At 65.2% G+C, this 57,359-nt stretch carries 51 protein-coding genes (2 of these 51 only partly in view); 27 read left to right on the forward strand and 24 right to left on the reverse strand.

Features of this window, described 5'->3' with window-relative positions; all coding sequences use genetic code 11:
• Positions 1–784, forward strand: the 3' portion of a protein-coding gene (locus JWJ88_RS20220; RefSeq protein ID WP_205296188.1) for an enoyl-CoA hydratase. The gene continues 17 nt to the left of window position 1, outside the view; only the last 784 of its 801 coding nucleotides appear in the window; its start codon lies off the left edge, out of view; the stop codon is at positions 782–784.
• Here JWJ88_RS20220 and JWJ88_RS20225 read toward each other — a convergent pair.
• The 8 genes from JWJ88_RS20225 to JWJ88_RS20260 form a co-directional block, all read right to left on the reverse strand.
• The gene (locus JWJ88_RS20225; protein ID WP_205296189.1) at positions 781–1,524 is read right to left on the reverse strand and encodes a cytochrome c biogenesis CcdA family protein; all 744 of its coding nucleotides are present in this window, start codon (positions 1,522–1,524) and stop codon (positions 781–783) included. The genes JWJ88_RS20220 and JWJ88_RS20225 overlap by 4 nt on opposite strands.
• Before the next feature lie 77 nt (positions 1,525–1,601).
• Entirely contained in the window at positions 1,602–4,283 is a 2,682-nt protein-coding gene (locus tag JWJ88_RS20230; RefSeq protein ID WP_205296190.1) for an Rne/Rng family ribonuclease, read from the reverse strand.
• 453 nt (positions 4,284–4,736) lie between these two features.
• A complete protein-coding gene (locus tag JWJ88_RS20235) occupies positions 4,737–6,062 on the reverse strand; it encodes a sigma-54-dependent transcriptional regulator (RefSeq protein WP_205296191.1) in 1,326 nt (441 codons plus the stop codon).
• A 19-nt stretch (positions 6,063–6,081) separates the two neighbouring features.
• On the reverse strand, positions 6,082–7,875 hold the full coding sequence (locus JWJ88_RS20240) for a sensor histidine kinase (RefSeq protein WP_205296192.1): 1,794 nt from the start codon (positions 7,873–7,875) through the stop codon (positions 6,082–6,084).
• A gap of 65 nt (positions 7,876–7,940) precedes the next feature.
• Complete coding sequence (gene purQ / locus JWJ88_RS20245) at positions 7,941–8,609, reverse strand: phosphoribosylformylglycinamidine synthase subunit PurQ (RefSeq protein WP_205296193.1); 669 nt, start codon at positions 8,607–8,609, stop codon at positions 7,941–7,943.
• Positions 8,610–8,866: 257 nt separating this feature from the next.
• A complete protein-coding gene (locus tag JWJ88_RS20250) occupies positions 8,867–10,081 on the reverse strand; it encodes an NADP-dependent isocitrate dehydrogenase (RefSeq protein WP_205296194.1) in 1,215 nt (404 codons plus the stop codon).
• Positions 10,082–10,200: 119 nt separating this feature from the next.
• A complete protein-coding gene (locus JWJ88_RS20255; RefSeq protein ID WP_205296923.1) occupies positions 10,201–11,325 on the reverse strand; it encodes an HD domain-containing protein in 1,125 nt (374 codons plus the stop codon).
• 56 nt (positions 11,326–11,381) lie between these two features.
• Positions 11,382–12,041, reverse strand: coding sequence for an alpha/beta hydrolase (locus tag JWJ88_RS20260; protein WP_205296195.1), 660 nt, complete (start codon positions 12,039–12,041; stop codon positions 11,382–11,384).
• A gap of 166 nt (positions 12,042–12,207) precedes the next feature.
• On the opposite strand from JWJ88_RS20260, the gene iscR reads away from it, so the two are divergent.
• The 12 genes from iscR to JWJ88_RS20320 all read left to right on the forward strand — a co-directional run bounded on the left by iscR (position 12,208) and on the right by JWJ88_RS20320 (position 25,166).
• Entirely contained in the window at positions 12,208–12,666 is a 459-nt protein-coding gene (gene iscR / locus JWJ88_RS20265; RefSeq protein ID WP_205296196.1) for a Fe-S cluster assembly transcriptional regulator IscR, read from the forward strand.
• A 3-nt stretch (positions 12,667–12,669) separates the two neighbouring features.
• Positions 12,670–13,695: a Gfo/Idh/MocA family protein gene (locus tag JWJ88_RS20270; RefSeq protein ID WP_205296197.1), complete on the forward strand. Its 1,026-nt coding sequence runs from the start codon at positions 12,670–12,672 to the stop codon at positions 13,693–13,695.
• Between the two features lie 119 nt (positions 13,696–13,814).
• A complete protein-coding gene (gene nspC, locus JWJ88_RS20275) occupies positions 13,815–14,921 on the forward strand; it encodes a carboxynorspermidine decarboxylase (protein WP_205296198.1) in 1,107 nt (368 codons plus the stop codon).
• Positions 14,922–14,968: 47 nt separating this feature from the next.
• A complete protein-coding gene (locus tag JWJ88_RS20280; protein WP_205296199.1) occupies positions 14,969–16,192 on the forward strand; it encodes a saccharopine dehydrogenase family protein in 1,224 nt (407 codons plus the stop codon).
• A gap of 88 nt (positions 16,193–16,280) precedes the next feature.
• Entirely contained in the window at positions 16,281–17,627 is a 1,347-nt protein-coding gene (locus tag JWJ88_RS20285) for an AI-2E family transporter (protein ID WP_205296200.1), read from the forward strand.
• 71 nt (positions 17,628–17,698) lie between these two features.
• Positions 17,699–18,712: a GlxA family transcriptional regulator gene (locus JWJ88_RS20290; protein ID WP_205296201.1), complete on the forward strand. Its 1,014-nt coding sequence runs from the start codon at positions 17,699–17,701 to the stop codon at positions 18,710–18,712.
• Positions 18,713–18,796: 84 nt separating this feature from the next.
• On the forward strand, positions 18,797–19,249 hold the full coding sequence (locus JWJ88_RS20295; protein WP_205296202.1) for a hypothetical protein: 453 nt from the start codon (positions 18,797–18,799) through the stop codon (positions 19,247–19,249).
• Between the two features lie 252 nt (positions 19,250–19,501).
• The gene (locus JWJ88_RS20300; RefSeq protein WP_205296203.1) at positions 19,502–20,677 is read left to right on the forward strand and encodes a toxic anion resistance protein; all 1,176 of its coding nucleotides are present in this window, start codon (positions 19,502–19,504) and stop codon (positions 20,675–20,677) included.
• The gene (locus JWJ88_RS20305; RefSeq protein ID WP_205296204.1) at positions 20,674–21,705 is read left to right on the forward strand and encodes a DUF2927 domain-containing protein; all 1,032 of its coding nucleotides are present in this window, start codon (positions 20,674–20,676) and stop codon (positions 21,703–21,705) included. The genes JWJ88_RS20300 and JWJ88_RS20305 overlap by 4 nt, the downstream gene beginning before the upstream one ends.
• A gap of 80 nt (positions 21,706–21,785) precedes the next feature.
• A complete protein-coding gene (locus JWJ88_RS20310) occupies positions 21,786–22,907 on the forward strand; it encodes an SPFH domain-containing protein (protein WP_205296205.1) in 1,122 nt (373 codons plus the stop codon).
• Between the two features lie 9 nt (positions 22,908–22,916).
• Complete coding sequence (locus JWJ88_RS20315) at positions 22,917–24,224, forward strand: zinc ribbon domain-containing protein (protein WP_205296206.1); 1,308 nt, start codon at positions 22,917–22,919, stop codon at positions 24,222–24,224.
• A gap of 21 nt (positions 24,225–24,245) precedes the next feature.
• The gene (locus JWJ88_RS20320) at positions 24,246–25,166 is read left to right on the forward strand and encodes a carbohydrate kinase family protein (RefSeq protein WP_205296207.1); all 921 of its coding nucleotides are present in this window, start codon (positions 24,246–24,248) and stop codon (positions 25,164–25,166) included.
• Positions 25,167–25,230: 64 nt separating this feature from the next.
• On the opposite strand, the gene JWJ88_RS20325 is transcribed toward JWJ88_RS20320, so the two are convergent.
• The 4 genes from JWJ88_RS20325 to JWJ88_RS20340 all read right to left on the reverse strand — a co-directional run bounded on the left by JWJ88_RS20325 (position 25,231) and on the right by JWJ88_RS20340 (position 31,616).
• Positions 25,231–26,592, reverse strand: coding sequence for an efflux transporter outer membrane subunit (locus tag JWJ88_RS20325; protein ID WP_205296208.1), 1,362 nt, complete (start codon positions 26,590–26,592; stop codon positions 25,231–25,233).
• A 97-nt stretch (positions 26,593–26,689) separates the two neighbouring features.
• Positions 26,690–29,815: an efflux RND transporter permease subunit gene (locus JWJ88_RS20330; RefSeq protein ID WP_205296209.1), complete on the reverse strand. Its 3,126-nt coding sequence runs from the start codon at positions 29,813–29,815 to the stop codon at positions 26,690–26,692.
• Between the two features lie 4 nt (positions 29,816–29,819).
• On the reverse strand, positions 29,820–31,010 hold the full coding sequence (locus JWJ88_RS20335) for an efflux RND transporter periplasmic adaptor subunit (protein WP_205296210.1): 1,191 nt from the start codon (positions 31,008–31,010) through the stop codon (positions 29,820–29,822).
• Positions 31,011–31,049: 39 nt separating this feature from the next.
• Entirely contained in the window at positions 31,050–31,616 is a 567-nt protein-coding gene (locus JWJ88_RS20340; RefSeq protein WP_205296211.1) for a TetR/AcrR family transcriptional regulator, read from the reverse strand.
• 231 nt (positions 31,617–31,847) lie between these two features.
• Here JWJ88_RS20340 and JWJ88_RS20345 point away from each other — a divergent pair, with 231 nt between their 5' ends.
• From JWJ88_RS20345 to ilvD, 7 genes are all read left to right on the forward strand, one after another.
• Complete coding sequence (locus JWJ88_RS20345; protein ID WP_205296212.1) at positions 31,848–33,056, forward strand: efflux RND transporter periplasmic adaptor subunit; 1,209 nt, start codon at positions 31,848–31,850, stop codon at positions 33,054–33,056.
• Between the two features lies 1 nt (position 33,057).
• Positions 33,058–35,001 carry a MacB family efflux pump subunit gene (locus JWJ88_RS20350; RefSeq protein WP_205296213.1) on the forward strand — a complete coding sequence of 648 codons (1,944 nt, stop codon included), beginning with the start codon at positions 33,058–33,060 and terminating at the stop codon, positions 34,999–35,001.
• Positions 35,002–35,128: 127 nt separating this feature from the next.
• Positions 35,129–35,305 carry a hypothetical protein gene (locus JWJ88_RS20355; RefSeq protein WP_205296214.1) on the forward strand — a complete coding sequence of 59 codons (177 nt, stop codon included), beginning with the start codon at positions 35,129–35,131 and terminating at the stop codon, positions 35,303–35,305.
• Positions 35,306–35,422: 117 nt separating this feature from the next.
• Entirely contained in the window at positions 35,423–36,055 is a 633-nt protein-coding gene (locus tag JWJ88_RS20360) for a lysophospholipid acyltransferase family protein (RefSeq protein WP_205296215.1), read from the forward strand.
• 3 nt (positions 36,056–36,058) lie between these two features.
• On the forward strand, positions 36,059–36,997 hold the full coding sequence (locus tag JWJ88_RS20365) for a phosphatidate cytidylyltransferase (RefSeq protein ID WP_205296216.1): 939 nt from the start codon (positions 36,059–36,061) through the stop codon (positions 36,995–36,997).
• Positions 36,994–37,641: a CDP-alcohol phosphatidyltransferase family protein gene (locus tag JWJ88_RS20370; RefSeq protein ID WP_205296217.1), complete on the forward strand. Its 648-nt coding sequence runs from the start codon at positions 36,994–36,996 to the stop codon at positions 37,639–37,641. The genes JWJ88_RS20365 and JWJ88_RS20370 overlap by 4 nt, the downstream gene beginning before the upstream one ends.
• Positions 37,642–37,746: 105 nt before the next feature.
• Complete coding sequence (gene ilvD, locus JWJ88_RS20375; RefSeq protein ID WP_205296218.1) at positions 37,747–39,585, forward strand: dihydroxy-acid dehydratase; 1,839 nt, start codon at positions 37,747–37,749, stop codon at positions 39,583–39,585.
• A gap of 47 nt (positions 39,586–39,632) precedes the next feature.
• On the opposite strand, the gene JWJ88_RS20380 is transcribed toward ilvD, so the two are convergent.
• From JWJ88_RS20380 to JWJ88_RS20400, 5 genes are all read right to left on the reverse strand, one after another.
• The gene (locus JWJ88_RS20380; protein WP_205296219.1) at positions 39,633–40,565 is read right to left on the reverse strand and encodes a pirin family protein; all 933 of its coding nucleotides are present in this window, start codon (positions 40,563–40,565) and stop codon (positions 39,633–39,635) included.
• Positions 40,566–40,602: 37 nt separating this feature from the next.
• On the reverse strand, positions 40,603–41,127 hold the full coding sequence (locus tag JWJ88_RS20385) for a gluconokinase (protein ID WP_205296220.1): 525 nt from the start codon (positions 41,125–41,127) through the stop codon (positions 40,603–40,605).
• Positions 41,124–42,500: a GntP family permease gene (locus JWJ88_RS20390; RefSeq protein ID WP_205296221.1), complete on the reverse strand. Its 1,377-nt coding sequence runs from the start codon at positions 42,498–42,500 to the stop codon at positions 41,124–41,126. The genes JWJ88_RS20385 and JWJ88_RS20390 overlap by 4 nt, the downstream gene beginning before the upstream one ends.
• A gap of 181 nt (positions 42,501–42,681) precedes the next feature.
• On the reverse strand, positions 42,682–42,948 hold the full coding sequence (locus JWJ88_RS20395; protein WP_205296222.1) for a hypothetical protein: 267 nt from the start codon (positions 42,946–42,948) through the stop codon (positions 42,682–42,684).
• 83 nt (positions 42,949–43,031) lie between these two features.
• Entirely contained in the window at positions 43,032–43,805 is a 774-nt protein-coding gene (locus JWJ88_RS20400) for an FCD domain-containing protein (protein WP_205296223.1), read from the reverse strand.
• Positions 43,806–44,033: 228 nt separating this feature from the next.
• On the opposite strand from JWJ88_RS20400, the gene dld reads away from it, so the two are divergent.
• The 7 genes from dld to JWJ88_RS20435 all read left to right on the forward strand — a co-directional run bounded on the left by dld (position 44,034) and on the right by JWJ88_RS20435 (position 51,794).
• Positions 44,034–45,746 (forward strand): D-lactate dehydrogenase, encoded by a 1,713-nt coding sequence (gene dld / locus JWJ88_RS20405; RefSeq protein WP_205296224.1) that lies wholly within the window; start codon positions 44,034–44,036, stop codon positions 45,744–45,746.
• A 100-nt stretch (positions 45,747–45,846) separates the two neighbouring features.
• The gene (locus JWJ88_RS20410) at positions 45,847–47,619 is read left to right on the forward strand and encodes an L-lactate permease (RefSeq protein WP_205296225.1); all 1,773 of its coding nucleotides are present in this window, start codon (positions 45,847–45,849) and stop codon (positions 47,617–47,619) included.
• A gap of 8 nt (positions 47,620–47,627) precedes the next feature.
• On the forward strand, positions 47,628–48,401 hold the full coding sequence (locus JWJ88_RS20415; protein ID WP_205296226.1) for a (Fe-S)-binding protein: 774 nt from the start codon (positions 47,628–47,630) through the stop codon (positions 48,399–48,401).
• A complete protein-coding gene (locus JWJ88_RS20420; protein WP_205296227.1) occupies positions 48,398–49,816 on the forward strand; it encodes a lactate utilization protein B in 1,419 nt (472 codons plus the stop codon). Before JWJ88_RS20415 ends, JWJ88_RS20420 begins: the two co-directional genes overlap by 4 nt.
• Entirely contained in the window at positions 49,813–50,460 is a 648-nt protein-coding gene (locus tag JWJ88_RS20425; RefSeq protein WP_205296228.1) for a LutC/YkgG family protein, read from the forward strand. The genes JWJ88_RS20420 and JWJ88_RS20425 overlap by 4 nt, the downstream gene beginning before the upstream one ends.
• A 63-nt stretch (positions 50,461–50,523) precedes the next feature.
• Positions 50,524–51,081, forward strand: coding sequence for a 2'-5' RNA ligase family protein (locus JWJ88_RS20430; protein ID WP_205296229.1), 558 nt, complete (start codon positions 50,524–50,526; stop codon positions 51,079–51,081).
• 44 nt (positions 51,082–51,125) lie between these two features.
• Positions 51,126–51,794 carry a GntR family transcriptional regulator gene (locus JWJ88_RS20435; protein WP_205296230.1) on the forward strand — a complete coding sequence of 223 codons (669 nt, stop codon included), beginning with the start codon at positions 51,126–51,128 and terminating at the stop codon, positions 51,792–51,794.
• Here JWJ88_RS20435 and JWJ88_RS20440 read toward each other — a convergent pair.
• From JWJ88_RS20440 to JWJ88_RS20470, 7 genes are all read right to left on the reverse strand, one after another.
• On the reverse strand, positions 51,791–52,534 hold the full coding sequence (locus tag JWJ88_RS20440) for a methyltransferase domain-containing protein (protein ID WP_205296231.1): 744 nt from the start codon (positions 52,532–52,534) through the stop codon (positions 51,791–51,793). The genes JWJ88_RS20435 and JWJ88_RS20440 overlap by 4 nt on opposite strands.
• Positions 52,531–53,139, reverse strand: a complete 609-nt coding sequence (locus tag JWJ88_RS20445) for a pimeloyl-ACP methyl esterase BioG family protein (RefSeq protein WP_205296232.1) — start codon at positions 53,137–53,139, stop codon at positions 52,531–52,533. The genes JWJ88_RS20440 and JWJ88_RS20445 overlap by 4 nt, the downstream gene beginning before the upstream one ends.
• A complete protein-coding gene (bioA, locus tag JWJ88_RS20450) occupies positions 53,136–54,422 on the reverse strand; it encodes an adenosylmethionine--8-amino-7-oxononanoate transaminase (RefSeq protein ID WP_205296233.1) in 1,287 nt (428 codons plus the stop codon). Before bioA ends, JWJ88_RS20445 begins: the two co-directional genes overlap by 4 nt.
• Positions 54,422–55,042, reverse strand: a complete 621-nt coding sequence (gene bioD, locus JWJ88_RS20455; RefSeq protein ID WP_205296234.1) for a dethiobiotin synthase — start codon at positions 55,040–55,042, stop codon at positions 54,422–54,424. Before bioD ends, bioA begins: the two co-directional genes overlap by 1 nt.
• Entirely contained in the window at positions 55,039–56,160 is a 1,122-nt protein-coding gene (locus JWJ88_RS20460; RefSeq protein WP_205296235.1) for an 8-amino-7-oxononanoate synthase, read from the reverse strand. Before JWJ88_RS20460 ends, bioD begins: the two co-directional genes overlap by 4 nt.
• The gene (gene bioB, locus JWJ88_RS20465; RefSeq protein WP_205296236.1) at positions 56,157–57,119 is read right to left on the reverse strand and encodes a biotin synthase BioB; all 963 of its coding nucleotides are present in this window, start codon (positions 57,117–57,119) and stop codon (positions 56,157–56,159) included. The genes JWJ88_RS20460 and bioB overlap by 4 nt, the downstream gene beginning before the upstream one ends.
• A 147-nt stretch (positions 57,120–57,266) precedes the next feature.
• Positions 57,267–57,359, reverse strand: the 3' end of a protein-coding gene (locus JWJ88_RS20470; protein ID WP_205296237.1) for a PepSY domain-containing protein. Its footprint extends 99 nt past the window's final position; 93 of the gene's 192 nt are visible here — the last part of the coding sequence; its start codon lies off the right edge, out of view; its stop codon occupies positions 57,267–57,269.

Below are 57,359 nucleotides of genomic sequence, written 5' to 3' on the forward strand. Positions count from 1 at the left end.
CGAACCGTTGGTGCTGCGTCAGGATGACGGCCATGTAACCCGGCTGATCCTGAACAGCCCGATGAACTACAATGCGCTCTCGACCGCGATGATCGACGCGCTTTCCGATGCGCTGGACGAGATTGCTGGCGACGAAGCCGTCCGCGTCGTCGTGCTGGCAGCACGCGGCAAGGCGTTCTGCGCCGGTCATGACCTTCGCGAGATGCAGGGTGCCCGCAACGACGAAGATGGTGGCCGCGCCGCCTATGCGCGGCTGTTCTCGCGTTGTGCGATGATGATGCAAAAACTGCCCGCCCTGCCCCAGCCGGTCATCGCCGAAGTGCAGGGCATCGCCACCGCCGCCGGTTGCCAACTGGTCGCAAGCTGCGACATGGCCGTGGCGGCCGAGGGCGCGCGCTTTGGCGTGAACGGGGTGAATATCGGCCTGTTCTGCTCGACACCAATGGTGGCGCTGACCCGGGCCATTGCGCCGCGTTCGGCCTTTGAACTGCTGGTGACCGGCGATTTCATGGACGCCGCCCGGGCACGGGAGCTGGGTCTGGTCAACCGCACCGTCCCACCCGATGCGCTGGAAACCGAAACCATGGCGCTGGCCCAACTTGTGGCCGGCAAGCTGCCCGCTGCCGTCCGCATGGGCAAGCGTGCCTTCCATGCCCAACGCAACCTAAGTCTTGCCGAGGCTTATGAGACCGCAGGCGCGGTGATTTGCGAGAACCTGCTTTTGCCCGAAACGGCCGAGGGCATTCAGGCCTTTCTGGAAAAACGCCCGCCGAACTGGGACTAACCCAGCGCGGCAAGCCAGGGAAAGGTTTCCAGCAACCAATAGGCAAAGACAGGAAAGGCCCCGGTCAGCAGCGCCACGCCGACGACGACCAATAGCACACCCATGATGCGCTCGATCAGCTTCAGATGCGGTTTGATACGGTTCATCAGGCCGATGGCGCGATTGATGAATATGGCTGACAGCAGGAACGGAATGCCCAGCCCCAGCGCATAGACAGCCAGCAAAGCCGTGCCCTTGCCCATCGCCCCGCCTGTCGCGGCCAAAGACAGGATCATGCCAAGCTGCGGTCCGATGCAGGGCGTCCAGCCGAAGGCAAAGGCAAGACCCAGAACATAGGCCCCGACGGCGCTGCCGCCGCGCTCTTGCGTATCGATCCTTGCTTCCGCATCCAGAATGGGGATGCGGATGATATGCAGGAAATGCAGGCCCAGCACGATCACCACCGCCCCGGCGCCCCGTGCCAGAACGTCCTGCCACTGCAGGAACACCCGCCCAAAGGCCGAGGCAGCCATGCCCATCAGCAAAAAGACCGTAGACAGCCCCATGACGAAGAACAGCGCCGGGACTACCGCGCTGCGCTCGCCCGATTTCAGGCCGCCAACCCCGACCCCGGTCATATAGGCCAGATAGGGCGGCACGATCGGCAACACGCAGGGCGAAAGAAAGGACAGGATTCCGGCCAGCAACGCAACCATTGCGGCAGGCAGGAACGCGGCATCTACAAGTTCGATTCCCAACATGTCCGGCACCTTGGCGCAAGGAAAGGGCGCGGGAAAGCCCCGCGCCCGTCACTCTTTTGTGGTGTGGCTGCGACAGATCAGCCTACGGACCACCAGCCCCGGCGTTTGGGACGCGAAGTTTCCTCGGCCAAGGCCGGCTCGGGCGCGGGTTCGGGCACCGATACTGCCTCGACCTCGGCCGGTTCAGAAGCAGCGGCCGCTACCTCAGCACCCGCGTTTTCGTCGGCGGAAGCTTCGGGGACTGCAGCCTCGGCCTGCTCCGCAGTCTGCGCCGCCTCTGCCACGGCGGGCTCGGCGGCTTCCGGCACAGGCTCGACGGCCGGCTCGGGCGCCTCAGCGGGTTGCTCGGCTACCACCACTTCGGTCGGTGCGGGTTGCTGAGCGGCAGGCTGATCGTCAACCGCCACAGCTTCGGCGATCTCGTCCGCGACAGGTTCGACCGGCTCGCCCGGCTGGGCAACGGCATCGCCTCCGGCTGCGGCCGCCTCATCTGCAGGCTCATCCGCCTTGCGCCGACGCGTGCGGGTGCGGCGGCGGGGCTTGGCGACCTCTTCGGCAGCCTCTTCAGCGGCGGGTTTGGGCGCGCTTTCGACCTCGACCGCAGCCGGAACTGCCGCTTCGGCTTCAGCCGGCTGCCCAACTTCCTCGGCTTCCGACGCCGCGTCCTCGGCATCATCCTCGCCGTGATGTGCTTCGCCTTCGCCGTTCTTGCCGCCCCGACGACGACGACGGCGACGGCGGCGCTTGCCGGCTTCGCCCTCGCCGTTCTCGGCACGGCTGTCCTCGGCGCGCTCAGCCTCCACCGCCTCAACGATCTCGGCGGCTTCGACGGTCTCTTCGGCCTCGTCTTCAGCCGGCTCCTCATCGTCGATCTGCGCCATCAGCCTGGCATCGACCGAAACCACCGGCGCCGTCACCTCGGGCACGTTGCGGGTGGCGGTCTTGAATTTCTCAATGGCGTAATCGGGCGAGATCAGCGCCGGATCGGCCTCGACCCGCACCGACAGACCATAACGGGCCTCGATATTGGCGATATGTTCGCGCTTGGCGTTCATCAGGAAGTTGGCCACCGCAACCGGCGCCTTGACCAGCACTTCGCGTGAACGCTTGCGGGTGCCCTCTTCCTCGATGGCGCGCAGGATGGTCAGCGCAAGGCTGTCGTCCGAGCGGATAAGCCCGGTGCCATGGCAATGCGCGCAGGGCTGCGTGGTGGATTCCAGCATGCCCGGCCGCAGACGCTGACGCGACATTTCCAGCAGACCGAAGCCCGAGATACGGCCGACCTGAATCCGCGCCCGATCCGTCTTGAGCTTCTCCTTGAAGCGTTTCTCGACCGAGGCGTTGTTCTTGCGCTCTTCCATGTCGATAAAGTCGATGACGATCAGCCCGGCCAAGTCGCGCAGCCGCAACTGACGTGCGATCTCTTCGGCAGCTTCCAGGTTAGTCTTGAGCGCGGTTTCCTCGATCGAGCCCTCTTTCGTCGCCCGACCCGAGTTCACGTCGATGGCCACCAGCGCCTCGGTCACGCCGATGACGATATAGCCGCCCGATTTCAACTGCACGACCGGGTTGAACATGCCCGCAAGATAGCTTTCGACCTGATAGCGCCCGTAAAGCGGCATCGGATCGGTGTAATGCTTCACGTTCTTGGCGTGGGACGGCATGATCATCTTCATGAAGTCCTTGGCCGTGCGATAGCCACGCTCGCCTTCGACCAGAACCTCGTCGATCTCTTTGCTGTAGAGGTCGCGGATCGTGCGCTTGATCAGATCGCCTTCCTCATAGATCGGCGCAGGCGCCACTGAACGGAAGGTCAGTTCGCGGATCTGTTCCCAAAGCCGCATCAGGTATTCATAGTCGCGGCGGATTTCCGTGCGGGTGCGCTGGCTGCCGGCGGTGCGGATGATCAGCCCGGCGCCTTCCGGCACCTCCAGCTCGCTGGCGATTTCCTTCAACTTCTTGCGGTCGGCGATATTGGTGATCTTGCGGCTGATGCCGCCGCCGCGCGCCGTATTCGGCATCAATACGCAATAGCGGCCGGCAAGTGACAGATAGGTGGTCAGCGCGGCGCCCTTGTTGCCGCGTTCTTCCTTGACGACCTGAACCAGCATGATCTGCCGGACCTTGATCACTTCCTGGATCTTGTAGCGGCGGGCGCGATGCTTCTTGGGGGCCGAGATTTCTTCGGCCACATCCTCCTCGGCGACGGATTCGATACCGTCATCCTCGGCACTGTCTTCGCCGGTCGGCTCCTCGGCTTCGTTTTCCGGAGTGCTGGTATTATCGGCCGCTTCGACGGTCAGACCTTCCAGCGGCGCGGCTTCGCCCTCGGAAAGGTCGACCACGGTCATGCCCGCGATCTCGTCCGAGGCCAGAACCGCATCGCCGTTGTCGGCGGCTGCAGCCTTGGCGGGCCGGCGGCGGCGCGAGTTGCGCCTGGCCTTGTCACCCTCATCGGCCTCGGCCACGGCGGCCTGGCGTTCCTCCTCCAGCAGCGCCTTACGGTCGGCGGCGGGGATCTGATAATAATCGGGGTGGATCTCGGCGAAGGCCAGGAATCCGTGGCGGTTCCCGCCATAATCCACGAAAGCGGCCTGCAGCGAGGGTTCGACCCGCGTTACCTTGGCCAGATAGATGTTGCCAGCAAGCTGCCGCTTGTTGACCGTCTCGAAATCAAATTCTTCGACTTTGGTTCCATCGACCACGACAACCCGAGTTTCCTCGGAATGCGTGGCGTCGATCAGCATTTTCTTTGACATTTTTCCGTCTTTCGGGCCGCAGAACCGGCCCGCGCACAGGCGGGGGGAAAGTTCGGCGGCCACATGAGGGGACAACGAAAGCCGCACCGCCAACAGCAATCGCGGCGGTCAGGGAAAAGCCCTGCCTCCGTTGCCGATCAAGCTGCACTGCGCGATCCATCGCGTCTGTTTACCTTTCTTGGCCCAACCCGCTTTTACGGTCCGGGCGGCGATCACAAATGCCCAGAGGCCCCAAAAGGGGCATAGGCAAGATTTTCCGCGCGTAGCACCACCGGCACTTTTCAGGTGTCGCGGCTGGCTGGCGCGCTGCGAAACTGGCGAGGTCGAGCAACCATAAGTTGTGGCGCCCACCCTACATGGGCAAGATAGCGGGGAAGGGCGCGCCGTTACAATCGAATTTTCGAAGAAGGCCGCGATTTGCCGATCCGGGCGCTCTGCAGCCTTGGTAGCTGATTACAGGTAATCGCCGCGGCTGAGCCCGTATTTCGCCATCTTTTCATTCAGCGTCCGACGCGGCAGGCACAACTCGTCCATCACAGCGGCGATGCTGCCCTTGTGCCGGCGCATGGTATTGTCGATCAGCATCTTTTCAAAGCTTTCGACATATTCCTTGAGCGGTTTGCCCTCGGTCGTCGTTGCCTCTTGCGTATCCTCGCCATCCGCCATCAACAGCGAGGCGATCGAGCCTGAGCCGCGGCGGTTCTGCAACACTGCGCGCTCGGCCACGTTGATAAGCTGGCGGACATTGCCCGGCCAGGGCGCCTGCAAGAGCTGCGCCGCCTCCTGCGCCGTCACCTGAGGCGGCTCACAGCCGTATTCCTCGGCGAATTGCTCGGTCATACGGGTGAACAGCGTCAGGATATCCTCGCCGCGCGACCGCAGCGGCGGCAGGGTGATCTTCAGCGCAGTCAGGCGATAGAACAGGTCGGGGCGCAGCGAATCCTCGGCGCGACGGCCTTCGCCCCGGGCATTGGAAATGGCGATGATCCGGGTCTCGGCCGGGCTGCCCTGCTCGGCGATAAAGGCCAGAAGCCGCGCCTGAAGCGGATCGGACAGCGCCTCGATATCCTCCAGGCACAGCGTGCCGCCCCGGGCCTCCTCGACGGCCGGCAGCCCGTTTTCCACCGGGCCGAACATTTTGCCCGACAGGATCTCGTCGTTATAGGCGGCGCAAGAGATCGGCACGAACTTCTTCGAGGCGCGCGGTCCCACCGCATGCAGCGCATGCGCCACCAATGTCTTGCCGGTGCCGGTTTCGCCGTCGATCAGCACATGGCCGTCGGCCTGACCAAGATCCAGAATGTCCTCGCGCAGCCGGTCCATGACCGGGCTGGTGCCGATCAGCTTGGACATCACCTGCTGCCCTTCGCTCAGGTCGCGGCGCAGGGCACGGTTGTCCAGGGTCATACGACGGGCCTGCGTGGCCTTTTTGACCAGCTCGGTCAGCCGTTCGGGGTTAAAGGGCTTTTCCATGAAATCCATGGCGCCGATGCGCATGGCCTCGACCGCCATCGGCACATCGCCGTGACCGGTGATCATGATGACCGGCAGGCCCGAATCGATGCCCATCAGCCGCTTGAGGAAAGCCATCCCGTCCATGCCCGGCATGCGCATATCGGAAATCACCACCCCCGGCCAATCGGCGCCGATCTCTTTCAGCGCGTCTTCGGCGGTGGCGAAGGTTTCTGCTTCGAACCCTGAAAGCGCCAACCATTGGCTGATCGATTCGCGCATATCCGGTTCGTCGTCCACGACGGCTATCTTCAAAGTCCGGCTCATGGGCCTTTACCTCTTTTCATCATTCCGCCGCCAACCGCGTCCCCGTCTTGAAACGGGGATCATACAGCGGTAGCTCAAGTTCGAATACTGCGCCCTTGCCCCCTTGGTCCGAGGCGTTATGGGCTGTCAGGCGCCCGCCGAAATCGGCCGCGATCCCGGAAGAGATGGCCAGCCCCAAGCCGGTCCCCTCTCCGGGCTTCTTCGTGGTGAAGAAGGGTTCAAACAGATTTTCAAGATCGGATACACCCGGACCGTTGTCCCGCACGGACAAGAATGCGTGAGAGCCAGAGCTGACGGTGATCTCGATGGCCGGGTCGCGGACCCCCTTGATCGCATCGACCGCGTTGCGCAGCAGGTTGATGATGATCTGTTCCAGCCGGATGCGGTCGCAGTAGACCATGACCGGATATCGGGGGATATTCCGTTGCAACCGGATGGTGCGCGACCGCAATTGCGGCTCCATCATCACCAGCGCGCTCGACAGCGCGGCGCGCAGATCGACCGGCTCGAATGCCTCGCCGCCCTTGCGGGCATAGGATTTGAGCTGCCGGGTGATTGCGCCCATCCGCTCGACCAGATCGTCGATGCGCTGAAAGCTGGACAGCGCCTCCTCGTCCCGGCCGCGCTGCAGCAAAAGCCGCGCCCCGGCCAGATAGGTCTTCATCGCGGCCAGCGGCTGGTTCAGTTCGTGGCTGACGCCGGCCGACATCTCGCCCAAGGCGGCAAGCTTGCTGGACTGCTGCACCGTCTGCTCGGCCACGCGCAATTCCTTCTGCACACGTTCGCGCTCGGCGATCTCACGGGTCAGGCGCTGGTTCAGCGCCCGCAGATCGGCCGATTCGCGCATATAGGCCGCCGATTCCACCCGCGCCTTACGCGACAGCAAGTAAAACACCGCCGCCAGCAGAATGGCAAAGCCCATGATGACCATGGCCAGCACGGCATTGACCCGTTCGCGCACCGATTCGTAGGTGGTGAAGGCGATCATCTTCCAGCCGCGGAAGGGAATGCGCGTTTCCGACTGCATCACGGCCCGGCCCTGAACATAGGCATCGGCCGGAGTCGCGGCCCAGTCCGCCGTGACCTGAAAAGCCCTCGCAATGGCCGAGGGGGCAGAGCGGACCGCCAGCGCCTCGGGCAGGGTCAGCCCGCGCCAGCGGGGCTCGGTCGACAGGATGATCTGGCCCGAACTGTCCGTCACTGCGATGGCATCCGATATGCCCGCCCAGGACCGCACCAACCGCGACAGGTCGGCGCCCACCACCACCACGCCCAGCGTGCGCCCGTCCGAGACGACGGTGCGGGAATAGGTGAACTCGTAAGCCCCTTGCGGCGAAGAAGAGACGGTAAATACCGTATCCTTCGAGCGCAGCGCCTCGACGAAAAACGGCTCTTGCACATAATTCGTGCCGATCAGGTTGCGATCCGTCGAGCCGACAACCCGGCCCGAGGCATCCAAGAGCTTGATCGAAGCTGCCGCGATTTCCTTCTGGGCCGAAATCAGCCGCGCCGAGGTGCCCGAAAAATCATTCCCCGACAGCGCCGAAATCAGCGCCGGGTCACGCGCCAGCAGCAGCGGCACCACCGAGGTGCGCTGCAATTCCGACAACAGGTTGCCAGTATAAAGCGCCGCGCGCAGCTCGGTGCGCATGCGCGTGGTTTCAGAAAACCGCGCCGTCAGCCAGGCATTGGTAAACCAGATCGTGCCTGCGGCTACGATCAGCAACACGGCGATCACGCCGCGCAGGCCCCAACGGCTGGTCAGGCCCGTTCTGCCTTCCGGGAACCCGGTGGAATTGTCTTCCTCTCGCATGAGCCTCCGGCACCGCCCCCTACAAGGGTCCATGCAGTCTAGTGCGCGAAAGAGTGCCGCTCAAGTCAGGCCGCGACAAGCTCCTGCATCAACGAAGCAAAAAGCCTCGCGCCATCCGTGCCGCCATGCGCCGGATCGGCGGCACGCTCGGGGTGGGGCATCATGCCCAGCACCCGGCGGTTTTCAGACAGCACCCCGGCGATATCCTCGACCGAGCCGTTGATTCCCGGCGCATAGGTAAAGGCGACGCGGTCCTGATCCTTCAGCGCCGCCATCCCCTCGGCGTCGATCTGGTAATTGCCATCATGATGCGCGACCGGCACGCAAATCTCTTCGCCAGCGGCATAGGCCGAGGTAAAGGGACTGGCCGAGGTCGCGACCTTCAGCACCGCCTCGCGACAGACAAAGCGCAAGCCGGCATTGCGCATCAAGGCGCCCGGCAACAGGTTCAGCTCGGTAAGCACCTGAAACCCATTGCAAATGCCCAGAACATACCCGCCCCGGCCGGCATGAGCCCTGATCGCGCCGGCGATGGGTGAATGCGCGGCAATGGCACCGCAGCGCAGATAATCGCCAAAGGAAAACCCGCCCGGCACCGCGACCAGATCCGTGCCGGCAGGCAACGCGTCGTCCTTGTGCCAGATCCGCGCGACCTCGGCCCCCGCCTGCTCCAGCGCAACGGCCAAGTCGCGGTCGCAATTCGATCCGGGAAAGGTAATGACGGCAGCTTTCATGGCGGGCCTCCGGGATAATGCCTCGCGCCTCCCATACTGCAAGCGGGCGCGACTGTTAAGCGGCTTTGCGCAGTCCCGCCACTTCCTGACTCTCAAAAACGCGCGACAAACACCGGATCGTAAAGCCGCACCAACGACTCCCGACACAACCTTCCAGCTTCTTCGTTGCCCAAATACCCAAAAACCACGCCATAAGCAGAAAGGACCGAGGTTTCCCCCGGCCCTTCCCAATCTTCCCTCTGACAATACACGGCAGATCAGCCCGCCAGCGCCTTGTTCAGATATTCGTCGACCTTTTCCAGATAGCCCATGGTGGTCAGCCATTTCTGGTCCGGGCCCACCAGCAGCGCCAGGTCCTTGGTCATATAGCCGTCCTCGACCGCCTGCACCGTGACCTTCTCCAGCGTCTGGACAAAGTTCAGCAGTGCCGCGTTATCGTCCAGCTTGGCGCGGTGCTTGAGCCCGCCCGTCCAGGCAAAGATCGACGCGATCGAGTTGGTCGAGGTCTGGTTGCCCTTCTGATGCTCGCGGTAATGCCGCGTCACGGTGCCATGGGCGGCTTCCGATTCGACGATCTTCCCGTCCGGCGTCATCAGGACCGAGGTCATCAGCCCCAGCGAACCGAAGCCCTGCGCGACGGTATCCGACTGCACGTCGCCGTCATAGTTCTTGCAGGCCCAGACATAGCCGCCCGACCATTTCATCGACGAAGCGACCATGTCATCGATCAGGCGATGCTCATAATGGATGCCCTTTTTCTTGAACTCGGCCTCGAACTCTTCCTCGTAGACCTTCTGGAACAGGTCCTTGAAGCGGCCGTCATAGGCCTTCAGGATGGTGTTCTTGGTCGAGAGGTAAACCGGATAGCCGCGGTTCAGGCCATAGTTCATCGAAGCGCGGGCGAAGTCGATGATCGACTGGTCGAGGTTGTACATCGCCATGGCGACGCCGGCGCCGGGGGACTGATAGATCTCGTGCTCGATGGTCTCGCCATCCTCGCCGACGAACTTGATGGTCAGCGTGCCCTTGCCCGGAAAGCGGAAATCGGTGGCTTTGTACTGATCGCCAAATGCATGACGGCCGACGACGATGGGCTGGGTCCAGCCGGGGACCAGACGCGGCACGTTCTTGCAGATGATCGGCTCGCGAAAGATCACGCCGCCCAGGATGTTGCGGATGGTGCCGTTGGGCGACTTCCACATCTTCTTCAGGCCGAATTCCTCGACCCGCGCCTCGTCCGGGGTGATGGTCGCGCATTTCACGCCGACGCCGTATTTCTTGATCGCCTCGGCCGCGTCGATGGTGATCTGGTCCGAGGTGGCGTCGCGCTCCTCGATGCCCAGATCATAGTATTTCAGGTCGATATCCAGATAGGGAAGGATCAGCTTTTGCTTGATGAAGTCCCAGATGATCCGGGTCATCTCGTCGCCGTCTAGCTCGACGACGGGGTTCTCTACCTTGATCTTCGACATGGGTGGTCCCTTCGGATTAGGATTCGGCTCGGCCGCGCTATAGCTGCATTCGCCGCAAAAGAAAAGCCCGGTATGCGATTGCATACAGAATGCCGCAAACCCTCGCCACTGCCTGCAATCTACCTGCGGAAATAAATCTGCGCGCTTGCGCTGAGCCAGGACCACAGCATGGGCGCGCCACGTTCGATGCGCACGCCGACCCGCTCGACCAATTGCTCGTAGGTCACCTGATATTCCGCCCAGGTGCCGCCGCCCGAGGCGATGTTCTGCATCACCGGCTGCGCCCGGTCCAGCGATTTGGCGAATACCGCGTCTGCGGTCTCGTTCGCCTCGAACTCGGTCCACAGCGCGCGCAGCTCTGCCCCCAGCGGCTGCGGCAGCAGCCCGAAAATCCGCTCGGCCGCGGCCATTTCGGCAGCCATTTGCGCCGCGCCGTGATGGGTCTGTCCGTTCGCGGCATGGATCGGCACATCGCCCGTGTCGATTTCGACCAGATCATGCAGGATCAGCATGCGGATCACCCGGCCGATATCCACCTGCGACCCGGAGTGCGGCGCCATGACCAGCGCGTAAAGCGCCAGATGCCAGCTATGCTCGGCGCTGTTCTCGCGCCGCGACAAGTCGCACAGAAAGCTGGCGCGCAGCACGGATTTCAGCCGGTCGGCCTCGGCCAGAAAGGCCAGATACGACGCAAACTCGCCCTGTGGCGCGCGCCCATCCAGCAAGGCCTGGGCCGCCTGCATCGCCTCGGGCCATTCCTGCCACAACCGTTGCGCACGGCCCGCCGTCATGTTGTTGCGCACGATCCCCACGTGTTCGGACAGAGGCGCGGGGGCACAAAGCACCTGAAACAGCGGCTGGATATGGTCCATGCGCTTGGCCATGCGGGCGTCTGCGCTTTCGCCCGCCTCGAACTCGCGCCACAGCGCGAACAACGCCTCGCCCCCCGGCAGCATGGCGAAAAGCCGGCGCGCGGCGGCCTCTTCGGCGGCTTGCACGGCGCCGGCGTCATGGGTCAGATGGATCGGGTGATCGCCGCAATCGATCTCGACCAGATCATGCAGCAGCAGCATGGCGATGGCCCGGTCCGAAGCGCCGAAGACCAGCCCATAAAGCGCGACGTGCCAGCTATGCTCGGCGCTGTTTTCAGGCCGCGACAGATCCATCAGCATATTCGCGCGATCGACGGACTTCAGCCGGTCGGCTTCGGTCAGAAAGGCAAAGCGCAGGGTCAGGTCGGTCATGGCGGACAGGTCGGCAGCAATGGAAAAGACAGGGCCGGTCGTGCCGGCCCCCTGTCTCATCGCGTGGTTTCGGTCAAACGGCGGCGCACATAGGTCTGCACCGTGTCGATCATCGGCTTCATGTGGACCTCGTCGTCGCGGAAAAAATGGTCCGCGCCCTCGACCTCCTCATGGGTGATGGTGATGCCTTTCTGCTCGCGCAGTTTCGCCACCAGAGTATGGGTGTCCTTGGGCGGCGCCACCCGGTCGGCGGTGCCGTTGATGATCAGCCCCGAGGACGGGCAAGGCGCAAGGAAGGAAAAATCATACATGTTCGCCGGCGGCGCGACCGAGATAAAGCCGGTGATCTCGGGCCGGCGCATCAGCAGTTGCATGCCGATCCAGGCACCAAAGCTGAAGCCCGCAACCCAGCAATGCTTGGAGTTGGGGTTCATCGCCTGCAAGTAATCCAGCGCCGAGGCAGCGTCCGACAACTCGCCGATGCCTTGGTCGAATTCGCCCTGGCTGCGGCCGACGCCGCGGAAATTGAACCGCATGACGGTGAAACCCATGCGGTGGAATGCGTAATGCAGGTTGTAAACCACCCGGTTGTTCATCGTCCCGCCATATTGCGGATGCGGGTGCAGAATGATGGCGATGGGGGCATCGGGCGCGGCTTGCGCGTGATAGCGCCCTTCCAGACGACCTTCGGGACCGGGGAAAATCAGTTCGGGCATGGGCTTCCTTTGAAACTCGGGTTCCTTGACCCTGTGGCGGTGCGGCTCTAGATCGTCAATCTGGGAAGCGCGCCCGACATAGGCAAGACGCATTCAAGGACGGCGCCGGGGGAATTAGCCCCTGACGCGCATATCGTCAATGGTTTGCGACGGGAGGAGAGGCAAGATGAAACTGTCTACCAAGGGACGTTACGCAATGGTGGCGCTGGTCGATCTGGCCATCGCCAAGGGCGACGAACTGACCTCGCTGGCCGAGATCTCGAAACGGCAGGATATCTCGCTGCCCTATCTGGAGCAGCTTTTCGTGCGGCTGCGCCGCGCCGGGCTTGTCGATTCCGTGCGCGGTCCCGGGGGCGGCTACCGTCTGGCCAAAGCGCCCGAGACGATCCGCATCGCCGATGTGCTGGAGGCCGTGGACGAAACCGTCAGCGCGCTCCATATCGGCGCCGGCGCCTCGGGCGGAGTGTCCGGGTCGCGCGCGCAAACACTCTCCAATCGCTTGTGGGAGGGGCTTTCGGCGCATGTCTATGTGTTCCTGCACAATCATACCTTGGCGGATGTGGCGACGAACCAGTTGCTTCCCTGCCCCGCGCTACCCAAAATCCTTTCGATCGTGGATGACTGAGCCATGCGGGTATTGATCGCCGGACTGGGGAACATGGGACGCAGCCACGCGCTTGCATGGCTGAAACAACCCGGGGCCAAGATCGTCGGCCTTGTCAATCGCAGCCCGGTCGATCTGCCGGCGGAACTCGCCGCGATTCCGCAAAGCCAGGATTTTCACGAGGCGCTTCAACGCCTGCGCCCGGATGTCGCGGTCATCGCCACATATTCGGACAGCCACGCGGAATATTCCCTTGCCGCCCTGCGGGCGGGCGCGCATGTCTTCGTGGAAAAGCCGCTGGCCACCACGGTCGAGGACGCCCGCCGCCTTGTCGAATGCGCGCATGAGACCGGCCGCAAGCTGGTCATCGGCTATATCCTGCGCCACCACCCCAGTTGGCAGCGCCTGATTGCCGAGGCGCGGGCGCTTGGCGGCCCCTATGTCTTCCGGCTGAACCTGAACCAGCAAAGCTCCGGCCCGACGTGGCAGGTCCACAAGGCGTTGATGCGCACCACCCCGCCCATCGTCGACTGCGGCGTGCATTATGTCGATGTCATGTGCCAGATCACCGATGCGCCCCCGGTCGAGGTGCGCGGCATGGGCCTGCGCCTTTCCGACGAGATCGCGGCGGACATGTACAACTACGGCCATTTTCAGGTGCTGTTTCAGGATGGCTCGCTGGGCTGGTACGAGGCGGGCTGGGGCCCAATGATGTCGGACACCGCCTTTTTCGTGAAGGATGTGGTCAGCCCCCGCGGCGCCGTCAGCATCCGCATGCCGCATGACGCGCGCTCGGACGATATCGACACCCATACCCGCACCGCGACCCTGCGCCTGCACCGGGTCGGAGAGGGCGATCAGGACATCTCGATGCAGGGCGAACCCGGCCATCAGGAGCTTTGCGATACCGAAGCCGCCTTCATGGCCCGCGCCATCGCCGAGGACATGGATCTGGACCGCCACATGCGCGATGCGGTCTCATCCTTGGCCGTCTGCCTTGCCGCCGACGAATCGGTGCGATCCGGCCAGCCGGTGCAATTGCGCATCTAGGGCCCATTCGCACCCGGCCGTCATGCCCCCGTCACGCTTTCTTGCGAAATGCGGCGCATGACCCTAAATGAGCCTTTCGTTTTCAGTTTTCACGGTCGCAAGACCCGGGGAGCCGCGCCATGTCCGATCTGCAGACGCCCTACTACCTGATCGACTTCGCCCGGCTGCGCGCGAATATGGAGCGGATTCGGTATCTGCGCGAACGCTCAGGCGCGAAATGCCTTTTGGCGCTGAAATGCTTTGCCACCTGGTCGGCCTTTGACTTCATGCGCGAGTTCATGGACGGCACCACCTCGTCCAGCCTGTTCGAACTGCGTCTGGGCCACGAGGAATTCGGCAAGGAAACCCATGCCTATTCGGTCGCCTGGGCCGATCACGAGATCGACGAGGCGCTGGGTTACGCCGACAAGATCATCTTCAACTCGCTGGGTCAGCTCGACCGTTTCGGCGCCAAGGCAGCCGCACAAGGCATTGCCATGGGCCTGCGGCTGAACCCGCGCTTTTCGACCAGCGGCTTTGATCTGGCCGACCCTGCCCGCCCGTTTTCGCGCCTTGGTGAATGGGACCTGAACCGGCTGGAGGCTGCGCTGGACCGCATCAACGGCGTGATGATCCATTACAATTGCGAAAATGCGGATTTCGACCTGTTCGACGCGCAGCTTTCGCGGATCGAGGCCGAGTTCGGCGGCTTTCTGGAAAAGCTCGACTGGGTCAGCCTTGGCGGGGGCATCCATTTCACCGGCGACGACTATCCGCTGGACCGGCTTGCCGACCGGCTCAGGGCGTTTTCGGAACGTTTCGGCGTGCAGGTGTTTCTGGAGCCCGGCGAGGCAAGCATCACCAGATCCACCTCGCTCGAGGTCACGGTGCTGGATGTCATCCACCACGGCAAGGACGTGGCCATCGTCGACAGCAGCATCGAGGCGCATATGCTTGACCTGCTGATCTATCGCGAGACGGCGAAACTGCCGCAAGAGGGCGAGCACCCCTATCAGATTGCGGGCAAGACCTGTCTGGCTGGCGACATCTTCGGCGAGGGACGCTTTGCGCAACCGCTCAAGGTCGGCGACCGGATCAGCATCGCCGATGCCGGTGGATACACCATGGTCAAGAAGAACTGGTTCAACGGCGTCCCCATGCCCTCGATCGCGATCAGGGACGAGGACGGAACGATCCGCGAGGTTCGCCGGTTCACCTATGACGACTACAAAGCCAGCCTGTCGTGAACAGGCGGCAGCCATCCCCTTTCCTAGCCCCCGAAAAGGAGACTGAATTGGCCAAGAACGTGCTCATCATCGGCGCTGGTGGCGTCGCCCAGGTGGTCGCGCATAAGGTGGCGCAGAATGCCAAGGAATTCGGAACGCTGCATATCGCCAGCCGTACCCCCTCCAAGGCCGAGAAGATCATCGCGAGCATTCGTGACAAGGGCCATTCGGTCGAATTTACCGCGCATCCGCTGGACGCGATGGACAGCAAGGCCGTGGCCGAACTGATCCGCCGGATCGACGCGGGCATCGTCATCAATGTCGGCTCTGCCTTCGTCAACATGACCGTGCTGCAAGGCTGTATCGAGACCGGCGCGGCCTATATCGACACCGCGATCCACGAAGACCCAACCAAGATCTGCGAAACCCCGCCGTGGTATGACAACTACGAATGGAAACGCCGCGAGGATTGCGCGAATGCCGGCGTCACCGCCATTCTTGGCGCGGGTTTCGATCCCGGCGTGGTCAACGCCTATGCCCGGCTGGCCGAGGACGAATATTTCGACAAAATCGACTCGATCGACATCGTGGACATCAACGCCGGCAGCCATGGCCGCTGGTTCGCCACGAACTTCGACCCCGAGATCAATTTCCGCGAATTCACCGGCACGGTCTATAGCTGGCAGGGCGGCGAATGGCGCCAGAACAAGATGTTCGAGGTCGGCCGCGAATGGGATCTGCCGGTCGTCGGCAAACGCACCGCCTATCTGTCGGGCCATGACGAGGTGCACAGCCTCTCGGCCCGCTACAAGGACGCCGACGTACGTTTCTGGATGGGTTTCGGCGAACATTACATCAACGTCTTCACCGTGCTGAAGAACCTCGGGCTGCTCTCGGAGCAGCCGGTCAAGACCGCCGAGGGGCTCGAAGTCGTGCCGCTGAAGGTGGTCAAGGCGGTTCTGCCCGATCCCGCCAGCCTTGCGCCCGATTACGAGGGCAAGACCTGCATCGGCGATCTGGTCAAGGGCACGCTGGACGGCAAGCCCGGCGAGGTGTTCATCTACAACGTCGCCGACCATAAGGACGCCTTCAACGAGGTCGGCAGCCAGGGCATCAGCTTTACCGCAGGCGTGCCGCCGGTTGCGGCGGCGATTCTGATCGCGCGCGGCACTTGGGACGTGAAAAAGATGGTCAATGTCGAGGACCTGCCCGCCCGTCCCTTCCTTGAGTTGCTGGGCGATCTGGGCCTGCCCACCCGCGTCATCGACGCCTCGGGCGACCATCCGCTGTAATCGCCCCCTCCGATCCTGAAACAGCCCGCGGCGGGAACCCGGCCGCGGGCTTCGCGTTCCCTTCCGCGCCGCAGGAGAGGGGAAACGCATGCCGCCGGAACAGGATCGCAGCAATCACATGTTTCCCTTTTCCGCACCATCCGCCGACAAGCGGATGGGCCGCGTCGCCAACTGGGCGGTGATCGGTATCTTTCTGATCCTGCTGTTCAGCTTTTTCGCACAGGCGCGCAGCTTCCTGATGCCGGTGACGCTGGCGATCCTGCTGTTTTTCGTCTTTATCCCCTTTCGCCGGCTGATGGAGCGGCTGGGGGTGGGTGCGGCCGTCACCGCCTCGATCGTCACGGTGGGGCTCGTGGTGGCGGTGGTGCTGATCGGCTTTGTCATCTCCGGCCCCGCCAATCGGCTGATCGAGAATGCGCCCCAGATCACCGAACGCTTTGAACAGCGGTTCACGGAAATTCGCAGCAACTTTCGCGGCTTGGAACGCGCCGCCGAAAAGATCGACGAAATCGCCAGCGGCAGCGGCGGGGGCAGCACCGAGCCCGAACCGGCCACCCCGCCCGGCGAGACGGCCCCGGACGCGACGCTGACCGGCACGCTCAGTTCCATCCCCGCGCCGGGCACACCACAGCCGCCCGACCAGCAGATCCAGGTCGAGGTGAACACGACGCCCCCTTCCTCCACGCTGGCCAGTGTGCTGGACCTTGGCCCGGCCTTTGTCGGCCAGATCATCTTCACGTTGTTTTTGCTGTTCTTCCTGATCTCATCGGGCGACCTGCTCTATCTCAAGATCGTGCAGAGCTTCGATTCCATGCGGGAAAAGCGTGCCGCCTATCTGGCCCTGCGCGAGATCGAGGACAGCCTGGGCGCCTATCTGGGCGCCATCACGCTGATCAACGCCTGCCTTGGGGTCGCCCTTGGCCTTGCGATGTGGGCTTGGGGCATGCCCAGCCCGGTCTTGTTCGGACTGGCGGCGTTTTTGCTGAACTTCATCCCCTATCTGGGCTCGCTGACTGGCATCATCATCGCGACACTGGTCGGCATCTTCGTCTTTGACGACCTGTTCACCCCCCTGATGGTGGGCCTGACCTATCTTGGCCTGTCTGCGGTCGAAGGGCAGTTGATCACCCCCTATCTCGTCTCGCGCCGCCTGCAACTCAACACGGTGGTGGTCTTTCTGACGGTCGCGCTTTGGGCTTGGCTGTGGTCCGTAATCGGCATGATCGTGGCGGTGCCGTTGCTGGTGGTAATTCGGGTGCTGGCCGAACACATCCCCGGATTGCAGAAATTCGGCAATTTCCTGGCCGGCGAGGATCCGCCCGCGCTAGAGGACGAGGACGAAGAGGAGGCGCGTGAACTGGTCGAGGCCGGCGACGACGCCGAGGATGCGGCACAGGCGGCGACCGCCACCATGGTTCTGTCCACCAAGGATTGATTTACGCAGCCACTGGATAAACCCGGAAATCATGGCATGATCGCGACGCCGACCATGGACGGATCGCGACAATGCCAGAATACGACCCTACGCCGGAGCCCAATCAGCCGCGACTGCGGATCGGCTTTCTGCTGACCCCGCGCTTTACGCTGTCGGCCTTTGCCACATTCGTCGACGTGCTGCGGCTGGCGGCCGACGACGGCGATGGCTCGCGCCCCATCCGCTGCCGCTGGCGTGTGCTTTCGTCGGACATGGCGCCGGTGCAATCCTCTTGCGGCATGAGGATCGAACCCGAGGAGCGGCTGGGCGACCCCGCCCGCTTCGACTACATCATCACCGTGGGCGGGCTGATCGACGGCGGCCCCGGCCTGTCACCGGAACAGGCCGCCTTCCTGCGCCGCGCCGCCACGGCCCGGGTGGCGCTTGGCGGGCTGTGCACCGGGGTCTTCGCCATGGCACGCATCGGGCTGATGGACGGCTATCGTTGCTGCGTAAGCTGGTTCCATCATCAGGATTTTCTTGCGGAATTCGAAAAGATGCGCCCGGTTTCGGACCAGATCTTCGTGGTGGACCGCGACCGGCTGTCCTGCTCGGGTGGGGTCAGCGGCGCGCATCTGGCGGCTTTTCTGGTCGACCGCCACCTTGGCCGCTCCGCCGCGCGCAAGGCCCTGTCGATCCTGATGATAGACGAGCCGATGGCCGGCGACCGGCCCCAACCCGGCCTGCCGCTGGAATTGAATGCCCGCGATGCGCTGGTCCGCCGCGCCCTGCTGGCCATGCAGCAAAACCTGCATGCGCCGCTGCCCATCGCCCGCATCGCCAAGGATCTGGGCGTCGGGCGGCGCAAGCTGGAACGGCATTTCAACGCCGATCTGGGCATCCCGCCCGCCGATGCCTCGATCCGCATCCGGCTGGCGCAAGCGCGCATGCTGTTGGCGCGCACCGACCGCACCGTCACCCGCATCGCCGAAGAAACCGGCTTTTGCGACGCCTCGCATCTGATCCGCGTCTTTCGCGAGACCGAGGGCATGACGCCCGATCTCTGGCGCCAGACCGGCGTGATTCCCGCCGCTGACGCGCCCTAGCGCGGCCGTTGCAGGGGGGATTTCGGCAACGCGTTGGCCTCTTCGGGATAATGTCCGCGCCATTTCGGATGAGAAGAGGGTTACATGCCGAACAAAGCCACAGTCAGGGGCGTGCTGATGGACGCCACGCTTGCCCCGATCGCCGGGGGCAAGATCATCGCGACGCTTCAGGGCGCGGATATTTTCGACGGCGGCCTGCGGGTGGTGACGCAAAAGGTCGGGGCGACGACCGACGCGCAGGGCGCCTGGTCGCTGGAGCTGATCGTGAACGGCGAGGGCGAGAGCGCCGGCACCACCTGGACCATCGAGGGCTACAACCAATATGTCGCCAAGGTGTTCGAGGCGAAGTCGCTGTTTCTGGTCTCGGCGCTGGACACCACGCTGGGGGACCTGGAGCGGACCAGCGCGCAAAACCTGCGGTCGGCGCGCGAGGGCGGCGCGGCGCGGCTGATCGTCGCCGCGGGTTACGACCGCTATCTCGCCCTGCCGGAGGGCCAAAGACGCGCGAATGATCTGGTGGTGGTCAAGGCCCGCTGACGGTTCATAACCAGCATAAACCCGGCGGTCCCGCTCAGCGGTGCCGCCTTGCCTTTTCATAGCGGCATCGCCCGGCATGCCGGAAATTTCAACCATGCCAGCGCCCGGACCCGCCAGCGATGGCCGTTCCCGGCAGGATGGCAACACCCGCGAAAACAAAGGGAACCTTCGCCTCGTCCTCTCGTTGAACTCATCGGGAATCGGTCTATTCTTCGGCCGGGCCCTTGTTCCATCACGAAAGGACGAAGCCGGATGACCACCCAGACGCAAGCCAGCGCCCAAGCCGCCTTGGACGAGCTTCAGACCGTGACCGCGGTCGTCCTGCCCGAACCCCCCGCCACCACGCCCAGCCTGACCGAGGCAGAGCCCGCCGTGGCCGCCGAAATCCGCCGGCGCATGGACGAGGTCGATATCCGCGACTCGGGCTCGATCGTGCATTTCGGCGCCCGCGCCCAGAACGAATTGCAGGAAATCAGCCAGGCGATGCTGGCGGACGTCAAGAACAAGGACGTGGGCCCCGCAGGCGAATCTCTGCGTGAGATCGTCACCACGATCCGCGGCTTTTCCGTCAGCGAACTGGATGTGCGGCGCGAACGCAGCTGGTGGGAAAAGCTGCTGGGCCGCACCGCGCCCTTTGCCAAGTTCGTGGCGAATTACGAACAGGTGCAGTCGCAGATCGACAACATCACCGCCGATCTGGACCAGCATCAGCATCGCCTGCTCAAGGACATCAAGTCGCTCGACCTGCTTTATGACCGCACGCTGAATTTCTACGATGAGCTTGCGCTCTATATCGCCGCGGGCGAAGAAAAGCTGGCGCAGATCGACCGTGAGGAAGTCCCGGCCAAGGAAGCCGCCGTCGAGGCCGCCACCGAAAACAACAAGGTGATGGCGGCGCAGGAGTTGCGCGATCTGCGCTCGGCCCGCGACGATCTGGAGCGGCGCGTGCATGACCTGAAGCTGACCCGGCAGGTGACGATGCAATCGCTGCCGTCGATCCGGCTGGTGCAGGAAAACGACAAGTCTTTGGTTACCAAGATAAATTCAACGCTGGTCAATACCGTGCCGCTGTGGGAAACGCAGCTTGCGCAGGCCGTCACCATCCAGCGTAGCGCCGAGGCCGCCCGCGCGGTCAAAGAGGCGAACGACCTGACCAACGACCTGCTGACCGCCAATGCCAAGAACCTGCGCCAGGCGAATGCCCAGATCCGCACCCAACTGGAACGCGGCGTTTTCGACATCGAGGCCGTGCGCACCGCGAATGCCGAACTGATCTCGACCATCGAGGACAGCCTGCGCATCGCCGACGAAGGCCGCACCCGCCGCGCCGCCGCCGAAGAGGATCTCACGGCGATGGAGGCGGAACTGCGCAAGACCCTTGCCTCGGCCAGCGCCCAACCCACAACCCCTGCACCAAAGACACCGTGACCCTGCCAGCCCGTTCCTGTCTGCCCCTGCCCGCAGCATTTGCGCTGCTGGCATTGCTTGCCGCCTGTTCCCCCGAACCGCCGGCCGAGACGCCTCCGCCTGCGATCGACGCGCAAGCGCCGCCAGACCGTCCCGATCCGCCGCCGGTGGATCAGGCCGCTTTGCGTCGGGAGCGCGCCGAAAGCGCCCGTGCCGCCACTGCCCGGGCCGAAGCTGCTGCGGCCTCGCCCGCCAGCCGCAACATGCGCGACTATCTCGCCGGCGTGGAAGAGGCGCTGATCGCCCGCGGCAGGCTGCGCACCGATGCGGGGACCGAGATCGCACTGACCGCCGAAAAGCTGACCGATGATTTCGTCGAAGTCGCGCTGCATGACGAATATGTGCGCGAAGGCGGCAAGCTGGTCTCGCGCGCTACGCCTGCGCCGTTGCGGCGTTGGCAGCAACCGGTGCTGGTGCGGCTGGAGTTCGGCGATTCCGTATCCCCCGATCATCGCGCCCGCGACCGGGCCGAAATCGCGGGTTTCGCCGACCGGCTGACCCGCGTCAGCGGCCACCCGGTCACGCTGACCGGCGCCGCAGGCAACTTCAACGTGCTGATCCTGAACGAGGATGAGCGCCGGGCGATTGCGCCGCGCCTGTCGGCCCTGATGCCCGGCATCCCGCCCGACGACATCGCGGCGCTCCGTGATCTTGCGCCCCAGAACTATTGCGCGGTCTTCGCCTATTCCAACGGCAACTCGCCGGTTTATTCGCAGGCCGTGGCACTGATCCGGGCGGAACTACCGCCGCGCCTGCGCCGCTCGTGCCTGCACGAGGAAATGGCGCAGGGCATGGGGCTGGCCAATGACAGCCCGCGGGTCCGGCCCTCGGTCTTCAACGATGACGAGGAATTCGCCTATCTGACCCGGCATGACGAATTGCTGCTGCAGATCCTTTACGACCCCCGTTTGCGGCCCGGCATGACCGAGGCCGAGGCGCGGCCCATCGTGCTGCAGATCGCCCGCGAGCTTCTGGCAACCGAGGTATAGGGCCGCGCTCGGGGCTTGACGCCGGGCGTGTGCGGGTCACTATCGCAGGCAGGCGTCCCGCAGAGCAAAAGGCAGCCCTCATGAGCATTTTCGACATCCTCGGCGGCGAGTTCATCGAGATCATCGAATGGACCGACGACAGCCGCGACACCATGGTCTGGCGTTATCCGACGGTGGGCAAGGCGATCAAATACGGCGCCAAGCTGACCGTGCGCGAGGGACAGGCGGCGGTCTTTATCCACGAAGGCCAGCTTGCCGATGTCTTTTCGCCCGGCCTTTACATGCTGGAAACCAACAACCTGCCGATCCTGACCCGGCTTCAGCATTGGGACCACGGCTTTCGCAGCCCGTTCAAGTCCGAGGTCTATTTCGTCAACACGACCCGCTTCAACGACCTGAAATGGGGGACCAAGAATCCGGTGATTGCGCGCGATCCGGAATTCGGCGCAGTCCGCATCCGCGCCTTCGGCACCTATTCCATGCGCGTGACCGACCCCGCCCGCTTCATGACCGAGATCGTGGGCACCGACGGCGAATTCACCCGCGACGAGATCAGCTTTCAACTGCGCAACATCATCGTGCAGGAATTCTCGCGCATGATCGCCGCCTCGGGCATCCCGGTGCTGGACATGGCGGCGAACACCGCCGATCTGGGCCAGATGGTCGCCAAGGCGATCAGCCCGACGGTTGCGGCCTATGGCCTGACGATTCCCGAATTCTATATCGAAAACATCAGTATGCCCGACGAGGTCGAAAAGATGCTCGACAAGCGCACCTCGATGGGCATCGTCGGCGATCTGGACCGTTTCGGCCAATATGCCGCGTCCGAGGCAATGCTGAACGCCTCGAACCAGCCCGGCGGCATGGGGGCCGGCATCGGTGCCGGTCTTGGCGCGGGGCTTGGCGCCGCCATGGCGCAACGCGGCCCCTGGGGCGCCGTTCCCCAGCAGGCCGCGCCGCAAAGCCCGCCGCCGCTGCACCCCGAAACCGTCTGGCACATCGCCATGGGCGGTCAGGCCGACGGCCCCTATGGCCGCGCCCATCTGGGCCGACTTGCGCGCGAAGGGACCTTCACGCGCGAAACGCTGGTTTGGGCCCCAGGTCAGGACGGCTGGAAAGCCGCCGAGGATGTGGCCGAACTGGCCCAGCTTTTCACCGTGGCACCCCCGCCCCCGCCGCCGCCGATCCCCAAGCCAGAGTAAGCGGGCTTTATGCCGACACCACCTTCGGAATACCGCTATCCTTGCGAGAATTGTGGCGCGAGCCTGGAATTTTCGCCCGGTGAGCAGCGCTTGGTCTGCCCCTATTGCGGGCACGAACAGCATATCGGCCCCGGTCATGCCCGTGCACCTGCCCGCCAGCCGCAAGAAGGGTCTTGGGGCGAAAGCGCCATCCTGCTGGACCCGGCGACCGGGCGGGCACTGCAATGGGACGGCGGGCACAAGTCGCCGCAGCTTCGGGAACTGCCGCTGGAACAGGGCCTGTCGCTGGACCGCAACAGCGACCTGACCGAGGCTGTCCGCACCCTCTCTTGCCCGAACTGCGGCGCCAAGGTCGAGATCACCAGCGACCGGCACGCCTCGGCCTGCCCGTTCTGCGCCACGGCGGTCGTCACCGACACCGGCACGACAAGGCAGATCAAGCCGCAAGGCGTGCTGCCCTTTGTGATCACTGAAACACAGGCCAAAACAGCGCTTGAGGACTGGCTGGGCGGGCTGTGGTTCGCACCCTCGGGCCTGACCGCCTATGCCCGCCGCGGCAAGAAAATGAGCGGGGTTTATTCACCGTTCTGGACCTTCGATGCCGACACCGCCTCGGCCTATACCGGCGCGCGCGGCGACTGGTACTACGAAACCGTTTACGTGACCGAGGTCGTCGATGGCCGCCAGCAGCGCGTCGCAAAACAGGTGCGCCGCACGCGCTGGACCCCGGTTCAGGGGCGGGTTGCGCGGAATTTCGATGATGTGCTGGTGCTGGCCTCCAGTTCGCTGCCGCGCCGCATCACCGACGCACTGACGCCGTGGGATCTGTCGCATCTGATGCCCTATCAGCCCGAGTATCTGGCCGGCTTTTTGGCCGAGGGCTATACGATCCCGCTGTCCTCGGGACATGACATCGCCCGGCAGGAAATGGCAGGCGTCATCGCCATGGACGTGCGCCGCGCCATCGGTGGCAACGAACAGCGGATCAGCGGCATCCAGACCCATTACAGCGACGAGACCTTCAAGCATATCCTGCTGCCGGTCTGGACCGCCGCCTATCGCTATGGCGGCAAAAGCTATCGTTTCGTCGTCAACGGCCAATCCGGCCGCGTGCAAGGCGAACGGCCCTGGTCGGGATGGAAGATCGCCTTTGCCGTGGCTTTGGCGCTGGCCGTGCTTCTTGCCCTGCTATGGCTGAACGAGCGGGGCGATTTCATCCGCATCGGCGATGCCGCACTGTCACCCGATATTTCCATCAGCGGCAGTTACCGCTATCACGATGCAGGAGGCGGCGGCGGTCACGCCGTCCGGGGCTGACGATGGAAAAGGGGGCTGACCATGATCCTTTGTGCCGGGGAATCACTGATCGACATGGTGCCCGAGGGCGCTACATACCGCCCCTTGCCGGGGGGCGCGGTCTATAACACGGCCATCGCGCTTGGCCGTATGGGTGCCGGGACAGGCTATCTGTGGCCGATCTCACGCGATGCCTTTGGCGAAATGCTGCTGCGCCCGCTGGCCGAGGCGGGGGTGGATACCGGGCTTTGCCCACGCAGCGACCGGCTGACCACGCTGGCCTTCGTGACCCTGACCGGGGGCGAGGCGCGCTATTCCTTTTATGACGAAGGTTCTGCCGGCAGGATGCTGGCGGCAGCCGACCTGCCCGAGATCCCCGACGAGGTCTCGGCACTGTTCATCGGCGGCATCAGTCTGGTGCCCGATCCCTGCGGCGCTGCCATCGAGGCGCTGGTCGAACGCGTCCGCCACCGCATCCCGGTGATGCTGGACCCGAATATCCGTCCCTTCTTCATCGCCGACGCGGCTGCCTATCGGCAACGGCTCGACCGGCTTTTCGGCATGGTCGATCTGGTTAAGCTATCGGGCGACGATCTGGAATGGCTGATGCCCGGCAGCAGTTTTGACGAAGCTGCCGCCACCATTCTTGCCCAAGGGCCGCGGGTGATCTTTCAGACCGGCGGTTCGGCCGGTGCGCGGGCGCATTGGTCGGGCCAACCGCTGGACGCGCCGGCGATGCGGGTCGAGGTCGCCGACACGATCGGCGCCGGTGATACGTTCAACGCCGGCGTTCTGGCCGCGCTCGACCGCGCCGGCGCGTTGTCGCGCGCGGGGCTGGACCGCCTGACGCCCGAGGTGCTGGCACAGGCACTGGTGCTTGGCACCCGGGCGGCGGCCATCACCGTTTCGCGCCCCGGCGCCAATCCGCCTTGGGCGCATGAGCTTGCGGCCTTGCCTGCCTGAGAGGGCCGGAAACCGCAGCCCTTTGGCGTGGCTCCCCCTTCGTGGGAAGCCACCGTTGCTGTGCTCAGTTCGCGGGCAGGCCGACGCCGCCGGCCGATGCGGCGCTCAGGGCGACAAAGTTCAGCGCCTGCTGGCGCACGGCCGAGGCAAGATCTTGCCGGGCGGAAAGCAGCGTGCGCTCGGCATCCAGCACCGGGAAGAAATCGGCCTCGCCCAGATCATAGGAGCTGCGGGTCAGTTCGACCGTTTCGCTTGCATTCTCGACCAGCCGCGATTGTGCGCTGACGGCACGGGCATCGCGGTTATAGCCGGCCAGCGCGTTCTCGACCTCCTCGACCGCATTCAGGACCGAGGCCTGCCAGGCCAGCCGCGCCTGTTCCGCCCTTGCCTGCGCGGCGGACAATTGCGCCTGGTTCGCCCCGCCCGTGAACAGTGGCAGCGAAATCTGCGGACCAAACCCCCAGGTCTTGCCGTTCGTGGGCGTGATCGAGCCCGACAGCGTCAACCGCGGATAAAAGGCGGCCTGCGCCTCGCCGACGTCGGCGGCAGCGGCGGCAAGGTTGCGCTCGGCCATGCGGACATCGGGACGGACGCGGACCACATCGGCGGGCACGCCGACGCTGGCGCTGAAGCGGGCGCGCGGCTGGCCGCCACCCTGACGCAATTGCGCCCCGATATCGGTGCTGCGCCCGGCGGTCAGCGTGGCCAGACGGTTCACCGACTGGTCGAAGCCGACCTCAAGGCTGGGCAGCGCGGCTTCGGCCTGCGCCACCAATTGCTCGGACTGCAGCACCTCCAGCCGCGACACGCTGCCGAATTCGTCCTGGGTGCGGGTCATCTCCAGCGTGCGCTTGCGGCTTGCCAGACTTTGCCGGGTCAGCGCCAGGGCTTCCTGATAATAGCGCGCATCGACATAGGCCGAGGCGATGGCGCTGGCGACGGTCAGCCGCGCGACCTCTGCCGACAGATAGCTCGCGTCCAGCCGGGCCGAGGCCCCCTCGCGCGCCGCACGGTTCTGGCCGAACAGATCGACCAGCCAGGACACGCCCAGCGTGGCCGAGTCGCTTTCGACGATGCCGGCGGCAGTCCGGTTGCGCCCGGCCGAGGCTTCCACATTCGCCTGCGGCAGATCGCTGGCGCCGACGACGCGGGCATTGGCCTGCGCCTCGCGGATGGTGGCAACGGCGGTCTGCACGTCCAGATTGCGCTTGAGCCCGGCTTCGATCAGCGCATCCAGCCGCTTGTCGCGAAACGCTGCCCACCAGGTATTTGCGCCGGCGCGGCGGGCAGGTGAGTTGGCGGCGAATGCTGCGGCCACCTCGGCGCGGGGGGCGGTATAGCTGACCGGGTTGCAGGCGGCCAGCGCAAGGGTGGAAACAAGCCCGCCCAGAAGGCCGCGGCGGGAAAGGGACAAGGTCTGGTTCATCCAAAACTCTCTGTTGGGCGCAACCCGTTCAGGGCCGCGGAAAGAACGTGCGGCAGGGGCGGCAAAGATCCGCCCCCGCCATTTGACTGGCCGATACTCAAGCCGCCTCGTCACCACGCGCCGGGACGGCGGTGCTGTCGCCGGTCACACGACTGAAAAAACCAAGCACAAAGACAAAGAACACCGGCACAAAGAACACCGCCAGCACCGTCGCGGCAACCATGCCGCCGATCACCCCGGTGCCGATGGCGTTCTGGCTGGCCGCCGAGGGACCCGTGGCGATGGCCAGCGGCACCACGCCCAGCGTAAATGCCAGCGAGGTCATCAGGATCGGACGAAAGCGCAGCTTCGCCGCCGTCACCGCCGCGTCGATCAGGCTTTGGCCCTGCTCGCGCAGGTCCTTGGCGAATTCGACGATCAGGATGGCGTTCTTGGCCGAAAGCCCGATGATCGCGATCAGCCCGACCTTGAAGTAGATGTCGTTGGGCATGTCGCGCAACATGACCGCCACGACGCAGCCCAGCACCCCCAAAGGCACCACCAGCATCACCGACAGTGGGATCGACCAGCTTTCGTAAAGCCCCGACAGCAGCAAAAAGACGAACAGGATGCTCATGGCGTAAAGCAGCGTCGCCTGACTGCCGGCCTGGATTTCCTCCAGCGACTGCCCGGTCCATTCATAGCCGAAGCCCTGCGGCAGTTCCGAGGCCAGCCGCTCCATCTCGGCCATGGCCGCACCCGAGCTGTAGCCCGGTGCCGCCGCACCTGCGATGCGGATCGACGGATAGCCGTTATACCCCACGACCTGCGACGGTCCCTGTTCCCAGGTCACGCTGGCGAATGAGGAAAAGGGCACCATGCCGCCGTTCGAGTTGCGCACGGTCAGCGCCAGAATATCCTCGGCCTGCATGCGCGAGTTGTCCTCGGCCTGCATGACCACGCGCTGCATCTTCCCGGCATTCGGGAAGTCGTTGATATAGGCCGAGCCGAGGTATTGCGAGATCGTGGCCGAGATATCGGCGAAGGTCACGCCAAAGGCATTGGCCTTTTCGCGGTCGATGGTGACGAAGACCTGCGCGGCCGAGGGCAGGCCCTCGATACGCAGCCCGGTGGCGATGCCGCTTTCCTGCGCCTGACCGATGATCTGCTGGGCGGCTGCCAGCAGCGCCTCTTGCCCCTGCCCGCCGCGGTCCTGCAAGCGGAAGCTGAAGCCGCCGGTCGCGCCAAAGCCCGGAATCGGCGGCGGCGACAGCGCGAAGGCCTGCGCATCCTGATAACCGAACATCTCCATATTCGCGGCGTTGGCGATGTCCTGCGCGGATTGCTCGCGCTCGGCCCAGTCCTTGAAGGTGATAAACATCAGGCCCGCATTCGGCCCCTGCCCCGAAAAGCTGAAGCCCCGGATCGCGACGGTATTCTGCACCGCCTCGCTGCGCTGGAACATCTGCGTCGCGGTGGCCAGCACCTCATCCGTGCGGTTCGAGCTTGCCGTCGCGGGGGTCTGGATATCCGCGATGATAAAACCCTGATCCTCGTTCGGCAAAAAGCTGGTCGGCAGGCGGACAAAGCCCAAGGCCGTCGCCCCGACAAGGACCAGATAGAACGCCATCATCACCAGCCGACGCCGCGTGACCAGTCTGACCGCACCTGTATAGCGTTCGGTCAGCCGGTCGAAATTGCGGTTGAACCAGCCGAAAAAGCCCTTTCTTTCGTGATGCCCGCTGATCGGTTTCAGGAAGGTGGCGCATAGTGCCGGCGTCAGCGTCAGCGCCAGGAAGGCCGAGAACAGGATCGACACCACCATGGTCAGCGCGAACTGGCGATAGATGATGCCGGACGAGCCGGGAAAGAACGCCATCGGCACGAAAACCGCCGACAGAACCAACGTGATGCCGACGATCGCGCCCGAGATTTGGCCCATGGCCTTTTCGGTCGCCTCGCGTGGCGGCAGCCCCTCGGTCGCCATGATTCGCTCGACGTTTTCGATGACCACGATGGCATCGTCGACCAGAATGCCGATGGCCAGAACCATGGCGAACATCGTCAACACGTTGATCGAGAACCCGGCCACCAGCATCACCGCCAATGTTCCCATCAGCGCGATGGGCACGACGATGGTCGGGATGATCGTATAGCGAAAGTTCTGCAGGAACAGGAACATCACCACAAAGACCAGCGCCATGGCCTCGACCAGCGTGTGCAGCACCTTTTCGATGGATGCCTCGACAAAGGGGGTGGTGTCATAGGGGATGGCATAGCTGACGCCGTCGGGGAAGAAAACCGCCAGCTCTTCCATCTTTTCATGCACCAGGGCCGAGGTGTTCAGCGCGTTACCGGTGGCCGACAACTGGATGCCCAGCGCGGCCGCAGGCTTGCCGTCGATGCGCGAGGCGAAGCTATAGGTTTCGGCCCCGATCTCCAGCCGGGCCACGTCGCGCAAAAGCACGGCCGAGCCGTCGGGATTGGCGCGCAGCACGATGTTGCCGAATTCCTCGGCATCGTCCAGTTGCCCCTTGATCAGCACGGTCGCTGTCAGTTGCTGGCCGATGGGGTTCGGATCGGCCCCCACCTTGCCCGCCGCGACCTGCGCGTTCTGCGCCCGCACCGCCGCCACGATCTCGGCCGAGGTAAGATTCAGCCCGGTCATCTTGGCGGGATCGACCCAGATACGCAGCGCGCGTTCGGGGGCAAAGACCTGCGCCCGGCCCACGCCCTCGATGCGGCGGATCTCGCCCACCACGTTGCGGTTGAGATAATCGCCCAGCGCGATGTCATCCATCGTGCCGTCATCCGAAGTCAGCGCGACCATCATCAGGAACCCGGTGCCGGCTTCCTCGATCAGCACACCCTGATCCACCACGCTTTGCGGCAAAAGCGGCTCGACCCGCGCCACGGCGTTCTGCACATCGACCTGCGCACGGGCGATATCGGTGCCCGGCTCGAACGTCGCGGTGATCGACATGGCGCCGGAACTGTCCGAAACCGATTCGTAATAGACCAACCCCTCGACGCCGTTCAGCTCATCCTCGATGGGCTGGGCGACCGCCTGGTTGATCTCGCCCGGCGCGGCGCCGGTATAAGCGGTCGAGATGGTGATCTGCGGCCAAGCCACCTGCGGATATTGCGCAATAGGCATGTTGGGCAGCGCGAGAAGCCCGGCGATGACGATAAAGATCGAGATCACCCAGGCCAGCACCGGCCGGTGAATAAAGAACCGTGCCATTATCCTACTCCTGCGCGGGCGTTGGCGCGGGCGCCTCGGCCGCCGCGGCGGCACCGGCCGGCACGGTCGTCGCCTCGGCGGCCGGCTGCGGCACCACCTTGGCATCGGGGTAAAGCTTTTGCGCGCCCGCGACCACGACCCGGTCGCCCGGTTCCAGCCCGCTTTCCACCAGCCAGCGGTTGTCGCTGGTCTGGCCCAGGGTGACGTCGCGGCGCTCGACCGTCTCGTCATCCTTCAGCGCATAGACATAGGCTTGGCCCGACTGGTCGCGCTGCACCGCCATCTGCGGCACGGTCAGCGCATTGTCGCGCACCGCCTGCTCGATCCGCACCCGGACATAAAGGCCGGGCAGCAGGTCGCCCTGAGGGTTGGGAAATTCGGCGCGCAGGGTGATCTGCCCGGTCGAGCTGTCCACGCTGGCTTCCGAAAACAGCAATTTGCCGGGATCGGCATATTCGGTGCCGTCGTCAAAGACCAGCCGCACCGCCGCAGCATCGTCCGCCATCGTGGCCAGCTGGCCTGCCGCCAGCGCCCGGCGCAACGCGAAAAGCTCGGACGAGGACTGGGTGAAGTCCACATAGACCGGGTCGAGTTGCTGGATCGTCGCCATGATGTCGGTCTGGGCGTTGACCAGCGCGCCCTCGGTCACCAGCGCGCGACCGACCACGCCCGCGATGGGTGCGGTGACTTCGGTATAGGAACGGTTAAGCTGCGCTTCCTGCAACGAGGCCCGCGCGATGGCCACATCCGCCTCGGCCTGCGCCAGAGCGGTTGCGGCATTGTCCAGATCGACCCCCGCCGTCACCTTGCGCTCGCGCAGGGCACGGGCACGCTTTTCCTGATCGGCGGCGTTCAGCGCAGTGGCCTCGGCCCGCGCCAGCGCGCCCTGTGCACTGGCGACGCGCACGTCATAGGGGGCGGGGTCGATGCGATAAAGCACATCGCCCGCCTCGACCTTGCCGCCCTGTTCAAAGACGCGCTCGATGACGATGCCGCCCACGCGCGGGCGCACCTCGGCCGTGCGGGTCGCAGCGACGCGGCCCGGCAATTCGTTCACCACCGGCAACGCCTCGGGCTGCATCACCTGCACGCTGACCTGCGGTGGCGGCAACTGCTGTGCCGCGACCGGAGCGGCTGCCATCAGACAGCAAAGCACAAACCCGGCGCAGACGCCGGGGGAAAATATTCTCTTCATGGATCGGTCTTTCCTGTGAAGTCTAATAGTTTTGGGGGATCAGTCTCCGGCAGCGCCGGGGTCGCTTTCCGCGACCACCGTCAACTCATCAAGAATGTCATTGCGGGTTTCCTGATCGAAACGGTGAAAACCGAAATACTCCAGAAACGCCATGCCGTGCAGCGTCAACAGCGCCATCAGCATCCGCCGCTGGTCGTCGGCCTCGGTCTTGACCGCTGCACAATCGGCGGCCAGCATCTCGCGCATGATCTCGCGGCACTCGGCATGTTCGCCCATGCTGGCGCTGACCAGCAGCGCCATGTCCAGCTCTTCATCGGTGGGAACCCGGCGGAATTCTTCGATCAGCGCGCGCAAGCGGGCATTTGGGCTACCTTCATGGCGGGCCTGGATTTCGGCAAAGCGCGCCTGATGCTGGGCCAGTTTGTGGCGAATGAACGCCGCAAGCAAACCGGCCTTGCTTTCGCAGTCATAGACCACGCTGGACTTGCTGATTCCGGCCTCTTTGGCGACGGCGTCGATGCTCAGCCCGGCAATGCCCGACCGCCGCGCCACCCGCTCGATGGCCAGCATCAACTCGTCCCGGTCGATCGTGCGTTTGCGTCCCATAGCCGGCCAAATAATTTCAGTACGACCGTTCGTTTATAATTCCTTCCGGTGGCTGTCAACCACCCTGAAAACGCCAGAACACAGTCCCGTGGAACACGAAAACCTTAGTCGCACAGGGTCGGGAACCGCGCTAAAAGCGTTGCGAATCGGGCGGTTTCCGGGGCGGGACCGCTTCTGTCCCGATGCCATTTCCATCCGGCGGCCCCCAGGCCGACCCTTACGGAGCACCCGATGCGTAAGCCCGTCATCCTTGTCCTGAGCGCCGCGGCGCTGGTTGCCCTGCTGGCCGGGCTGACCGGGATCACTCAGGGTAAAACCGCGACGCCCACCTATCTGAGCGCCGAGGTCACGCGCGGGAATGTCGAGACTTCGGTGATGGCCGAGGGGCGGCTGAAGCCGCAGAACCTTGTCGCGGTCGGCGCACAGGTCTCGGGGCGGATCACCGAACTGGCGGTCAAGCTGGGCGACCGGGTGGAACAGGGCGACCTGATCGCCCAGATCGACTCGGTCCAGCAGACGAACGAATTGCGCACCGCGAAAGCCGCGCTGGCCAATCTGCGCGCGCAGATGGCAGAACGGCAGGCCGTGCTGGCGCTGGCCGAAAAGACGCTTGAGCGTCAGGAAAATCTCAGCCGCTCGGCCGCCACCTCGCGCAGCGTCATGGATGGCGCTCAGCAGGACGTGGATGTCGCCCGCGCCCAGATCACCGCACTCGACGCGCAGATCGCTCAGGCCGAGGTGGCGATCGAAATCGCGCAGACCAATCTGGACTATACCCGCGTCACCGCGCCCATAGCGGGAACCGTGCTGGCCATCGTCAGTCAGGCCGGACAGACGGTGAATGCGGTGCAGTCGTCGCCGACCATCGTGGTGCTGGGCCAGCTTGACCGCATGGACGTCCATGCCGAAATCTCCGAGGCCGATATCGGCAAGGTGCAGGCGGGCCAGAACGTGCGCTTCAGCCTGCTCGACGACAGCGGCCGGACCTATGAAGGCGTGCTGGCCTCGATCGCGCCCGCCCCGCAAAGCATCGTCAACGACAGCGCCATTCAGGGCGGCGCCACCACTGATACCAGCAGCGGCGCGATCTATTACATCGGCATCATCCCGGTTGCGAACCCCGACGGGCATCTGCGCAGCTATATGACCGCGCAGGTCAGCATCATCCTTGGCGCGGCGCAGGACGTCCTGACGATTCCGTCAAGCGCGCTTGGCCGGCCCAACCGGGACGGCAGCCATCAGGTCCGCGTCGTGGCCGGCGACGGCAGCATCCAGACGCGCGACATCATGATCGGGTTGAACGACAAGGTGACGGCCGAGGTGGTCGATGGCCTGACCGAGGGAGAGCGCGTCGTGACCGGCGACCAAGGCGGCACCGGCACGCCGGCCGAGGCGGGCGGCGCACGCGGCCGGCCCCGCATGATGGGACCGCTGGGTTAAGATGGGGGACCCGCTGATCCGGTTGCGCGGCATCACCCGCGCCTATCCCTCGGGCGAGGGCAGGCTGCAGGTCTTGCAGGACATCGACCTGGACATCGAGCAAGGCGAATTCGTCGCCATCATGGGCGCCTCGGGGTCGGGAAAATCGACGCTGATGAATATCCTGGGCTGCCTCGACCGCCCCTCGACCGGCAGCTACCTGCTGGACGGGCGCGAGGTGGCGCAACGCGATCCGGGCGAGTTGGCGGCGCTGCGCCGCGAATTCTTCGGTTTCATCTTCCAGCGCTATCACCTGCTGGCCGAGATGACGGCGCTGGGGAATGTCGAGGTGCCGGCGATCTATCGCGGCCTGCCGTCCGAGACGCGCCGGGCACGGGCCCGCGACCTGCTGGACCGGCTGGGATTGGGCGACCGGCTGGGACACCGGCCGGGCCAGCTTTCGGGGGGCCAGCAGCAGCGCGTGTCGATTGCCCGCGCGCTGGTCAACGACGCACGGGTCATTCTGGCGGATGAACCCACTGGCGCGCTGGACAGCCGCAGCGGCGACGAGGTGCTGGGCATCCTGGAGCAGTTGAATGCCGAGGGCCGCACCGTCGTCATCGTCACCCATGATCCCAAGGTCGCCGCACGCGCCCGCCGCATCGTGGAAATCGCGGATGGCCGCATCATCTCGGACCGCCTCGCGGGGGCAGCGGACGCCGCGCCGGCGCTTGCGGCCTCAGCCCCTGCCCGCGCCACCGCGCCGGTGCTGGGCCGACTGGCCGAGGCGCTGCGCATGGCGGTGCTGGCGATGCGCGCCCACAAGCTGCGCAGCTTTCTGACCATGCTCGGCATCATCATCGGCATCGCCTCGGTCGTCTCGGTCGTGGCCTTGGGCGAAGGATCGCGCCAGCGCGTGCTGCAAAACATCTCGGGGCTGGGCACGAACACGCTGCAAGTTTATCCGGGTCGCGATTTCGGCGACATGCGCTCGGGGCGGGTGACGACGCTGGTCACCGCCGACGGCGCCGCACTGGCCCGCCAGCCCTATGTCGCCTCGGTCAGCCCCACGGTCAGTTCCAGCCAGACCCTGCGCTATGGCGCCACCGAGGCCAGCGCCCAGATCAGCGGCGTGGGCGAGCAATATTTCGACGTGGCCGGCATCACCCTTAGCCAGGGCCGCAGCTTCGATATGGGCGACGTGACGGCGATGAGCCAGAACGTGGTGATCGACGAAAACACCAGCAAAAGCCTGTTTGGCGAGGATGGCGCGCCGCTGGGCCGCATCTTCATGGCCGGCAAGGTGCCCCTGCGGGTGATCGGCGTCGCTCAGGCGCAAAACCGCGGCCCCGGCGGCAGCAACAGCCTGACCATCTATGCACCCTATACGACGGTTCAGGCACGCTATCTGGGCTCGACCAGCGTCAGCGGGCTGACGCTGCGGGTGGCCGACGACGTGGAGATGGCATTGGCCGAGCAGATGGTCACCGACATGCTGACCCTGCGCCATGGCAGCAAGGATTTCTTCATCGTCAACAATGACGAGATCCGCCAGACCATCACCAGCACCACCCAGACCCTGACGCTGCTGATCGCGGCCATCGCGGTGATCTCGCTTCTGGTGGGGGGGATCGGGGTGATGAACATCATGCTGGTCTCGGTCACCGAACGCATCGGCGAGATCGGCTTGCGCATGGCCGTGGGGGCGCGGCGCGGCGACATCCGCGCCCAATTCCTGATCGAGGCGGTGCTGGTCTGCATCATCGGAGGCGTCGCGGGGATTCTGGCCGCGCTTGGCTTCGGCGTCGTCTTCGAACGGTTCAGCAGCAACTTCACCCTGGTCTATTCGCCGATTTCCATGGTGGCGGCGCTGGCAAGCGCCTGCGGAATCGGGCTGATCTTCGGCTATCTTCCCGCCGTCAACGCCGCCAAGCTTGATCCCGTCACCGCGCTGGCCAAGGGCTGAGCGATTGGGCCGCACGCACTGTTGCATCAGGCGCACAGTTGCAAAACCTGTACCAAAGTCGAACTTCCCAAGCGCGGGGGCATGCGCCCAGACTGCTGGTATGGAAAGAGTAAGTTGGACAGGCAGAATGAAAGACACAGTAACCCTCACCGGTCGCAAGGGGGCGCTTGTTTCAGGCGAATACGAGATCGTCGGCGACACCCTCCGCGTCTCATACGCGGGCCACGAACGGTGCGTGCGCATCGACGGCGGCTCGGTCGATCACCTGGCACAGGCATTGCTGCGCGATCTCTGGCTGGACTGACGCGCGCGCAAGCCATCCCCTGCGCCCCGCATGACGGAAAAATCCTGCGCCGCGGCCTTCCGTCCGCCTGCAGATTCATGCCAGAACCCGCAGGAACAGGCTGACCAGGGGCCCCCGATGACGGCAAGCATTCCGGTAAGGCTAACCCGCACGGGACTGGTTGCGACGGCGCGCGTCCTGATCAGCCTGCGCGCCATCGACCTGCCTCCGCCGGCAGCCGCCCCGCGCATTCTGGTCGCGAACCATGTCAGCCACGCCGATTTCGTCGCGCTCTGGTCGGCGCTGCCCAAGCCGCATCGCCTGCGCACCCGTCCCGTGGCGGGCGCGGATTACTGGGAACGCTCGGCCCTGCGACGCTGGATCGCGCATCAGGTATTCCGCGCCGTGCTGATCGACCGCGACCCGGCAAGTCGCCGCTCCGACCCGATCGAGACCGTGGCCGAGGTACTTCGCGGCGGCGAGGACGTGATCTTTTTCCCCGAAGGCACGCGCAATCTGACCGATGCCCGGCTCTTGCCGCTGAAATCCGGCATCTATCACCTGTCCCGCGCCGTCCCCGAGGCCGAGATCGTGCCGGCATGGATTCTGAACCTCGACCGCATCCTGCCCAAGGGGGCCTTCCTGCCGGTGCCGCTGAATTGCGCCGTCCGCTTTGGTGCGCCGCTGCGCCCCGGGCCGCAAGAAAGCCGCGACGACTTTCTGCAACGGCTGACGCAGGCAATGCTGACGCTCTCGGATACGAAGGCTTAGGGCATGGACCGTTTTTATTCCCCCTCGGCCTTTGTGTTCTACGGGCTTTTCGGCTTCCTGATCCTGGCCTCGCTGGTGGCGCAGTGGCTGATCCGCTCGGGGCGTGTCGGCGATGGCACGGCGCGCAACCTTGCCGACCGCATCCGCGCATGGTGGGTGATGATCGGGGTGCTGGCGCTGATATTCACGTTGGGCGCAGGGGCGATCACGCTGTTCTTCGCACTTTGCTCGATGGCCGCCTTGCGCGAATTCGCCACCATCACGCACACGCGCCGCGACGATCACGACGGTCTGGCCATTGCTTTCTATGTCATCCTGCCGCTGCAATATCTGCTGGTCTATCTGGACGTGCCGATCTTTGCCGCCCTGCTGATCCCGGTCTACAGCTTCCTGCTTTTGCCGGTCGTGACCGTGTTCAAGGGCGAGGTGCAGGGCTTTCTGACCCGCGTGTCGGAAACGCAATGGGGGCTGATGGTCTGCGTCTATTGCGTCTCGCATATCCCGGCGATCCTGACGCTGGATATTCCCGGCTATCGCTATAGCGCCTTCACGCTGGTCGCATGGCTGATCCTGGTGGTGCAGGCATCCGACGTGCTGCAATACGTCTGGGGCAAAAGCATCGGCCGACACCTGCTTGCGCCGCGCGTCTCGCCCTCGAAAACGGTCGAGGGGCTTTTGGGCGGCATGCTCAGCGCCACGGTGCTGGGCATGGCGCTGACGCCGATCACGCCCTTCCTGTGGTGGCAGGCCGGGCTGATGGCGCTGGTCGTTACCGCCTTCGGCTTTCTTGGCGGGCTCATCATGTCGGCAATCAAGCGCGACCGCGGGGTCAAGGACTGGGGCACGCTGGTTCAGGGGCATGGGGGTATCCTCGACCGGCTGGACAGCCTTGTCTTTTCGGCACCGGTCTTTCTGCACATTCTTGCATGGGGTTGGACATGACGCAGGATTTCAGCCGCCGGCCCATCGCCAGCCGCAACACCAAATGGGCCGCCTATGTGACGCGCATGCTGGTGCAGCGCGGCATCGCGCCGAACCGCATCTCGGTGGGCTCGGTCATCGCCGCCGCGCTGTCGGGTGGGGCCTTCGCGCTTTCGGTGCAGGTCGGACCGGTTTGGGCCTCGGCGCTGCTTTTGCTGCTGGGCGCGGCGTTTTGCCAGTTGCGCCTGCTTTGCAACCTGTTCGACGGCCTTGTCGCGGTCGAGGGCGGCATGGGCGCACCCGACGGCGCCTTCTGGAACGAGGCGCCGGACCGGCTGTCGGACCTGATGATCCTTGCGGGTTTCGGCGTGGCGGCCGGCCTGCCCGCGCTGGGTCTGCTGGCCGGGGCGCTGGCGATCATGACCGCCTATCTGCGCGAATTCGGCCGTGCGGCAGGGTTGGGCTCTGATTTCTCGGGACCGGGGGCCAAGTCGCATCGCATGGCCGCCGTAACCGCCGGCGCGGTGGCGCAGGTCGCGGTATGGCTTTACGGCGCGGACTGGCCGGTGCTGGTCTGGGTGCTGTGGCTGGTGCTGGCGCTGACGACGGCCACCGTCCTGCGCCGCAGCCAGCGTATCCTGCGCGGACTGTCCGCGCCGCGCTAAATCGGGGGTATCCCCCGGCGCAAAGCGTGATAAGGGGTAACCTCGCCAATTCCATCGTGATAATGGCCGCTCAGCACGGACAATCAGACGACAGAGAACCCAGCCATGCCCGCATATCGTTCCCGCACCACCACCCACGGCCGCAACATGGCAGGGGCCCGTGGCCTCTGGCGCGCCACCGGGGTGAAAAACAGCGACTTCGGCAAGCCGATCATCGCCATCGTGAACAGCTTCACCCAGTTCGTGCCGGGGCATGTGCATCTGAAGGACCTGGGCCAGATGGTCGCCCGCGAGGTCGAGGCGGCCGGCGGCATCGCCAAGGAATTCAACACCATCGCGGTCGATGACGGCATCGCCATGGGCCATGACGGCATGCTGTATTCGCTGCCCTCGCGCGAGCTGATCGCCGACTCGGTCGAATACATGGTCAATGCGCATTGCGCCGACGCCATGGTCTGCATCTCGAACTGCGACAAGATCACCCCCGGCATGCTGATGGCGGCGATGCGGCTGAACATCCCGGCCATCTTCGTTTCGGGCGGGCCGATGGAGGCGGGCAAGGTCACGCTGGGCGACGGGCGCAAGGTATCGCTGGATCTGGTGGACGCCATGGTCGCCGGCGCCGACGACAATGTCTCGGACGAAGATCTTGCCGCGATCGAACAGGCCGCCTGCCCGACCTGCGGCTCGTGTTCGGGGATGTTCACCGCCAACTCGATGAACTGCCTTTCCGAGGCGCTGGGGCTGTCGCTGCCCGGCAACGGCTCGACGTTGGCCACCCATGCCTTGCGCAAGAACCTGTTCCTCGAGGCCGGCCGGCGCATCGTCGACGTGACGCGCCGCTATTACGAACAGGACGACGAAAGCGTTCTGCCGCGCGCCATCGCCAGCAAGGCGGCGTTCCACAACGCCATGTCGCTGGACATCGCCATGGGCGGCTCGACCAATACCGTGCTGCATCTCCTGGCCATCGCGCAGGAAGGCGGCGTCGATTTCACCATGGACGACATCGACGCGCTGTCGCGCCGTGTGCCCTGCCTGTGCAAGGTCGCCCCGAACATCGCCAATGTGCATATGGAGGACGTCCATCGCGCCGGCGGCATCATGTCGATTTTGGGCGAACTGGACCGCGCCGGGCTGATCGACCGCAACTGCCCGACCGTGCATGCGCCCACCATCGGCGCGGCCATCGACCAATGGGACATCTCGCGCAGCAACGACCCGCAGGCACGCGAGCTTTTCCTGGCCGCACCGGGCGGCGTGCCGACACAGGTGGCGTTCAGCCAGTCCTCGCTCTGGCCCGATCTGGACCTCGACCGCGAAAAGGGCGTGATCCGTTCGGCCGAGACGCCGTTTTCCAAGGATGGCGGGCTGGCCGTTCTCAGGGGCAATATCGCGCTGGACGGCTGCATTGTTAAGACAGCGGGCGTGGACGAATCCATTCTGGTCTTTTCCGGCCCCGCCAAGGTCTATGAAAGCCAGGACGCCGCCGTCTCGGGCATCCTGACCGGCAAGGTGCAGGCGGGCGACGTGGTCGTCATCCGTTACGAAGGACCCAAGGGCGGGCCGGGCATGCAGGAAATGCTGTATCCGACCAGCTATCTGAAGTCGAAAGGGCTGGGCAAAACCTGCGCGCTGATCACCGACGGCCGTTTCTCGGGCGGCACCTCGGGGCTCTCCATCGGCCATGCCAGCCCCGAAGCGGCGGCGGGCGGCACCATCGGCCTGGTCCGCGACGGCGACCTGATCCAGATCGACATCCCCAACCGCAGCATCCGGCTGGCCGTTCCCGACGACGAACTGGCCACCCGCCGCGCGGAACAGGACGCCAAGGGCTGGAAACCGGCCCAGCCGCGCCAGCGCCAGGTCTCGGCCGCGCTCAAGGTCTATGCGCAATTCGCCGCCTCGGCCGACAAGGGCGCGGTGCGTATCCTGCCGGAATAATCCCCGGCAAAGGCGCGCGGTCGCTTGCAGGCGACCAGCGCCCGGCGTCAGGGCAGCGGGATATAGTCGTCGTGATCGGTGGGCGGCAGGTCGAACAGCCCCTGCCCCCAATTCGCCGCGCGCCATTGCTCTTTGGCGTGGTCGATCCGCTCTCTCGACGAGGCGACGAAATTCCACCAGATGAATCGCGGCCCGTTCAGCGTCGCCCCACCCAATGCCATCAGCCGCGCGCCCTGCGGCCCGGCGGCGACGGTGATCCGGTCACCGGGGCGAAAGACCATCATCCGCCCGGATTCGAACTCCTGCCCGGCGATGCTGACCGAACCTGCGGTGATATAAAGCCCCCGGTCCTCATGCTCATCGGGCAGCGGGAAACGCGCGCCGGGCGCCAGCGTCACATCCAGATAAAATGTATCGGAGTACAGCGTCACCGGCGCACGCTCGCCATAGGCTTGTCCCAGGATCAGCCGGGCCTGCACGCCTTCGGCCTCGATCTCGGGCAGGGTGTCCTTGGCGTGGTGTTCAAAGATCGGGTCCATGTCCTCGCGCCCTTCGGGCAGCGCGATCCACGTCTGGATGCCAAACAGACTGTGCGGCCCCTGACGCGCCTGAGCCGACGTGCGCTCGGAATGCGTCACGCCCTTGCCCGCTACCATCCAATTGACCGCGCCGGGCTGGATCACCTGATCGCTGCCGATGCTGTCGCGGTGGTGAAAATCGCCGCGATACAGATAAGTCACCGTGCCCAGCCCGATATGCGGATGCGGGCGTATGTCGATACCCTGCCCGGTCAGGAATTCGGCAGGTCCGGCCTGATCGAAAAAGATGAACGGGCCGACCATCTGCCGCTTGGGCGCGGGCAGCGCACGGCGGACCTCGAAACCGCCGATGTCGCGGGCCCGAGGGATAATCAACGTCTCGATCTGGTCGGCGCCCACCGCATCGGGGCAGCCGGGGGTCAGGGCGGGGTTCCAACTCATCTTCTTCGCTCCCGATCTGGTGGGCGGAACCGCCCTGTTACGCGCGTTCTCCGTTCAGCCCCAGCAAGCGCAGGGCCTGATGCAACTGCTGATTGACCGGCAGGGCCATATCCACCACGACGCCATCCTCATCCGCGGCCAGCATTTCCAGCGTGGCCAGTTGCGAATCCAGCAGTTTCGCCGGGAAAAAATGCCCCTCGCGATGCGAAAGCCGGCTTTCCAGCAATTCGCGCGGGCCATGCACATGCACGAACCGCACTTTCGGCGCACCTTGGCGCAGGATGTCGCGATAGGCCCGTTTGAGCGACGAACACCCCATGACCGAGGACTGGCCCAGACGCTCGTTCCGGGCAATCTCGGCGGCCAGCGCCCGCAGCCAGGGCGCGCGGTCGGCATCGTCCAGCGCGACGCCGGCCCGCATCTTGGTGACATTTTCCGGGGGGTGAAAGGCGTCGCCCTCGACAAAGGGCCAGCCCAGATGGCGGGCCAGCGCCTCGCCGGTGGTGCTTTTGCCTGCACCCGAAACGCCCATCACCACGATATGTTGCACCGCGCCGCTCATAGCAGCCACCATCCGATCAGGGCAAAGCCAAAGGCGATGGTGCCCAGCAACGTCTCCATCACCGTCCAGGTCTTCAGCGTGGTCTTTTCGTCCATCTCCAGAAAGCGCCCGACCAGCCAAAAGCCCGAATCGTTGAAATGGCTCAGCACCGTGGCGCCGCCGGCGATGGCCACCACCAGAAAGCAGCGGTCGAGCTCGCTCAGCCCGGTCGTCGCAGCCACGGTGGGCGCGATCAGCCCGGCGGTGGTGGTCAGCGCCACCGTGGCCGAGCCCTGCGCCACCCGCAGCGCCATCGAGATGACAAAGGCCGCGACAATCAGCGGCATGCCAACGGTATCGAGACTGGATGCCAGGGCCTCGCCGATACCGCTGGCGCGCAACACGCCGCCGAACATGCCGCCTGCGCCTGTGACCAGAATGATGGCGCAGATCGGCCCCAGCGCGCCGTCCATGATGCGCTCGATCTCGGCCGGGCTGCGCCCCTGCCCCAGCAGCGCCATGGCGACCAACACGGTGATCAACAGCGCCACGGGCGTCTGGCCGATCAGCCGCAGCACCGCGACCCAAAGCGCATCGCCATCCACCAGCCCGGCCGTCGCCAATGTTCCCAGCCCGGTGTTCATGAAGATCAGCACCAGCGGCAACAGCAGAACCAGCATCACCGTGCCAAAGTTCGGCGGAATGCTGTCATGCTGGGCCGCCATGCCACCGCCCAGAATCTGCGGGACCGGCAACACGAAACGTCGTCCGGCCCAAAGCCCGAACAGATAGCTGCCCAGAAACCAGGTCGGCAGCGCCACGACCAGACCGACCAGCACCAGCAGCCCGATATCGGCGCCCAGCAGATCGCCCGCCGCCACGGGACCGGGATGGGGCGGCAAAAGCGCATGCATCGCCGCAAAGGCCCCCGCCGCCGGTAGCGCATAAAGCAGCACCGAACCGCCAAAGCGATGCGCCACGCTAAAGATGATGGGCAGCATCACCACCAGGCCGGCATCGAAAAAGATCGGAAACCCGAACAGCAGCGAGGCGACGCCCAGCGCGAATGGCGCATGTTTGGCGCCGAATTGGCCGATCAGCCGGTCCGCCAGCACCTGCGCGCCGCCGGTGATCTCCAGCAGCCGGCCGATCATGGCGCCAAAACCGACCAGCAGCGCCACCGTGGCCAGCGTCGAGCCAAAGCCCTGCATCAGTGTCGGGATTACCTCGGCTATGGGAATACCCGCGACCACCGCGGTCATCAGGCTGACCAGCACCAGCGAGACAAAGGCATGCAGCCGGAACCGCATGATGAGAATCAACAAGACAAGAACCGCCCCCAGGGCAATGAACAACAGCACAGCCGTGCTGTAAGCGGGCTCGACAGAATTCATGATTCCTCCGTGATCCGAAAACGTCTGGCGTTTCTGTGACCTGCCGCAGAACCTGCCCAAGCGGGAAACGCCCGTTGTTGCAGTGCCGTCGGCGCGGAATGCGCCGCCTGTTCAGCCCCTCCCTCGCCTCAGGGTAGTCACAAAACCGCTGCCCTGCACAAGCATTTCATCGGACGGCCAGCTATTTGCCCGCATCTGCCGCCTGTCGTGCAAATTCGGCACGCATCAACCGCATCTCGTCCGACAGTGCCAGTTCAAGCGCCGCGCCTTCGCTGGGAACAGCGCCGGGGTCCTCTTGCCCGTCATGGGGCACGGCGCGCTCTTCCAGCCAGTCCAGCAGATCGGCGCGCAGATTTTCGGACAAACCGGCCAGCACACGCATCAGGATGCGGCGGTGGGCGATCAGGCGGCCTTCCAGCGCCGCGATTTGCGCCTCGGGGTCTGTCATCAGCCTTGCTCCACGATGCCGCCCGGCTTGGGTCCGGGCCCCGGCATCATGGCACGAAAGGCGGATTTCGGCAAAACTGCGGTTCAGCGTCGCTGGGCGATGCTGCCGCCCTCGATCCGGCGCAACGAGATTTCCAGCCGCGCCTCGGCGGCGATGATCTCGGCACGGACGCGCTTGGTATAGGTCATGTGCTCTTGCGCGGCATGGGCCGCCGCCTCGGGGTCGCGGGCCATGATCGCGTCATAGACGGCGCGATGCTGGGCACGCAGCACGCCGCGCACCTCGGGTCGGGCATACAGTTTTTCCCGGTTGTGGAACACGCCCTTGCGCAGCATGCCCGACAGCGCCCGCATGATCTGCAACAGCACGATATTGTGGCTGGCCTCGTAGACGGCGACATGCAGATCCACGTCGGCCTCGGCCTCGTCGCGGAAATCGGCTTCGTCATGGGCCTGGTCGATGCGCGCCATGCAGCGGGTCAGGATATCGCGGTCCACGTCATTGGCCCGCACCGCCGCCAGGCTGGCGGCCATCCCCTCCAGCGTACCGCGCAGTTCCAGATAATCGTCCACCACCTCGGCGCGCGATCCCATCAGTTCGACCAGCGGATCGGTGATCGAGGTGGCAAGCGGCGCCACCCTCCGCCCGCCGGCCGGATCGGCGACGATCAGCCCCTTTTCCTCAAGCACGCGGATGCCCTGCCGCAACGTCGGCCGCGAGACGTTAAGCCGCAACGCCATCTCGCGTTCCGGCAGCAAAGGATCGCCGGGGCGCAACGAACCTTCAAGGATCAGATCCTCGATATGCCGCGCGGTGGTCTCCGCGGCAGGTGCGCCCTTGTTCACTTCGCTGACCATTCTCACTCCTTAAAGGCTTCCGGAATTTCAGAGGCTTAGACGGCCGCGCCGGCAATGAAGATTAGCCGGAATGCCGGATATGGCGCAATGGATTTCCCCCTTGACCCAAATGGTAAAATTATTTTACCACCATCTCGGGGAAGGTAAAGCAATCTGCGCAGAGCCGTGTCGAAAAGACGGGGCCGCGCGACGGGCCGATCCTACCCAGATTACGGGAGGGGAAAAGCCATGCCGGGACCCGGTCAAACCGAGGCAACCGCAGAAGACCGCGCAGCGTTCCTGGATCGCCTGCGCCGCATCGTCGGGCCGGCGGAAGTGCTGACCGCTGACCGCGCCACCCGTCGTTATACCCGTGGCTTCCGCTATGGCGAAGGGGCGGTTGCCGCAGTGGTGCGCCCCGGATCGCTGGTCCAGATGTGGCGGGTGCTCAACGCCGCCATCGCCTCGGGCCGGACGGTCATTTTGCAGGCGGCCAATACCGGCCTGACCGGCGGCTCGACTCCATGGGGTCAGGATTATGACCGCGAGATCGTGCTGATTTCCGTCATGCGGCTGAAAGGCATTCATCTGCTCGGCGGAGGCGAGCAGGTGGTCTGCATGCCCGGCGCAACGCTGGATGCGCTGGAAAAGCAGCTCCGCCCGCTGGGTCGGGAACCGCATTCCGTCATCGGCTCGTCCTGCATCGGCGCCTCGGTGCTTGGGGGCGTATGCAACAATTCCGGCGGTGCGCTGATCCAGCGCGGGCCGGCCTATACCCAGATGAGCCTTTATGCCGAGGTCCGCGAGGACGGCTCGGTCGCGCTGGTCAACCATCTGGGCCTTGATCTGGGCGACGACCCGGAAGAAATGCTGGCCCGGCTGGAACAGGGCCGCCTGCCGGCACCCGCGCCCACCGACGCCTGGGCCTCGGACCGCGAATATGCCGAGCATGTCCGCGATATCGAGGCGGCGACCCCGGCCCGTTTCAACGCCGATCCCCGCCGCCTGCACGAGGCATCGGGCTGCGCCGGCAAGCTGGCGGTCTTTGCCGTGCGGCTGGACACGTTTCAGGCCGAGAAAGAGACGGCCGTATTCTACATCGGCAGCAACGACCCCACCGAACTGACCGAGATCCGCCGCCATATCCTTGCGAATTTCGACAGCCTGCCCATCGCCGGCGAATACATCCATCGCGAAGCCTATGATGTGGCGGCGAAATACGGCAAGGATACGTTCCTGTTCATCCGACACGCGGGCACCGACCGGATGCCCGCCTTTTTTGCCGCAAAGGCGCGTATGGACGGCCTGACCGAACGGCTGGGGCTGGGCACGACGCTGTCGGACCGGCTTGCCCAGGGCATAGCGGCGCTGGCGCCGCAGCATCTGCCCAAGCGCATGAATGCGTTTCGCGACCGCTACGAACACCACCTGCTTTTGCGCATGGGCGGCACCGGCATCGCCGAGGCGCGCAGCTATCTGGCCACCCTCTTTCCCTCGGCGCAGGGCGATATGTTCGAATGCACCGCCGATGAGGGCAAGGCCGCATTCCTGCACCGTTTCGCAGTCGCAGGCGCCGCCGTGCGCTATCGCGCCATCCATGCCCGCGAGGTCGAGGATATCGTCGCCCTCGACATCGCACTACGCCGCAACGACCGCGACTGGGTCGAGACACTGCCCCCCGATCTGGATGCGAAGATCGCAAAAAAACTTTATTACGGCCATTTCTTCTGCCACGTCTTCCATCAGGACTACGTCGTGAAAAAAGGTCATGACTGCATGGCGGTCGAACATGAGATGTGGCGCCTTCTGGACCAGCGCGGCGCCGAATACCCCGCCGAGCACAACGTCGGCCATCTTTACCATGCCAAGCCGGAACTGGCCGGGTTTTACCGGCAACTGGACCCCACCAACAGCCTGAACCCCGGCATCGGCCAGACATCGAAATGCGCACACTGGCATTGACCGCATCGTTCGTGCCCACTGCACGTCCAAACGACCCTGTCAGCATCTGCTGAACAGAACACAAAACGGCAGAACCTGCCGTCACTTCGGAGGAGGAAAAATGGCTGAACCAATAACATTCATCTTGGCGCTCCTGCCCATAGCCACGGTTTTCGTGCTGCTGGTGGTGCTGGCGCGTTCCGCCAAGTTCTCGATGTTCGTGGCCTATGTCGTGACGGTAGCAACCGCGCTGCTGGTCTGGGGCACGGAACTGAACAAGATCATGGGCGCAACCGTCAATGGCTTCGTGACTGCGGTCAGCCTTCTGTATATCGTGTTTGGCGCGATCCTGATGCTGTATACGCTTGAGGAAAGCGGCGGTATCCGCTCGATCCGCAGCGGCTTTACCAGCATTTCTCCGGACCGGCGGGTGCAGGCGATTATCATCGCATGGCTCTTCGGATCGCTGATCGAGGGGGCCTCAGGCTTCGGCACGCCGGCGGCCATTGCCGCGCCTTTGTTGGTCGCCATCGGGTTTCCCGCCATGGCCGCTGTCATGGTGACGCTGATCATTCAGAGCACACCAGTCTCTTTCGGTGCGGTCGGCACCCCGATCCTTGTCGGCGTCCGCACCGGGCTTGAGGGCCAGCCGATCGTCGATTCGACCATCGCTCCGACGCCCTTTTTCGACTACCTACTGGAAATCACAGTCAAGGTTGCGACCCTGCACGGGATCGTCGGCTTCCTGATCCCGCTGATCCTCGTAGGAATGCTGACCCGCTTCTTCGGTGCCAACCGTTCCTTCCGCGAAGGGTTCCGCATCTGGAAGTTCGCGCTGTTCGCGGGGCTGGCCTTCACCGTTCCCTATTACATCATCGCAATAATTCTCGGGCCCGAATTCCCATCGCTTCTGGGTGGTATCATCGGGTTGCTGATCGTGGTTCCCGCCGCCAAGCGGGGCTTCCTGATCCCTGCCGAGGTCTTCGACTTCCCGCCCCGCAAGGACTGGGATCCGGCATGGGTGGGCAAGCTGGATGATCTTGAGGATCACCATGCCAGCAAGCCGGTGATGCCGCTGCTGAAGGCGTGGGCGCCCTATGTCTTGGTCGTGCTCCTGTTGGTGCTGACCCGCACCGTCGGGCCGCTGAAGGCATGGCTGAACTCGCCCGAAGTGACGATCGCGCTGGACAACCTGTTCAGCTCGGGCATCAACGCGCGCGTGCAGGTGCTGTATCTGCCGGGAACGATCCTGATCCTTGCCTCGGTCTTCACCTACTTCTACCACGGCATGAAGGCCCGCGATTACGGAAAGGCGCTGCGGTCCTCGGGAACGGCCATGATTGCTGCCGCGCCCGCGCTGCTGCTGGCCGTGCCGATGGTGCAGGTTTTCATCAACTCGGCATCCGATACTCTGGCCAGCATGCCCATCGTTCTGGCTGAAGGCGTGTCCTCGGTCGTCGGCTACGCATGGCCGATGTTTGCGCCGCTGATCGGCGCGATGGGGGCCTTTGTCGCCGGCTCGAACACGATCAGCAACATGATGTTCTCGCTGTTCCAGTTCTCGACCGCCGAACAAATCGGTCTGGGCGCTGCAGGCGCGGGTACGGTCGTGGCCTTGCAGGCTATCGGGGGTGCCGCGGGCAACATGATCTGCGTGCATAACGTCGTTGCCGCATCCGCGACTGTCGGTCTGACCGACCGCGAAGGCGAGATCATCCGCAAAACCCTGATCCCGATGGCCTACTATGTGGTTCAGGGCGGATTGCTCGGCTTTGCACTGCTGACGGGCAACCTTGCCTGGTGGGGCGCTGCCGTGATCTGGGCCGCCGCCGTTCTGTTCATCATGTCTCGCAGCAACGGTCGTGCCACCAATCCCGTAACTGCAACCAACTGAGGCCAAAAATGACCGGAGAGCCACGTCCCAGGGTCGGTCTGTTCGTGACCTGCCTTGTCGATGCCATCCGCCCGCAAATCGGCTTCGCAGCCATCGAGCTTCTGCAAGAGGCCGGTTGCGAGGTCGAGGTCCCGCAGGCCCAGACCTGCTGCGGCCAGCCGGCGCTGAACAGCGGCGACGATGCCGATACGGTGCATCTGGCCCGCCAGACCATCGCCGCGTTCGAGGGCTACGACTATGTCGTCCTGCCCTCGGGCTCTTGCGCGGCGACGATGGTGCACGGCTATCCGGAACTTCTTGCGGGCGACCCTGACTGGGCCGCCCGTGCGCATGCAATGGCCGCGAAAACCCATGAGATCACCAGCTTTCTGGCCGATGTCATGGCTTTCGCGCCACAGGGGCGGAGGTGCGATGCCTCCGCCACCTATCACGACAGTTGCTCGGGCCTGCGCGAGCTTGGCATCGCCGCGCAGCCGCGCGCACTGCTGTCCCATGTCGAGGGGCTGGAGATGCGGGGGCTTGCCGGCAACGATGTCTGCTGCGGTTTCGGCGGCACCTTCTGCGTGAAATATTCCGACATCTCGAACGCCATCGCCAATGAAAAAGCCGAGGCGGTCGAGGCGACCGGCGCCGACATCCTTCTGGCCGGCGATCTGGGCTGCCTGATGAACATGGCCGGCAAGCTGAACCGGCGCGGCGCGAAAACCCGCTGCTTCCACACCATCGAGGTGCTGTCCGGCCGCACCTCTGGCCCCGCCATCGGCGAAGAGGGCGCGCCATGACCGCTGCCGCCCAACCTGCCTTCAAGGATCGCGCCAAGGCGGCGCTGGCCGATCCCACGCTCAAGCTGGCCATCGACCGCACCACCGGCAACGCCGAGCGTAAGCGCGCCGCCGCCCTTGCCGCTTTCCCGGAATTCGAATCCGCCCGCGCCCGTGGCAAGGCGATCAAGGATCACGTCGTCGCCCATCTCGACCATTATCTCGAGATGTTCGAGCGAAACGCCATCGCCAGCGGTGCGCAGGTGCATTGGGCCGCGGATGATGCCGAGGCCCGCGCCATCGTCACCCGCATCTGCCTTGCCGCCGATGCAAAGCTTGTCACCCGTTCGAAATCCATGCTGGGCGAGGAAATCGGCCTGCCGCACGCGCTGGCCGATGCCGGGATCGAACGGGTCGAGACCGACCTGGCCGAGCATATCATCCAGCTTGCCGGCGAACCTCCGTCGCATATCATCTGGCCCGCCATGCACCGCACGCGCGAGCAGGTGGCCGAACTGTTCAAGGCCGGCCACCACCCGCCCCCCGCCGCCGAGGACCCGGCGACCATGGTGCAAAGCGCCCGCATCCAGTTGCGCGCCAAGTTCCTGAATGCCGATGTGGGCATTTCGGGGGCGAATTTTCTGGTCGCCGACACCGGCGCGACCTGCACCGTCACCAACGAAGGCAATGCCGAGCTGACCACCACGCCGCCGCGTATCCATATCGTGACGGCGGGCATCGAAAAGATCGTGCCCTCGACCGCGCATGCCTTCGCGCTGTTGCGCCTGCTTGTCCGCTCGGCGACGGGCGGAGAGATGACGCAATACACCACGTTTCATTGCGGCCCCAAACGCCCCGGCGATGCCGACGGCCCCGAGGAAATGCACATCGTTCTGGTCGATAACGGCCGCACCCGGATGCTGGCGAACGAATTCCGCGAGATGCTGCGCTGCATCCGCTGCGGCGCCTGCATGAACCATTGCGTCGTCTATCGCCAGATCGGCGGCCACGCCTATGGCGGGACCTATCCCGGCCCGATGGGCTCGGTCCTGACGCCGGTGCTGGACGGGCTTGCAGCGTCGCGCGATCTGCCCAATGCCTGCACCATGAACGGCCGCTGCGCCGAGGTCTGCCCGGTCGGCATCCCGCTGCCCACGCTGTTGCGCGGCTGGCGCAGGCGTAGCTGGCGCGAAGGGCTGGAGCCTAGCTCGCTGCGCGCCGGCATCGGGATCTGGGCGCAATTCGCCCGCCGCCCCCGGCTTTATCGCCTTGCCAGCCGCATCGGCGTGCGGGTGATGCGGCTTTTCGGCAAGGGTGGCTGGATTTCGCGGATGCCGCTGGCCGGCGGCTGGACCGATTACCGCGACCTGCCGCGACCGCCCGGCCGCACCTTCATGGAGCAATACCGCGACCAGCAGAAAGGCCGCCGCCAATGACCGCCCGCGACCGCATCCTGAACGCGATCCGCACCGGCCTTGGCCTGCCCCCGGCCGCGCCCGCAGAGATCGCCGCAAGTGCCGCAGCCCTGCTCGACCAGCCTCAGACCGCCCGCCCCCGCCTTGCCGCGCCGGACCTTGCGCAGGCTTTTGCGGCCAAGGCCACGGCGCTTGGCACCACCATCGGCCGCGTGGCCGGCATGGCTCAGGTGCCGCAGGCCCTGCGCCGCTATCTGGACGCCCATGGCCTGCCGGCCAGCTTTGCCCTGCAGCCCACGCCCGAACTGACCGGGCTCGACTGGACCGGCACGACCCCGCATACCGGCGTCGCCCCCAACGAGCCCGTGGCACTTGGCCTTGCGCTTTACGGCATCGCGGAAAGCGGCTCTTTGGTGATCCACTCGGGGGCCGACAACCCGATCCTGCTGTCCTTTCTGCCGCTGCATCACATCGTGGTGCTGCGTGAAACCACGCTTTTGCCCTATCTTGAAGATTACGCGGCCCGCATGACCACGCAGCCCGTCCCGCGCAACGCCATCCTCATCACCGGCCCCAGCGGCACCACCGATATCGAGGGCAGCTATGTGCGCGGCGCGCATGGCCCGGGTTTCCTGCATGTCATCGTGATCGGGGACGCCGCCTAGGCAGGGGCTGGCAATGGCCCCGATTTGCCCTAGCATCGGCCTGCCCGTCCGATGGAGGCAGCGATGCCAAACGCCCCGCAGCCGCAGGAAAAGCCGCAACTGCATTTCCTGCTTTTCGTCGCCGTTCCGCCGCCCGAGGTGGTGGCGCAGATCGAACAGGCGTGGAGCCTTGCAAACCGCCGCGACCGCTTTCGCCGCGCCACGCTGCATATGACCATCCTGCCGGTGGACCGCACCTATCAATTCACGCCCGAAATGGTGGCCGCGCTGTCCCAACCGCTCGACGGGCTGGACTTTCCCGCCTTCGACCTGACGCTGGATCTGCTGACCACCTTCGGCCCGCAGCGCCGGCGCGACCGGCCGCTGGTGCTGACCGGCCGGCAGGAAAACCCCGCACCCGACGCGCTTTGCCAGATGCTGTGGCACCGGCTGGCGCGCAGCGGGCTGGGCGTGCCGCGCCACCGCGTGACGCCGCATGTGACGCTGGCCTATGGCAAGCCGCTGCCGCCCGACGGCATACCGGTGCCCCCGGTGCATTGGCGGGTGGACGAGTTGGTGCTGATCGACAGCCTGCAAGGGCTGGGCCGACACGTGCCGCTGGCCCGCTGGCGGCTGGCCTGAACCGCTTATCGACAATCCCACACGCGCCCTCTATCCATGGCCCCATGAGCGCAGGTTCAGAAGAAACATTGGCCGTCCGCATCAGCCGCGTGCTGGCCGACCGGATCGTCGCGGGCGAAATCGGCCCGGGCGAGCGGCTGCGTCAGGACCATATCGCCGAGGAATTCGGTGCCAGCCACGTCCCCGTCCGCGAAGCCTTCCGTCGGCTCGAAGCCCAGGGTCTGGCGATCAGCGAACCGCGCCGCGGCGTGCGCGTCGCCGCCTTCGACCTGCCCGAGGTGCGCGAAGTGGCCGAGATGCGCGCCGCGCTGGAGGAACTGGCCCTGCGCCATGCCGCCCCGCATCTGACCCCCGCCATCCTGCACGCCGCCGAACAGGCAACCAAGGCCGGCGACGCCTCGCGCGATGTGCGCAGTTGGGAACAGGCAAACCGGCGTTTTCACAAGCTGATCCTGACGCCCTGCGCGATGCCGCGTCTCTTGGCCAATATCGACGACCTTCAGGCCGCCAGCGCCCGTTTCCTGTTCGCGGCGTGGCAGTCGAACTGGGAAACGCGCACCGATCACGACCACCGCGCCATCCTTGCCGCGCTGCGCCGGGGCGATGTCGATACCGCCTGCTCGACCTTGGCGCGGCATGTGCGTTGGATCGGCCGCCGCCCGGTGACGGCCACCGGAGGCAAGCAGCGCGACGCCTTTACCATCGTCGGCTAGGCCCGCCGCTCCGCAACCAGCCAGCTTGCGACATAGGTCAACGGCACGCCCTGCGCCCCACCGTGGCATTCCTCGTAACACGCCAGAAAACCGCGTAGTGCGTTGGCCGAGCGGAACTGCCCCGCGCAAGCGTTGACTCCGGTGGCGCGCAGATGGCGCAAGACCTCCAGCGCGCCGGGAAAGTGCAGGGTGATGCGCCACTCACCCGCGCCACAAACCCGCCAACCGGCCGGCAGCAGCCCCGCCATCTCTGTCCCGGTCAGGCAGGACGGTGCCTGCGCCCGGCTGCCAAGGGCGCGCAGTTCGGGAAAATGCCCCGGACCAAAGCCCGATATCGCCAGATAGCCGCCCGGCACCACCGCCCGACACAACCGGTCCACCACCCGCGCCGGATCTGCCACCCATTGGATCATCGAGGCCGAGGCCGCCAGATCGACCGCTTCGGGCAGCGCCACCTCGGCAATATCGCCGGGCAGATAGACCGCCCGGACCCCCGGCAACACCGGCGCGGCCAAGTCGTTCAGCCACAGCGCCATGGGCCGCAGATCCAGCAGATGCCGCGTCAGATGGCCCGAACCATAGCCTGCCTCCAACACCCGCCCCGGCCGATGATCTGGCGTCGCGCAGCGATATGCGGCAAACAACCGCTCTGCGATCTGCCGCTGCGCCAGCGCCGCCTGATCGTATGTTTTCATGCCCCGTGCAAAGGATCGCGCCACCCGTTCGGCCGCCACGTTCATGCCAGCACCTCGGCCCAGTCGCGCCAGCCGGCAAAGGGATTGTGGCCGCTCTCCAGCACCTGCACCCGTTGCCCCTGCCAAGCCCGGCGCAGGTTGGGCAGGGCAAAGATGCGGTCGCGCGCGCCCAGCACGATCCGGTCGAAACATCGGGGCGTGGCGGCATCCCAGCCCATCACCGCCTGCAATTCCTCGCGCAGCGCGCCGATATCGGCGGGCGCAGCAACCGCGCATTCCGCACGGCGCGCGAATTGTCTCAGCGTGATCCCGGACAGGTTCGCCACTGTGGCGCGCATCTGCGCGCGCGCGATCCCCAGATCGTCGTTGCAGGGCGCCCATGACCCGCAGATCGCCACCCTGCGGCGAAAGCCGCGCAAAGCCGCGTCAGACAAGCGGCAGGCCGCCGCCACGCCGAACGAATAGGCCACCAAGTCTACCGCCGCATAGCCTGCCGGCAAATCCGGCAGGGCCGGATCGCGGTAATCCGACAGGACCAGCACATCGGCAGTCCCGGCAAGATGCCGGAACGGCTCGGCGCCCACCGCCCAGCCGGTCAGCACGACCAGCAACTCCCGCGCACCCTCGCGCCGCAGCCACTCGGCCTTCATGCCTGCCATCCCGCAATTTCGACCATGGCCGCGCAGATGCGCGCGACCTCTGCGGGCGTGGTGACAAAGGGCGGCATACAGTAAAGCAGCCGGCCAAAGGGCCGCAGCCAGACCCCGCTTTCCCGGCAAAAGCCGTGCACGCGGCCCGTGTCCAGCGCCTCGCCCATCTCGATCACGCCGATGGCGCCCAGAACGCGCACATCCCGCACGCCCGCCAGCCCCCGCGCCGGGGCCAGTCCGCGCCGCAAGCCGTCCTCGATGCCCGCGACCTGCGCCAGCCAGCCGCCCTCCGCCAGCAGATCAAGGCTGGCGCAGGCCACGGCGCAGGCCAGCGGATTGCCCATGAAGGTCGGCCCATGCATCAGCACCGGCGCAGGCCCCCCGGCAATCGCCCCCGCCACCCGGTCCGAGGCGACGGTGGCGGCAAATGTCATCATCCCCCCCGTCAGCGCCTTGCCGATACACAGGATATCCGGCACCACCCCCGCCCGATCCATGGCAAACAACGTGCCGGAGCGGCCGAAGCCGGTGGCGATCTCGTCCAGGATCAGCAGCACGCCGTGCCGGTCGCAAAGCGCCCGCAACCCTGCCAGCCAGCGCGGGTGATAAAACCACATGCCGCCCGCGCCCTGCACCACCGGCTCGACGATGAAAGCCGCGATCCGATCCGCCTTTTCGGCAAACAGCGCCTCGACCGCGCCCAGCCCGTTCCGTGCCGGGTCGTCGGACCATTCCGCGCCAAAGGCGATGGGCGGGCGCGGCACGAAATGCTGCACCTGCAAGGCTGCGCCGAAATGGCTGTGCATGCCGTTTTCAGGGTCGCAAAGGCTCATCGCCTTCCAGGTGTCGCCGTAATAGCCGCCCCGTGCCGAGGCAAAGCCCACCCGCCCCGGATGCCCCAGTCCAAGCTGCGCCTGCACCGCCATCTTCAGCGCCACCTCGACCGCGACCGAGCCGCTGTCGGAATAAAAGATGCGGTCCAGCCCCTTGGGCAGCATCGCGACCAGCCGCTGCGCCAGCGCAATCGCCGGATCATGCGTCAGCCCGCCGAACATCACATGCGGCAGGCGTTCCAACTGCGCCCGCATCGCCGCCACCAGCCGGGGGTGGCGATGCCCATGCGCCGCAGCCCACCACGAGGACATGGCGTCGATCATCCGCGTCCCGTCCGACAGCGTCAGCCAGACCCCCTCGGCCTGCGCCACCAGATGCACCGGCCCGGGTTCCCGCATCGAGCCATAGGGATGCCACAGGTGCCTGCGCTCAAAGGCCAGATCCCCCATCACAGCACCTCGCGGATCGCCATCACGTCGATGCCGGCAAACCCCTCGGCCAGCGTCGCGGGCGTCACCTCGGGCAGCAAGGGTAGCCGGCCCAGATCGCGCACTTTGCCGATCTCGCAGATCACCTGCCGGCTGTCCGCCATCTCGTCGCCGATAAAGACCACGCCCGCCACCCGGCAGCCCGCGGCCCGCAGCGCCACCAGCGACAAAAGCGAATGGTTGATCGTGCCAAGTGCGGTGCGGCAGCACAGCACCACCGGCGCATCCCAGCCAGCGATCACTTGCACATAGAGCAGCCGCCGCGTCAGCGGCACCATCAGCCCCCCTGCCCCCTCGACCACCAAGGGCCCGGCCACCTGCGGCAGCGCCAGCCGGTCGGGCGTGATTTCGACCCCCTCGGCCTCGGCCGCAAGATGGGGCGAGGCCGGCAGGCGCAGCCGATACGCCTCGGGCAGCACCTCCCGTCCCGAAAGGCGCGCGACCGCCTCGCTGTCGGTTTCCTCTTCCAGCCCGGCCTGCACCGGCTTCCAGTAGCTTGCCGACAAGGCGCGCACCAACCCGGCGCTGAAGACGGTCTTGCCGATGCCGGTATCGGTGCCGGTGACGATGACCGCGCTCATGCCGCCGCCCTTTGCAGCCCCGGAATGGCCGCGAATAGGGCCGAGATCTGGGCCGCGCCGACATTTCCCGTCACCGAAATCCGCAGCCGCGCGGTTCCCCGGGGCACTGTCGGCGGCCGGATGGCGCGGACATCGAACCCCTGGGCCTGCAAATCGACCGCCATGTCCAGCGCCCGCAGATCATCGCCCACGACCAGCGGAATGATCTGGCTGGACGCCGGTATCCCCCGCGCCTGCGCCTCATTCCCGGCATGCGCCATGCGCGCAACCGCACCCGCGGCCAGCCCCGGTTCCTCGGCCAGCGCCCGCAGGCCCGCGCGCAGCACCGCCGCCGACAGGGGCGCGGGCGCAGTGGCATAGATGAACGGCCGCGCCTTGTTCACCAGCGTCTCGATCAGCACCCTGTCCGCGCAGATCAGCGCGCCCGAGGCCCCCAGCCCCTTGCCCCCGGTATGCAGCGTCACCAGCGGACAGGCCAACCCATGGGCCAGCCCCCTGCCCTGCGGCCCGAAAACGCCGGTCGCATGCGCCTCGTCCACCACCAACACCGCATCCTCGCGCGCGGCCAGTTCGGCCAGGGCGGGCAAAGGCGCCAGAGCGCCCTGCATGGAATAGACGCTTTCGACGGCGATCCAGACCCGGCCCCTGCCGCCCGCATCGCGCCAATCCGCGATCACCCGCGCCGCGTCGCCCACGTCGTTATGCGCAAAGCCGCGGGTTTCCGCGCGGCCCAGCCGCATCCCCTCATGCGCGCTGGCATGGACCAGCGCGTCATGGACCACCAGATCGCCCCGCATCGGCAGCGCGGAAAAGATCGCCTGATTGGCCTGAAACCCGCCGCCCATGTAAAGCACGGCCCCCGAGCCAAAGAACTCCGCGGCCTCGCCCTCCAGCGCGCGATGTTCGGCATGGTTGCCGCGCAGCAAACGCGACCCGCCCGCCCCCACCGGCACACCCCGCGCCAGCGCGTCCCTTGCCGCATGCGCCAGCAGTTCAGACCCCGCCAGCCCCAGATAGTCGTTCGAGGCGAAATCCCATCCCCCCGCCGGCGTCACGCGGCGCAACCGTCCGCGTTGCGCCAAAGCCTCAAGCGCCGCCTGATGCCGGGGATAGCTCATGCCGCGCAGCCTTCTTGCGAAGCCTTTGCCACCTCGGCCCGCAGTCCCAGTTTCGCGAACAGTTGCGCATCCTTGTCCTCGCCCGGGTTGTCGGCGGTCAGCAGCGTATCGCCGACAAAGATCGAATTCGCCCCGGCGAAAAAGCACATGGCCTGCAATTCATCGCTCATTTCCGAGCGTCCCGCCGACAGTCGCACATGGGATGCCGGCATCAGGATGCGTGCCGTCGCAATGGTGCGCACCATCTCGATCGGGTCCAGCTTCGGCGTATCGGCCAGCGGCGTACCCGCCATCGCCATCAGCATGTTGATCGGCACCGATTGCGGCGGCACCTCCAGCCCGGCCAGCGTCTCCAGCATGGAAATGCGGTCCCCGGCCGTCTCTCCCATGCCGACGATGCCGCCGGCGCAGACGTTGATGCCCGCCGCCTGCACGCGCTCCAGCGTCTCGATCCGGTCCTGAAAGCTCCGCGTGGTGATGATTTCGCGGTAATAGCGTTCCGAGGTGTCGATATTGTGGTTGTAATAGTCCAGCCCTGCGCCCTTCAGCCGCAGCGCCTGATCCGCGTCCAGCATGCCCAGCGTCATGCAGGTTTCCATCCCCAGCGCCTTGACGCCCTTGATCATCGCCAGCACGGCGGGCATGTCGCGTTCCTTGGGCGACCGCCATGCCGCGCCCATGCAATAGCGTGTGGCGCCTGCGTCCTTGGCGCGCCTGGCCTCGGCCAGCACGCGCTGCACCTCCATCAGCTTCGATGCCGACAGCTCCGATCCGTTGCGCGCCGATTGCGAACAATAGGCACAGTCTTCGGGGCAGCCCCCGGTCTTGATCGACAGAAGCTTTGAGCATTGCACCGCATTCGGATCGAAATGCGCCCGATGTACGGTCTGGGCCTGAAACAACAGATCCATCAACGGCAGATGATAGATCTCGGCGGCGCGGCGCGATTGCTGGGGCATGGATACCTCCCTAAGCGTTGCTTTGGGAAGTATCTATAAAATGCGAATCTGATTATGTTAATCTGGATATATTATCTATTATTTCAGAAACGATCGCCGGCGACGCGACGCGCGCCCTTTTCAACAGGGAAAGAGACGCGTTTTCGCTCAATCATCCCGGCCCATTTCCTGAAAGCTGGCAGGATCGAACAGAACTTCGACCGACAGGCCGGTGCCGTCCTGCCCGTGAACTTCGTAGCA

The sequence above is a fragment of the Paracoccus methylovorus genome (genome assembly GCF_016919705.1).
Classification (GTDB): Bacteria; Pseudomonadota; Alphaproteobacteria; order Rhodobacterales; family Rhodobacteraceae; genus Paracoccus; species Paracoccus methylovorus.

Coding starts and splice junctions, on each gene's coding strand:
- JWJ88_RS20225 (WP_205296189.1), bottom strand. CDS start 1,524: ATGTTGGGAATCGAACTTGTAGATGCCGCGTTCCTGCCTGCCGCAATG.
- JWJ88_RS20230 (WP_205296190.1), bottom strand. CDS start 4,283: ATGTCAAAGAAAATGCTGATCGACGCCACGCATTCCGAGGAAACTCGG.
- JWJ88_RS20235 (WP_205296191.1), bottom strand. CDS start 6,062: ATGAGCCGGACTTTGAAGATAGCCGTCGTGGACGACGAACCGGATATG.
- JWJ88_RS20240 (WP_205296192.1), bottom strand. CDS start 7,875: ATGCGAGAGGAAGACAATTCCACCGGGTTCCCGGAAGGCAGAACGGGC.
- purQ (WP_205296193.1), bottom strand. CDS start 8,609: ATGAAAGCTGCCGTCATTACCTTTCCCGGATCGAATTGCGACCGCGAC.
- JWJ88_RS20250 (WP_205296194.1), bottom strand. CDS start 10,081: ATGTCGAAGATCAAGGTAGAGAACCCCGTCGTCGAGCTAGACGGCGAC.
- JWJ88_RS20255 (WP_205296923.1), bottom strand. CDS start 11,325: ATGACCGACCTGACCCTGCGCTTTGCCTTTCTGACCGAAGCCGACCGG.
- JWJ88_RS20260 (WP_205296195.1), bottom strand. CDS start 12,041: ATGCCCGAACTGATTTTCCCCGGTCCCGAAGGTCGTCTGGAAGGGCGC.
- iscR (WP_205296196.1), top strand. CDS start 12,208: ATGAAACTGTCTACCAAGGGACGTTACGCAATGGTGGCGCTGGTCGAT.
- JWJ88_RS20270 (WP_205296197.1), top strand. CDS start 12,670: ATGCGGGTATTGATCGCCGGACTGGGGAACATGGGACGCAGCCACGCG.
- nspC (WP_205296198.1), top strand. CDS start 13,815: ATGTCCGATCTGCAGACGCCCTACTACCTGATCGACTTCGCCCGGCTG.
- JWJ88_RS20285 (WP_205296200.1), top strand. CDS start 16,281: ATGCCGCCGGAACAGGATCGCAGCAATCACATGTTTCCCTTTTCCGCA.
- JWJ88_RS20290 (WP_205296201.1), top strand. CDS start 17,699: ATGCCAGAATACGACCCTACGCCGGAGCCCAATCAGCCGCGACTGCGG.
- JWJ88_RS20295 (WP_205296202.1), top strand. CDS start 18,797: ATGCCGAACAAAGCCACAGTCAGGGGCGTGCTGATGGACGCCACGCTT.
- JWJ88_RS20300 (WP_205296203.1), top strand. CDS start 19,502: ATGACCACCCAGACGCAAGCCAGCGCCCAAGCCGCCTTGGACGAGCTT.
- JWJ88_RS20310 (WP_205296205.1), top strand. CDS start 21,786: ATGAGCATTTTCGACATCCTCGGCGGCGAGTTCATCGAGATCATCGAA.
- JWJ88_RS20315 (WP_205296206.1), top strand. CDS start 22,917: ATGCCGACACCACCTTCGGAATACCGCTATCCTTGCGAGAATTGTGGC.
- JWJ88_RS20320 (WP_205296207.1), top strand. CDS start 24,246: ATGATCCTTTGTGCCGGGGAATCACTGATCGACATGGTGCCCGAGGGC.
- JWJ88_RS20325 (WP_205296208.1), bottom strand. CDS start 26,592: ATGAACCAGACCTTGTCCCTTTCCCGCCGCGGCCTTCTGGGCGGGCTT.
- JWJ88_RS20330 (WP_205296209.1), bottom strand. CDS start 29,815: ATGGCACGGTTCTTTATTCACCGGCCGGTGCTGGCCTGGGTGATCTCG.
- JWJ88_RS20335 (WP_205296210.1), bottom strand. CDS start 31,010: ATGAAGAGAATATTTTCCCCCGGCGTCTGCGCCGGGTTTGTGCTTTGC.
- JWJ88_RS20340 (WP_205296211.1), bottom strand. CDS start 31,616: ATGGGACGCAAACGCACGATCGACCGGGACGAGTTGATGCTGGCCATC.
- JWJ88_RS20345 (WP_205296212.1), top strand. CDS start 31,848: ATGCGTAAGCCCGTCATCCTTGTCCTGAGCGCCGCGGCGCTGGTTGCC.
- JWJ88_RS20350 (WP_205296213.1), top strand. CDS start 33,058: ATGGGGGACCCGCTGATCCGGTTGCGCGGCATCACCCGCGCCTATCCC.
- JWJ88_RS20355 (WP_205296214.1), top strand. CDS start 35,129: ATGAAAGACACAGTAACCCTCACCGGTCGCAAGGGGGCGCTTGTTTCA.
- JWJ88_RS20360 (WP_205296215.1), top strand. CDS start 35,423: ATGACGGCAAGCATTCCGGTAAGGCTAACCCGCACGGGACTGGTTGCG.
- JWJ88_RS20365 (WP_205296216.1), top strand. CDS start 36,059: ATGGACCGTTTTTATTCCCCCTCGGCCTTTGTGTTCTACGGGCTTTTC.
- JWJ88_RS20370 (WP_205296217.1), top strand. CDS start 36,994: ATGACGCAGGATTTCAGCCGCCGGCCCATCGCCAGCCGCAACACCAAA.
- ilvD (WP_205296218.1), top strand. CDS start 37,747: ATGCCCGCATATCGTTCCCGCACCACCACCCACGGCCGCAACATGGCA.
- JWJ88_RS20380 (WP_205296219.1), bottom strand. CDS start 40,565: ATGAGTTGGAACCCCGCCCTGACCCCCGGCTGCCCCGATGCGGTGGGC.
- JWJ88_RS20385 (WP_205296220.1), bottom strand. CDS start 41,127: ATGAGCGGCGCGGTGCAACATATCGTGGTGATGGGCGTTTCGGGTGCA.
- JWJ88_RS20390 (WP_205296221.1), bottom strand. CDS start 42,500: ATGAATTCTGTCGAGCCCGCTTACAGCACGGCTGTGCTGTTGTTCATT.
- JWJ88_RS20395 (WP_205296222.1), bottom strand. CDS start 42,948: ATGACAGACCCCGAGGCGCAAATCGCGGCGCTGGAAGGCCGCCTGATC.
- JWJ88_RS20400 (WP_205296223.1), bottom strand. CDS start 43,805: ATGGTCAGCGAAGTGAACAAGGGCGCACCTGCCGCGGAGACCACCGCG.
- dld (WP_205296224.1), top strand. CDS start 44,034: ATGCCGGGACCCGGTCAAACCGAGGCAACCGCAGAAGACCGCGCAGCG.
- JWJ88_RS20410 (WP_205296225.1), top strand. CDS start 45,847: ATGGCTGAACCAATAACATTCATCTTGGCGCTCCTGCCCATAGCCACG.
- JWJ88_RS20415 (WP_205296226.1), top strand. CDS start 47,628: ATGACCGGAGAGCCACGTCCCAGGGTCGGTCTGTTCGTGACCTGCCTT.
- JWJ88_RS20420 (WP_205296227.1), top strand. CDS start 48,398: ATGACCGCTGCCGCCCAACCTGCCTTCAAGGATCGCGCCAAGGCGGCG.
- JWJ88_RS20425 (WP_205296228.1), top strand. CDS start 49,813: ATGACCGCCCGCGACCGCATCCTGAACGCGATCCGCACCGGCCTTGGC.
- JWJ88_RS20430 (WP_205296229.1), top strand. CDS start 50,524: ATGCCAAACGCCCCGCAGCCGCAGGAAAAGCCGCAACTGCATTTCCTG.
- JWJ88_RS20435 (WP_205296230.1), top strand. CDS start 51,126: ATGAGCGCAGGTTCAGAAGAAACATTGGCCGTCCGCATCAGCCGCGTG.
- JWJ88_RS20440 (WP_205296231.1), bottom strand. CDS start 52,534: ATGAACGTGGCGGCCGAACGGGTGGCGCGATCCTTTGCACGGGGCATG.
- JWJ88_RS20445 (WP_205296232.1), bottom strand. CDS start 53,139: ATGAAGGCCGAGTGGCTGCGGCGCGAGGGTGCGCGGGAGTTGCTGGTC.
- bioA (WP_205296233.1), bottom strand. CDS start 54,422: ATGGGGGATCTGGCCTTTGAGCGCAGGCACCTGTGGCATCCCTATGGC.
- bioD (WP_205296234.1), bottom strand. CDS start 55,042: ATGAGCGCGGTCATCGTCACCGGCACCGATACCGGCATCGGCAAGACC.
- JWJ88_RS20460 (WP_205296235.1), bottom strand. CDS start 56,160: ATGAGCTATCCCCGGCATCAGGCGGCGCTTGAGGCTTTGGCGCAACGC.
- bioB (WP_205296236.1), bottom strand. CDS start 57,119: ATGCCCCAGCAATCGCGCCGCGCCGCCGAGATCTATCATCTGCCGTTG.